At 71.2% G+C, this 57,671-nt stretch carries 43 protein-coding genes and 1 pseudogene (1 of these 44 running past the window's edge); 26 read left to right on the top strand and 18 right to left on the bottom strand.

Going from position 1 to position 57,671, the window contains the following annotated elements:
* On the top strand, window positions 1-881 hold the 3' portion of the coding sequence (locus tag AB0K36_RS08025) for an alpha/beta fold hydrolase (protein WP_364589910.1). 1 nt of this gene lie to the left of the window's left edge; only the last 881 of its 882 coding nucleotides appear in the window; only part of the start codon is in view: it crosses the left edge, with 2 bases visible at window positions 1-2; its stop codon occupies window positions 879-881.
* Between the two features lie 1,075 nt (window positions 882-1,956).
* On the top strand, window positions 1,957-3,537 hold the full coding sequence (locus AB0K36_RS08020) for a right-handed parallel beta-helix repeat-containing protein (protein ID WP_364589907.1): 1,581 nt from the start codon (window positions 1,957-1,959) through the stop codon (window positions 3,535-3,537).
* A 378-nt stretch (window positions 3,538-3,915) separates the two neighbouring features.
* Here the strand turns inward: AB0K36_RS08020 and AB0K36_RS08015 are convergent, their stop codons facing one another.
* Window positions 3,916-5,910: an N-6 DNA methylase gene (locus tag AB0K36_RS08015; protein WP_364589904.1), complete on the bottom strand. Its 1,995-nt coding sequence runs from the start codon at window positions 5,908-5,910 to the stop codon at window positions 3,916-3,918.
* A gap of 565 nt (window positions 5,911-6,475) precedes the next feature.
* On the opposite strand from AB0K36_RS08015, the gene AB0K36_RS08010 reads away from it, so the two are divergent.
* Together AB0K36_RS08010 and AB0K36_RS08005 are read left to right on the top strand one after the other, a co-directional pair.
* On the top strand, window positions 6,476-6,808 hold the full coding sequence (locus AB0K36_RS08010) for a deoxyxylulose-5-phosphate synthase (RefSeq protein WP_364589901.1): 333 nt from the start codon (window positions 6,476-6,478) through the stop codon (window positions 6,806-6,808).
* Window positions 6,809-6,834: 26 nt separating this feature from the next.
* On the top strand, window positions 6,835-7,668 hold the full coding sequence (locus AB0K36_RS08005) for an SMI1/KNR4 family protein (protein WP_364589898.1): 834 nt from the start codon (window positions 6,835-6,837) through the stop codon (window positions 7,666-7,668).
* A gap of 740 nt (window positions 7,669-8,408) precedes the next feature.
* Here the strand turns inward: AB0K36_RS08005 and AB0K36_RS08000 are convergent.
* Together AB0K36_RS08000 and AB0K36_RS07995 are read right to left on the bottom strand one after the other, a co-directional pair.
* Window positions 8,409-9,629, bottom strand: coding sequence for a hypothetical protein (locus AB0K36_RS08000; protein ID WP_364589895.1), 1,221 nt, complete (start codon window positions 9,627-9,629; stop codon window positions 8,409-8,411).
* Between the two features lie 1,703 nt (window positions 9,630-11,332).
* Complete coding sequence (locus AB0K36_RS07995; RefSeq protein ID WP_364589892.1) at window positions 11,333-12,004, bottom strand: molybdopterin-dependent oxidoreductase; 672 nt, start codon at window positions 12,002-12,004, stop codon at window positions 11,333-11,335.
* Window positions 12,005-12,229: 225 nt separating this feature from the next.
* Here AB0K36_RS07995 and AB0K36_RS07990 point away from each other — a divergent pair, with 225 nt between their 5' ends.
* Window positions 12,230-12,793, top strand: a complete 564-nt coding sequence (locus AB0K36_RS07990) for a TetR/AcrR family transcriptional regulator (RefSeq protein ID WP_364590233.1) — start codon at window positions 12,230-12,232, stop codon at window positions 12,791-12,793.
* 78 nt (window positions 12,794-12,871) lie between these two features.
* Here AB0K36_RS07990 and AB0K36_RS07985 read toward each other — a convergent pair whose 3' ends face one another.
* On the bottom strand, window positions 12,872-13,954 hold the full coding sequence (locus AB0K36_RS07985; protein ID WP_364589889.1) for a DNA polymerase III subunit beta family protein: 1,083 nt from the start codon (window positions 13,952-13,954) through the stop codon (window positions 12,872-12,874).
* 521 nt (window positions 13,955-14,475) lie between these two features.
* On the opposite strand from AB0K36_RS07985, the gene AB0K36_RS07980 reads away from it, so the two are divergent.
* Window positions 14,476-15,120, top strand: coding sequence for a PASTA domain-containing protein (locus AB0K36_RS07980; protein ID WP_364589886.1), 645 nt, complete (start codon window positions 14,476-14,478; stop codon window positions 15,118-15,120).
* A 272-nt stretch (window positions 15,121-15,392) separates the two neighbouring features.
* On the opposite strand, the gene AB0K36_RS07975 is transcribed toward AB0K36_RS07980, so the two are convergent.
* Window positions 15,393-16,067, bottom strand: a complete 675-nt coding sequence (locus tag AB0K36_RS07975) for an 8-oxoguanine DNA glycosylase OGG fold protein (protein WP_364589884.1) — start codon at window positions 16,065-16,067, stop codon at window positions 15,393-15,395.
* A gap of 11 nt (window positions 16,068-16,078) precedes the next feature.
* The gene (locus tag AB0K36_RS07970; RefSeq protein ID WP_364589881.1) at window positions 16,079-18,631 is read right to left on the bottom strand and encodes a GmrSD restriction endonuclease domain-containing protein; all 2,553 of its coding nucleotides are present in this window, start codon (window positions 18,629-18,631) and stop codon (window positions 16,079-16,081) included.
* A gap of 703 nt (window positions 18,632-19,334) precedes the next feature.
* On the opposite strand from AB0K36_RS07970, the gene AB0K36_RS07965 reads away from it, so the two are divergent.
* A complete protein-coding gene (locus AB0K36_RS07965; RefSeq protein ID WP_364589879.1) occupies window positions 19,335-25,235 on the top strand; it encodes a PDDEXK-like endonuclease domain-containing protein in 5,901 nt (1,966 codons plus the stop codon).
* Between the two features lie 49 nt (window positions 25,236-25,284).
* On the opposite strand, the gene AB0K36_RS07960 is transcribed toward AB0K36_RS07965, so the two are convergent.
* Window positions 25,285-27,456 carry a UvrD-helicase domain-containing protein gene (locus AB0K36_RS07960; protein ID WP_364589876.1) on the bottom strand — a complete coding sequence of 724 codons (2,172 nt, stop codon included), beginning with the start codon at window positions 27,454-27,456 and terminating at the stop codon, window positions 25,285-25,287.
* Window positions 27,457-27,924: 468 nt separating this feature from the next.
* Window positions 27,925-28,332, bottom strand: a complete 408-nt coding sequence (locus tag AB0K36_RS07955; RefSeq protein ID WP_364589873.1) for a MerR family transcriptional regulator — start codon at window positions 28,330-28,332, stop codon at window positions 27,925-27,927.
* A gap of 49 nt (window positions 28,333-28,381) precedes the next feature.
* Here AB0K36_RS07955 and AB0K36_RS07950 point away from each other — a divergent pair, with 49 nt between their 5' ends.
* The 3 genes from AB0K36_RS07950 to AB0K36_RS07940 all read left to right on the top strand — a co-directional run bounded on the left by AB0K36_RS07950 (window position 28,382) and on the right by AB0K36_RS07940 (window position 31,701).
* Window positions 28,382-29,269, top strand: coding sequence for an NAD(P)-dependent oxidoreductase (locus tag AB0K36_RS07950; protein WP_364589870.1), 888 nt, complete (start codon window positions 28,382-28,384; stop codon window positions 29,267-29,269).
* Between the two features lie 393 nt (window positions 29,270-29,662).
* A complete protein-coding gene (locus AB0K36_RS07945) occupies window positions 29,663-31,546 on the top strand; it encodes a DNA/RNA helicase domain-containing protein (protein ID WP_364589867.1) in 1,884 nt (627 codons plus the stop codon).
* On the top strand, window positions 31,543-31,701 hold the full coding sequence (locus AB0K36_RS07940) for a DUF397 domain-containing protein (RefSeq protein WP_364589864.1): 159 nt from the start codon (window positions 31,543-31,545) through the stop codon (window positions 31,699-31,701). Before AB0K36_RS07945 ends, AB0K36_RS07940 begins: the two co-directional genes overlap by 4 nt.
* 151 nt (window positions 31,702-31,852) lie before the next feature.
* Here AB0K36_RS07940 and AB0K36_RS07935 read toward each other — a convergent pair whose 3' ends face one another.
* The 5 genes from AB0K36_RS07935 to AB0K36_RS07915 form a co-directional block, all read right to left on the bottom strand.
* Window positions 31,853-32,677 (bottom strand): SDR family NAD(P)-dependent oxidoreductase, encoded by an 825-nt coding sequence (locus tag AB0K36_RS07935; protein WP_364589862.1) that lies wholly within the window; start codon window positions 32,675-32,677, stop codon window positions 31,853-31,855.
* A 33-nt stretch (window positions 32,678-32,710) separates the two neighbouring features.
* A complete protein-coding gene (locus AB0K36_RS07930; protein ID WP_364589859.1) occupies window positions 32,711-34,171 on the bottom strand; it encodes a hypothetical protein in 1,461 nt (486 codons plus the stop codon).
* A 60-nt stretch (window positions 34,172-34,231) separates the two neighbouring features.
* Window positions 34,232-34,855, bottom strand: a complete 624-nt coding sequence (locus AB0K36_RS07925) for a nucleoside/nucleotide kinase family protein (protein ID WP_364589856.1) — start codon at window positions 34,853-34,855, stop codon at window positions 34,232-34,234.
* Window positions 34,852-35,454, bottom strand: a complete 603-nt coding sequence (locus AB0K36_RS07920) for a P-loop nucleotide/nucleoside kinase family protein (protein WP_364589853.1) — start codon at window positions 35,452-35,454, stop codon at window positions 34,852-34,854. The genes AB0K36_RS07925 and AB0K36_RS07920 overlap by 4 nt, the downstream gene beginning before the upstream one ends.
* Before the next feature lie 285 nt (window positions 35,455-35,739).
* Window positions 35,740-36,891 carry a serine hydrolase domain-containing protein gene (locus tag AB0K36_RS07915; protein ID WP_364589850.1) on the bottom strand — a complete coding sequence of 384 codons (1,152 nt, stop codon included), beginning with the start codon at window positions 36,889-36,891 and terminating at the stop codon, window positions 35,740-35,742.
* Between the two features lie 323 nt (window positions 36,892-37,214).
* On the opposite strand from AB0K36_RS07915, the gene AB0K36_RS07910 reads away from it, so the two are divergent.
* The 8 genes from AB0K36_RS07910 to AB0K36_RS07875 all read left to right on the top strand — a co-directional run bounded on the left by AB0K36_RS07910 (window position 37,215) and on the right by AB0K36_RS07875 (window position 41,068).
* Window positions 37,215-37,529 carry a gas vesicle protein GvpO gene (locus tag AB0K36_RS07910; RefSeq protein WP_189464627.1) on the top strand — a complete coding sequence of 105 codons (315 nt, stop codon included), beginning with the start codon at window positions 37,215-37,217 and terminating at the stop codon, window positions 37,527-37,529.
* A 136-nt stretch (window positions 37,530-37,665) separates the two neighbouring features.
* A complete protein-coding gene (gvpJ, locus tag AB0K36_RS07905; RefSeq protein ID WP_364589847.1) occupies window positions 37,666-38,166 on the top strand; it encodes a gas vesicle protein GvpJ in 501 nt (166 codons plus the stop codon).
* Window positions 38,167-38,169: 3 nt separating this feature from the next.
* A complete protein-coding gene (locus AB0K36_RS07900; RefSeq protein ID WP_364589844.1) occupies window positions 38,170-38,913 on the top strand; it encodes a GvpL/GvpF family gas vesicle protein in 744 nt (247 codons plus the stop codon).
* Window positions 38,914-38,918: 5 nt separating this feature from the next.
* The gene (locus AB0K36_RS07895; RefSeq protein WP_364589841.1) at window positions 38,919-39,194 is read left to right on the top strand and encodes a gas vesicle protein GvpG; all 276 of its coding nucleotides are present in this window, start codon (window positions 38,919-38,921) and stop codon (window positions 39,192-39,194) included.
* Complete coding sequence (locus tag AB0K36_RS07890) at window positions 39,191-39,598, top strand: gas vesicle protein (RefSeq protein ID WP_364589838.1); 408 nt, start codon at window positions 39,191-39,193, stop codon at window positions 39,596-39,598. Before AB0K36_RS07895 ends, AB0K36_RS07890 begins: the two co-directional genes overlap by 4 nt.
* 63 nt (window positions 39,599-39,661) lie before the next feature.
* Window positions 39,662-40,576, top strand: a complete 915-nt coding sequence (locus AB0K36_RS07885) for a GvpL/GvpF family gas vesicle protein (protein ID WP_364589835.1) — start codon at window positions 39,662-39,664, stop codon at window positions 40,574-40,576.
* Window positions 40,560-40,793: a gas vesicle protein gene (locus AB0K36_RS07880; protein WP_364589832.1), complete on the top strand. Its 234-nt coding sequence runs from the start codon at window positions 40,560-40,562 to the stop codon at window positions 40,791-40,793. Before AB0K36_RS07885 ends, AB0K36_RS07880 begins: the two co-directional genes overlap by 17 nt.
* Window positions 40,790-41,068 (top strand): gas vesicle protein K, encoded by a 279-nt coding sequence (locus AB0K36_RS07875; protein ID WP_435877813.1) that lies wholly within the window; start codon window positions 40,790-40,792, stop codon window positions 41,066-41,068. Before AB0K36_RS07880 ends, AB0K36_RS07875 begins: the two co-directional genes overlap by 4 nt.
* Before the next feature lie 120 nt (window positions 41,069-41,188).
* Here AB0K36_RS07875 and AB0K36_RS07870 read toward each other — a convergent pair whose 3' ends face one another.
* On the bottom strand, window positions 41,189-42,754 hold the full coding sequence (locus tag AB0K36_RS07870) for an alpha/beta hydrolase (protein WP_364589826.1): 1,566 nt from the start codon (window positions 42,752-42,754) through the stop codon (window positions 41,189-41,191).
* A gap of 109 nt (window positions 42,755-42,863) precedes the next feature.
* On the opposite strand from AB0K36_RS07870, the gene AB0K36_RS07865 reads away from it, so the two are divergent.
* Entirely contained in the window at window positions 42,864-43,769 is a 906-nt protein-coding gene (locus tag AB0K36_RS07865) for a helix-turn-helix domain-containing protein (protein ID WP_364589823.1), read from the top strand.
* A gap of 656 nt (window positions 43,770-44,425) precedes the next feature.
* Here the strand turns inward: AB0K36_RS07865 and AB0K36_RS07860 are convergent.
* Window positions 44,426-45,646 (bottom strand): annotated as a pseudogene (locus AB0K36_RS07860) (cation:proton antiporter); the annotation flags it as partial.
* A gap of 2 nt (window positions 45,647-45,648) precedes the next feature.
* Entirely contained in the window at window positions 45,649-46,119 is a 471-nt protein-coding gene (locus AB0K36_RS07855; RefSeq protein ID WP_189464642.1) for a cation:proton antiporter regulatory subunit, read from the bottom strand.
* 226 nt (window positions 46,120-46,345) lie between these two features.
* On the opposite strand from AB0K36_RS07855, the gene AB0K36_RS07850 reads away from it, so the two are divergent.
* The 5 genes from AB0K36_RS07850 (at window position 46,346) to AB0K36_RS07830 (ending at window position 50,933) form a co-directional block, all read left to right on the top strand.
* Window positions 46,346-47,284, top strand: coding sequence for an NAD-dependent epimerase/dehydratase family protein (locus AB0K36_RS07850; RefSeq protein WP_364589819.1), 939 nt, complete (start codon window positions 46,346-46,348; stop codon window positions 47,282-47,284).
* Window positions 47,285-47,399: 115 nt separating this feature from the next.
* Window positions 47,400-48,212 (top strand): SAM-dependent methyltransferase, encoded by an 813-nt coding sequence (locus AB0K36_RS07845; RefSeq protein ID WP_364589816.1) that lies wholly within the window; start codon window positions 47,400-47,402, stop codon window positions 48,210-48,212.
* Window positions 48,213-48,293: 81 nt separating this feature from the next.
* Window positions 48,294-49,199 carry a LysR family transcriptional regulator gene (locus AB0K36_RS07840; RefSeq protein ID WP_364589813.1) on the top strand — a complete coding sequence of 302 codons (906 nt, stop codon included), beginning with the start codon at window positions 48,294-48,296 and terminating at the stop codon, window positions 49,197-49,199.
* Between the two features lie 106 nt (window positions 49,200-49,305).
* Window positions 49,306-49,887, top strand: coding sequence for a cysteine dioxygenase family protein (locus tag AB0K36_RS07835; protein ID WP_364589810.1), 582 nt, complete (start codon window positions 49,306-49,308; stop codon window positions 49,885-49,887).
* Entirely contained in the window at window positions 49,887-50,933 is a 1,047-nt protein-coding gene (locus AB0K36_RS07830; RefSeq protein WP_364589807.1) for a YeiH family protein, read from the top strand. Before AB0K36_RS07835 ends, AB0K36_RS07830 begins: the two co-directional genes overlap by 1 nt.
* A gap of 307 nt (window positions 50,934-51,240) precedes the next feature.
* On the opposite strand, the gene AB0K36_RS07825 is transcribed toward AB0K36_RS07830, so the two are convergent.
* Window positions 51,241-54,015 (bottom strand): helix-turn-helix transcriptional regulator, encoded by a 2,775-nt coding sequence (locus AB0K36_RS07825; RefSeq protein WP_364589804.1) that lies wholly within the window; start codon window positions 54,013-54,015, stop codon window positions 51,241-51,243.
* 291 nt (window positions 54,016-54,306) lie between these two features.
* Between AB0K36_RS07825 and AB0K36_RS07820 the strand changes: the two genes are divergently transcribed.
* Window positions 54,307-54,726 (top strand): ATP-binding protein, encoded by a 420-nt coding sequence (locus AB0K36_RS07820; RefSeq protein ID WP_229834567.1) that lies wholly within the window; start codon window positions 54,307-54,309, stop codon window positions 54,724-54,726.
* Window positions 54,727-54,778: 52 nt separating this feature from the next.
* Here the strand turns inward: AB0K36_RS07820 and xylA are convergent, their stop codons facing one another.
* On the bottom strand, window positions 54,779-55,948 hold the full coding sequence (xylA, locus tag AB0K36_RS07815) for a xylose isomerase (RefSeq protein WP_159684181.1): 1,170 nt from the start codon (window positions 55,946-55,948) through the stop codon (window positions 54,779-54,781).
* A 168-nt stretch (window positions 55,949-56,116) separates the two neighbouring features.
* Here xylA and xylB point away from each other — a divergent pair, with 168 nt between their 5' ends.
* The gene (gene xylB / locus AB0K36_RS07810) at window positions 56,117-57,592 is read left to right on the top strand and encodes a xylulokinase (protein ID WP_364589800.1); all 1,476 of its coding nucleotides are present in this window, start codon (window positions 56,117-56,119) and stop codon (window positions 57,590-57,592) included.
* Window positions 57,593-57,671 lie beyond the last annotated feature (79 nt).

Raw genomic sequence — 57,671 nt, 5'->3', positions numbered from 1 at the left:
TGGTCGAGATCGAGACCCGCACGCTGGAGACCCCCGGCGCGACGATCTGGTACGACGTCCGGCGAGGCCGGGCCGACGCAGGGGGAGGTGACCCCGTCCTGTTCCTGGTCGGTTCACCGATGGACGCGAGCGGTTTCGTCACGCTGGCTTCGCACTTCACCGACCGGACGGTCGTCACGTACGACCCGCGCGGAGCCGGCCGCAGCATCCGCAAGGACGGGGCGGCGGAGATCGTGCCCGAAGAGCACGCGGACGATTTGCGGCGGGTGATCGAGGCGCTCGATGCCGGGGCGGTCGACATGTTCGCGAGCAGCGGTGGTGCCGTCAACGCGCTCGCCCTGGTGTCGCGGCACCCGGAACTGGTGGGCACACTCGTCGCGCACGAGCCGCCGGCGGCACCGGTCCTGCCGGACAGCGAGGCGGCGCTGGCGGTCTGCGCGGACATCCATGCGACGTACATGCGTGACGGACTGGGTCCCGCGATGGCGAAGTTCATCGCGATGGCCGGCCGCAAGGGGCCCTTCCCGGACGACTGGGCCGACGAGCCGGCCCCCGACCCCGCCGCCTTCGGCCTGCCGACCGAGGACGACGGCTCGCGCGACGACCCGCTGCTGGGCCAGAACATGCGCGGCTGCACCGGCTACCGCCCCGACTTCGGCGCGCTGCGCGCCGCCTCCACACGCATCGTCGTCGCGGCGGGCAAGGAGTCAGAGGGCGAGTTCTGCGCCCGCGCCGCGGTGGAGGTCGCCGCCGGCCTGGGAACGGAGCCGGCGATCTTCCCCAGCGACCACGGCGGCTTCATGGGCGGCGAGTACGGCCAGCACGGTGCACCCGCCGAGTTCGCCGAGGCTCTCCGCGAGGTGCTGCAGGCGGAGCGCTGAGGGGTTGAGGCCGGGGCCAGGGCCTGGGCGGGCGCGGGACGGTTGAGCGGTCGTGGCGGACGACGATCCGATGCAGGCGCTGCCCGCCCGCCCCGCCCACCCGCGCTGTCCGCCCGGCACCTGCCCACCGGTGCTGCCCGCTCGCGCCCCGCGCACCCACGCTGCCCGCCCGGCACCCCCACCCGCGCCCCGCCGCTCACGGCGCTGGAACGTGACGTCCGGACGTCCGGACGTCCGGCCGCAGGACCGTCGAGCAGTGGCTGTGCGAGGCCGCGCAGATGCAGGTCGAAGAAGCCGGCCGTGTAGTCACGCGTCAGCTGCCACGCGCGCTGCCCCGAGAGCGGCGCCGCAGGATCGGTGAGGCCCAACTGGCCGGCCGGCACCGGCAGATCCGTGAACGAGAAGTGCTCGGAGCCCGCCACCGTCAGCCGGCGCTTCCAGCCGTCCCGACGCGCCCACGCGTCCGGCCAGTCGCTCCGCTCATCGGCGGGGCTGTGCGTGGCCTGGGCGCCCATCATCATGAACGGCCGTCCACCCATGCCCGTAGCGGGCAGGGGGGCGAAGAAGTCGCCGTCCAGGTTCACGCCGGCCCGCACGCCGCCGGTGGTCCGTCAGAGGCGACGTCTGCGTCCCGACGGCGTACGGGCCCGCTGGGCGCGGCAGTTCGACCCCGGCGTACGTGGGGTTGATGGCGCCGACGGTGTCTGTTCATGCACCGCACGCCAGGTGCCGGACCGTGACGAACACGTCGCTCCACAGGGTCAGTTGAAGCTCCCGCTTGCGGCGTACATCCTCCGCCCCAGGTCTCAGCGAACCGGCAACGGTCAAAGTTCATGTGTATGACGAACAATCAAGTACATGTCTATTGACGCTCGCGCGGCAGACGCCTAGGTTCCGGAGAAAGCGCTTACCCTCGGATGTTGCGGCCCTTGAACTCGCCGCGCCGTTCATGCAGTTGAACTTCGAGCCTCTCATTATTGCGCTCGGACCGATCGGACGTCAGCCCCGCGCAGTTGCTCGACCCCCCTCTTCATCGACCCCGTGTCGCACGAGCCGACCAACCTGGAGACGAACGATGCAATTACGACCCGCCCTCGCGTGCGCCGGCCTGCTCGCCGGCGCGCTCGTCGCGCTGTCCGGCAACCCGGCACAGGCCGCGTCGATCCGCTACGAGGCCGAGAACTCCGCCGCGATCTGTACCGGCACCATCGACTCCGACTGGTCCGGCTACTCCGGCAGCGGATTCTGCAACGGCACCAACCAGACCGGCGCGTACGCGCAGTTCACCGTGAACGCCCCCTCCGCCGGCACGGCGACCCTGGGCGTGCGCTTCGCCAACGGAAGCGGCACCGCGCGGCCCGCCACCGTCACGGTGAACGGCTCCACGGCCGCATCGGCGTCGTTCGAGGGCACCGGCGCGTGGGGCACATGGGAGACGAAGACGCTCACGGTGCCGGTACGGGCGGGCAGCAACACGATCCGGCTCAGCCCGACCACGTCCGCAGGCCTGCCCAACATCGACTACCTCGACGTCGAGACGAGCGGCGACACCACCACGCCGCCGCCGTCGGGCTCGGCGCTGTACGTGGCGCCGAACGGCAGCGACAGCGCCTCCGGCACACAGTCGGACCCGACGACGCTCACCTCGGCGATCAGCCGGATCACCCCCGGCGGGACGATCTACCTGCGCGGCGGGACCTACCGCCACTCGCAGACGGTCACCATCCCCCAGGGCAACAACGGCAGCGCGGGCGACCGCACGGAACTGGCCGCGTACCCGGGGGAGACCCCCGTACTGAACTTCTCGGCCCAGAGCGAGGACCCGGCGAACCGCGGGCTCGCCGTGAACGGGTCGTACTGGCACGTCAAGGGCATCGTCGTCGAGCGCGCCGGTGACAACGGGATCTTCGTCGGCGGCAGCAACAACATCTTCGAGCGCACGGTGACACGCTTCAACCGCGACACCGGGCTTCAGCTGTCGCGCATGCTCTCCAGCACCCCGCGCGACCAGTGGCCGTCCAACAACCTCGTCCTGAGCGCCGAGTCGCACGACAACGCCGACTCCGACGGCGAGGACGCCGACGGCTTCGCCGCGAAGCTCACCTCCGGACCCGGGAACGTCTTCCGCTACGCCGTGGCCCACAACAACATCGACGACGGCTGGGACCTCTACACCAAGTCCGACACCGGACCCATCGGCGCCGTGACCGTCGAGGACTCCCTCGCCTACGAGAACGGCACCCTCTCCGACGGCACGCAGAACTCGAGCGGGGACCGCAACGGCTACAAGCTCGGCGGCGAGGACATCGAGGTCGACCACGTCATCCGGCGCAACATCGCCTACGACAACGGCAAGCACGGGTTCACCTACAACAGGAACCCGGGCACGATGACGGTGTCGGACAACATCAGCATCGACAACGCCCAGCGCAACTTCTCCTTCGATGCGGGCACTTCGGTGTTCCGGAACAACGTCTCGTGCCGCAGCGGCGACGGCTCCAACGACAAGACCGTGGGCAACGCCGACGGCTCGAACCAGTTCTGGTCCGGCTCCAACGGGTCCCGCTGCGCCTCCTACGCGGGAGCGCTGAACTGGTCGTACGGGGCTGACGGCCGCCTGAACGTCACCTTCGGAGGCCGGTCGGCCACGCCGTAGCCGCCACCCGTCACGCAGGGCGTCGTCGACCCCGGTCACTCCCGCCGTCGCAGTCCGGCCCGTCCGGTTCCATCGGACGGGCCGTCGCGCACGAAGGGAAGGCGTCGTCGCGCAGTGCCAGGGCGGTGGCCCACGACTGTGGGACGGCCGCCGGCGGCGCGAAGAGCGCGACCGACACCGCGCAGTGGTCCCCCACGTGGTCCTGGCCGGGGGAACCGGGCGAACAGGAGGCACGCGTGACGGCAGGTGTCGCGCCGCCGGACGGCACACCGGGGCCCCTGGACGCCCCGGAGTCCGCGGCCCCGCCGCCCAAGGGTTGGCACGGCGTCACCAAATCGGCAGCACGACCGGGTCAGGATGCCGCTCACCTGCGTGTACTCAGGAACCCGTCAGGGCTCCCGCCGCCAGCCGGTCGCTCACGTCACCCACCAGTCCCTGGCCCAGAGTCCCCGCCTGTCTCAGCAACTCCTGGAAAGCCGTGAGGCGGCGGAAGGTTTCCGCATACGCGGCCTGCTCCTCCAGCGGCAGTTGGAGCACCTGGAGTCGCCGGATGTCGATCCGGGACGAGCTCGAGGCATGGGTCCCGGCCTGGCGGCCGTTGGCCGGGGCGCGGAGGCATCCGGCCAGGAAATGGGCGTCCAGCTTCACCGGGTCCACGCGCAGGACGTACAGCTGGGGACCGAGCGCCAGCGGCCCGCCCTCGTGCACCCACGCGTGAAACGCGCGGACGACGCCGGCCACCACCACGTCGCCGTCCTCGGCCACGGTGTGCGCGGTGCCTGTTGCCACCGAGGAACTCGGGGCCCCGTCCATCATCAGGTCGGGCACGGTGAGCAGCGGCACGGCAGCGCCGGACGAGAGCCCGGTCTCCGAAGGCTGCTGGCCGGTGGCGAGGGTCAGCGCCCCGGCCTTGACCAAATCGCCCACAGTAGTGGTGGTCCGCGGCTCGGCGTCGCCCAGGTGCAGCTTGGCCAACAGTTGCGTCAAGCCGGTGAGTTCCGCGAGGGCGCCGGACAATTCGTCCCAGGACGCCGCCAGCTCCACGCCGCTCGTCCCGGCGCCGGCCGTCGTCCAGCGGCCGGGAGTCACGTCGACCTCGTCGTCCAGCAGGTCGAGCAGAGAGACCCGGACAGCGCCCTGGGGAAGCGTGCCGGCGGGCTTGTCGAGTTCGGCCACAGCGGAAAGGACGTACGAGGACAGCGCCTCCCAGTCCGGCCCCGGTTCGCGTGCACCCGGCCTGCTGAACCGGGTCGCGTCGACGAGGAGTGCGTCCTGGGCGGGTGGAGCTTGCACGGAACCGTCCGGTGCGGCCCGCAGTACCCACATCTGAAGGGACACGCTGTGCGGCTGGGCGCACCCCGGCGGCAGGGCCACCACCGCTCGCAGCAGTCCGGTCCGCAGCAGCGACCCCCGGATGCGTCGGCCCGCCTTGCGGGAGGCGACGGCCGGCGGAAGGAGGACGACTGCCGTCCCGCCCGGCCGTAGATGGGCCAGCAGGTGCTGCACCCAGGCCAGCTCGGGTTCGGTGCGCGGTGGCAGGCCGTGGGCCCAGCGCTGGTCCGTGGCCAGTTCCTCGTAGCCCCAGTCACGCTCGTTGAACGGTGGATTGCACAGGGCGATGTCGGCCCGCAGCCCGGCGAACGGATCCTCGCGCAGCGCGTCCGCCGTCGTGATCTCGGTGCGCACCTCGCGCCCTTCGGTCACGAACCCCAGCCGCGCTGACGCCAGCGCGGCGAGGGCGGGATCGCGTTCGCACCCCAGCAGTTCCAGTCCCGCGCCGGTGTACTCCTGCGCCGCGGCCGCGGACAGGTGTCCCGTGCCGCAGGCAGGGTCGAAGACGGTCAGCCCGTCTCCACCGCCGTCGAGCCGGGTGTCGAGCGCGATGCGGGCCATCAGTGAGGCGAGCGGAGGAGGGGTGGTGCTCAACTGGCGTACGTGCGTGTCCAGCCACCGCTGGAGCAGAAACTCGAAGGTCTCCCGCTGCCCCTCGCTCCGCCCCAACCGGGCCGCCTCGCCGACGAGTTCCTTCGCAGCTTCGGGAAGCTCGGTAGCGGTGGTCCGAGTACGCGGGGCGCGCATCCGGCGGGCAGCTTCGGCGATCGCCAGTCCGGAATCGTCCCTGCTGCCGAGTGCCTCGAACCGTGGCCACAGCAGATCCCGGCCACCGGCGTCCGTCAGCTTGCCGTTGTCGCGCAGCCACTGTTCGACTTCGGAAAGTGAGAAGAGCGGACTGACGTCCGTGCCGCCGATGCGGGAGGGGAAGGAGTCATGACGGCGGCGCCAGTTGCTGACCGCAGCGCGTCCCACACCGGCGATCCGGGCGATCTCGGCGAGGCTGACGGGTACGGTGGCGGGTTTGCTTGATGTGCGCATCGAAGGTCTCCGGTGTCCTTGGCGGCCGGGCTGGTCGGCGTCCCAGCAACCGCAGTACCTTGCAGGCTACTACGCTCATTGACTTTGTTCACAGATCCGGTTGTGCTGTGACTGTGTGAATGGTGTGGAGGATGGGTAATATGCAGACTTTCGCGCCCGCGATGGTGCTGCTTCTGTGCGCCTCCCCGGGGCTGCTCTCCGACAGTGACCGGCTCGACGGCCGCAGCGACCTCTACGCGGTGGCTGCCTCCCGCACCACATGCTCACCGGCACTCCGCCGTTCGCGACCGATCAGCCGACTCTCCTCGCTCCCGCCACCTCACCGAGCCGGGCCGTGTCACCGCGCCGTTCGGCCATCGGGACTCGCGAGCTGCTGGCACCGCGTCGGGTGCTGCCGAGGCGCAGCGTCAAGGATTGTGCGCCACGCACCCCCGCATCGCACCCCCATAGCGGCGGCACGACGGGGCATGCGCGCGCCCCCCAACGGACACTCGGACCACCACCGCGAGCCTCGGCGCGCCGAAACCCGGTCGAGTCCTGAACGCCCCCCGCCTACCCTTGCCGCATGTCCCACGCGAAGACCTCGTACGTCTGCCTGCCCTGCCGGGCCTCGTACAAGCAGCCCTACGACCGGGACAGGCCGCAGCGGATCTGCCCCCGGTGCGCGGAGCCGCTGATCCAGGTGGGCTCCGCGTTCGCGGCGCCCCGTCGCAGGGACACCGCGGCCTGGCGGACGCTGTCCGTCCTCCTGCACGCGGGCGTCCGCTTCCATATGGGCTGCTGCTGCGGGCCCGGCTACCGCCCGCGCACCTTGCGCGAGGTACGCGAGCGGATGACGTACGCCGAGCGCACCGGCGAGCCGATCGCCACCGCTCTCGCACGCCCCGACGTGCCGTGACGGACAACTCCGCCCTCCGGCGGCTCGTGACACCGCCGTCAGTCCCCATCGACGCCCACGGAAGCTGGATCGCCGCCGAGAACGCGCTCGGCGTGCCGCTGCCCGCCGACTACAAGTGCCTTGCCGAGACGTACGGCTGGGGCGAGTTCTGCGATTACCTCAACCTCCGCACACCCTTTGGCGCGCGCGAGCACAACGGCCTCGACTGGCAGCGCTGCAGCCCGTCGGGCACACCCGAGAGGGACCGGGAGCGCTACCCGTATCCGCTCCACCCGGCTCACGGCGGGCTGCTGGTCTGGGGCACCACCATCGACGCCGACCGGCTCTGCTGGCACACGGACGGGGCGCCCGAGAGTTGGCCTGTCGTGGTGTGGAGCCGCGACGGCTGGTACGAGACCCACCCCATGGGCGCGGCCGCGTTCGTCGAGGCCTGGGCCGGGGCACGTCTCGGCTCCCGGCTGCTCGTGGACATGGAGCCGGACCTGGCTCCGTGGTTCAACGCTTTCCGGCCCCGCACCCATCGCTGCCTCTGGCTCTCCGAGGGGCCTTTGACGTACGAACGGCGCTTGTCGATCCTGCGGGAAGCTCTGGCCCCGACCGTGGACAGGGGCAGTTGGCGCTCCGGCGACGCCGACATGGGCCAGGACCACTTCGCGACCGCCGACACCGACTGGCTGCTCACGTACGACATGTCACGTCCGCACCAGATCCGCATCTCGTTCCCGCCAGAGGACAGTGCGGCTGCCCGGGAACGCCTCTTCGTCGCCGTCCGGCGCATGGGCTGCGAGGTGCTCCGGATCAGCGCCTCGGACGGCGAGCCGCTGTCGGCCTGGAGCACCTCCGTCGACGAGGACGCGTAGGCACATCACGTCACGTCGGCCGAAACGTACGTGCGCCGAGCCGTCGCCCGCATGGGACCGCACGGTGAGAACGAGCGAGATGCCGGACGGTATTGCCCGTTACGCGAAAGCTCAGAGCGGGTCTGACCGCCGGATGTGACGGCGAGGACAGTCCGGACGCGGAACGTCCCGGACAGTTCCGCGTCCGGCGTCGTGCCGCCGTCGCAGGGGCCGCTGGCCGCACCCGAGGTGGACCCCGGATTCAGGGAGATTCTTTCCGAAGGGCCTCGACGTGGCGTCCGGCAATTCGGCACGATCGAACTGTCGAAGGGTGAATCCTGGGTCAAGGTGAACTGTATCTCGGTCTCGAAATCGGTTCAGCTCTACCTTTCCCTGGAAACCATCGGGGAATTCTCGGTGGGGTGCTCGGGGTAGATGTGGAGAGGAATGCGAACCAGCTCAATCTGGCTTCGGCGCGAAAGCTGCACTTCACCGTGTCGACGGACGAGTCCGTTCGCTGGTACGTCAGCGTCCAGGTCCCCAGGGAGTGAGCACGGAATACGGGGACGGTTCATCCGGCTCTTGAGTGGCTGACCGTCAGGGCTCGGTATCGTACCGGGCCCCTGGCCGCGACGAGGGTGCTGCCAGGGACGTGCGGCGATCGCCGAGCTGGGTCGAGCCCGTCGAGGCATGCCCAGTGGGAGAGGCTCTCTTGTCCAGTCCGACAGGCGAGCCCATACCGCTGACGGGCCGACGCTCGCTCACTCCTCTTCGCCGCGCTCTTCACCGGTAAGCGCGGACCGGTTCGCCCAGAGCGCCGCCGCGGCGCCCACGACCACCACGCCCGCAGCAGCTTTGCGCCCCGCCTCTACGGCCGCGTTCTTCAATTGCCCCGGGTCACGGGCCGCGTCCCACCATCGTGTCGCCTCCAATGAATGCCGACCGGACTCGATTCCGAGCAGCTCGTGGAACTCCTCGACGGCGATGCCGACACGGTTGATCGAGCCCACCACGGCCCGGTGCGCGGGCAAGTGCAGCAGCACATTCGAGTTGGCCTTGCCGGCAGCCGCATGCATGCGTGCCATCAGGTCCTCGATCTTCTGTGAGATGCGTTCCCGACGCCTCTGCCGGTCAACAGCCAGCACGTGCCGAAGCCCTTCCAGCTCGTCCGGCGACTTGTCCAGCGCCCGTTCCAGTCGGAGCACGTCGAGCGCGCCTTGCAGTTCGAAGCAACGAGCCAGGACGATGAGCGACTCCCGGACCTCGGAATCCATTTCCTTGGCTGTCTTGGCGAGCTCGCCGATCTTGGTGGGGCCCTCCATCCTCTCCGCGAGTGCGTCGAGTCGACGCAGCACCCACCCCAGGGCGTCCGTGATCGTGTGGGTCCTGCCCTGCACGGTCGACCACGTATCGTCGTCGACCCGACCGATCCCTTCCAGTACGGTCATGGCGGACTCGATGTCGATGCCCGCTCCGACCATCCTTCCCAACTCGGCGTCCTTCTGGGCGCGGATCACGTCGTCGACCTTCTTGCCGATCGCTGCGAGATGGCTCTTGATCTCGCTCATCTCATGCTGCAGCGCGAGCTGCGCCATGATCCCCGCGGCACCGGAAAGAATCGCCGGGTTGGCCAGGAGCGAGCCGGGCCCTTCCGCGACCTGGAGCCATGACTTGATTGCGCCCGGTTTCCCCACCATGGCATGGCTGATGCCTGGCAACTTGCTTTCCATCAGCCCGTACTTCTTGTACAGATGCGCGGACTCCTCGGTCAGCTTCAACCAGCGACCTGAGTGGGCGGCGATCTCGGAACCCGCCCGTGCGACGACAGCCCCGATACGGAGGAGAGCTGCGAGCCGCGGCCCTACGAGGTCCTTCGACAACGACAACAGCCCTTCTGAGGCGAGGAAGTGCTCGACATCCGTCGGGTCCCCGATCACCGTAAGTCCATCGCCGTCACTGATCAGCTGAACCTTGTTGTCCATCGTCCGCTCCCTGTAGTGACTTCGCACCAGCTGACGGTAGTTGGGGTGAGCGGCGCAAGAGCCTCCATCGTCGGAGGCCGTCGGCACCTGTCCGGCCGCCGCCTCCCCGCGCCGCGGCGGCAGTGAACTTAGTGCATGAACAGCACGTTGGCGCAAGTCGGCGTTCCCCATTGCCCGCTCGGAACTCGTTCCCGGTCTCCTCCTGCGAGGTTCCATGCTCGACCACCGTCTCGTGCAGACAGCCGTGATCGGTCACAAGAACTCGGACCATCCGGTCATCCTGCCGATGGAGGCTTGGGAACTGGACGGTGGCGGAAGGCCACCCCAACTACACCTACGGGTGCGGCCTGCAACTCGGCGGCCATATGGCGAGCTGAGTGACCAGCGCTACACGACCAAAGGTTCGCCACTTCGCCCACCATCGGACCGCACCGGTCTGTCACCGATACAGAACACCGTGCTGGTCGCCGTCGACACCCCGCTGCGGGAACACGTGCCGGTTCTGTCCGCGCTCATCCGGGACAGCGGGCAGCGGCCCCTGGCCTATCTGCCGCGCGTGCTGTCCGGACTCGGTGTGCCGCACGCGTCCTCGTCCGTCCACATCAGGCGATGGGCCGTCGTCGAGACCGACCGGGCCTTCGCCGCGTACGGCGTCCCGTCGCGCGCCATGCCGCCACGGCTGTCCCTCCTGCCGGCGCAGCCGGTGAGGAACCGGCCGACGACAGCGAACGGGAAGGCGGCACCGCCCAGGTCGCTAGGCCTGACCCAGCTCCAGCGCCCGAGAGCAGATGCCGCAGCGACGCCCAGTGGGTCGCACGGCGCCCGACACCTCGACGGTGCGACAACGGCGTTCGCCGGTGGCGGCGCTGGAAGGCCTGCTGCCGACTCTGGGTAAGGCAGCGCGGAAGAAGGCCCGCAAGGCCTCGTCCCACCCCAGGACTGGCTCGCGGTCCACGACGGTGCGGTGCCCCCCAAGTGGCGGGGAGCCGCCATCACCCGTCGGACGGCCGCGTCCTACGTCCGGCCGGTCGAGCAAGCGCTGGAGGCGGCACAGGAGGCCGTCCGACAGGCCGAACGCGACCGGGAAGGCAGGCGGCGAAGTTGAAGGCCAAGGCCAAGGCCGAGCGGGCGCAGCAGTCCGTCGACGCGGCTGGTGCGAAATCGCCTACCGAGTGACGGGGGACCGCCTCGCCGGACGACGCCGTCGCCCGGCTGAGAAGGCGGCTCAGCGGCGTGGCGGCAGCGGGCGGCACGGTGATGACGGAAAACCTGGACACCGGTGCCTCGGGGGCCACCAACGCCCGCCACCTGCTCGGCCTGGTCGACAGAAGGGTCACCACAGATGTGGCCATGCTCTCCGCGCTCGTCACCGATGGGACGGTGGGCCCCATCCTTCTTCCGGGCGCTTCTCACGGCTGCCGGCCTGGCCGTACCACAGACCGACGTGGCCCTGCTGATGGTGTGGAAGAAGGAGCAGCGACGCGCCCACGCCGCCTACGCCACCCCGCCGCGTCCGCTGCCTGCCCGTCTCCTTCCGCAAGCCGCAGCGGTGAACGAACGCACTGGGGGATGAGCGGTGCTGTGCGCCCCGTCATGCAGCGAAGTCGACCGGAGCGCGGTTCGCGTCGGCCGGTGAACCTCCTGGTGCCGACGGCGCGGGGAGGCGGGCACCTGGTCGACCGGTCGGAGCGGAGCGACCGCGGTCACCGCGGTGTTGGGCCACTGCCGCGGGCGCTCAGTGCACGAATCGGCCCGATCAGCGTCCGGTAGACCGGCCGCACCACGCGGCCGGGAAGATAGCGGTGGCGTTCCTCCTTCCAGACCCGCGCCCTGCCGTGACCCGCGAGGGGCGACCACCGGTCGGTGACCGGGGGCTCGGATGTGTGGAACTCGATGCGGCAGAGGTGCTTGATGTTGACGTAGCCGTACTGGCCGGGGCTGACCAGCCGCACCGGGGCGCCATGGTCGCTGTCGAGCGGCTGCCCGTCGAGACGGTCGGCGATGAGTACGTCGTCGGCCAAGGCGTCCTCGAGGAGCACGACCGACCGGTAGCCGTCGAGACCCTCGAAGTAGACGTGGCTGACCGGCGCGTCCGCCCTGAGCAGCGGCTCCACCCGGGTCCGGTAGAGGGTCTTGAACGGGACCCCTTCCCACAGCAGGTCGGTGGCCGACCACCCGGCGACACAGTGGAAGTCGGCCCGGACCTCTTGCCGTGGCATTTCCGCGATGTCGGTCACGGACAGGGTGACGGCCTCGGCGAGCGCCCCGCGGAGCTCGATCACCGGGTCGGCGGGCACAGGGGGAGCCGGGCGATGCAGGTGCGTGCCGAACCGAGGGAAACCGTCGACGGCACGTTGGCCGGGGGGAAGCGTCATGTCGCTGCTCCGTTGCGCGTGAAGTGAACCGGACAGGCCTTGCGTCGACGACCTGGTGCGGCAGCCTTCGCAAATTCCTTGTGGTGCTTGGGACCCGGCGGTGGAGAGCGGTGCGACCGATCCATCGCGTCGCCCCCCTGGCGCGTTGTACGGTGGCGTACATCCCGAGACTATTCCGTTGTACGGACCCGCACAACGCGGCGGGGGAGTGAGGTGAGGCACAGGATGGGCGCGCTGCGCACACCGCGCGAGCGGTGGATCGAAGAGGGGCTGCGGGCGCTGGCCGCGGGTGGTGTGGATGCTGTGCGCGTCGAGGTGCTGGCCAAGGCGCTCGGCGTGACCAAGGGCGGGTTCTACGGCTATTTCGCCGACCGTGGCGCGCTGCTGACGGAGATGCTGGACGCCTGGGAGCGGGAGTGCGTCGACGACGTCTTCGACCGGATCGAGCGCGAGGGCGGCGACGTGCTGGACAAGGTCCGGCTCGCCGGGCAGCTCACCTTCTCCGGCGACCGCCTGCTCCCCATCGACCTGGCCGTCCGTGACTGGGCACGCCGCGACCCGGCGGTCGCCGAGCGCCTGCGCCGCGTGGACAACCGGCGCATGCAATTGCTGCGTGACGCGATCAGCACTTTCTGCCCCGACCCCGACGAGGTCGAGGCCCGCAGTCTGCTCGCTTTTTGCATGGCCATCGGCAGTCACTTCCTTGCCGCGGACCACCCCGGCCGCACTCGCGACCAGGTCAAGGCCCGCGCCGGCGATCTCCTCCTCAACCGCTCGCCCGGCAAGTGAGCGAGGGGCGGTCCTTGCCGCACGTGACACGGTCGACGTGTCCGTTCGGCAAGGACGCGCCCGGCGCGTGCGACTGCGTCAGTTGTCCAGGCGGACCGGCATCAGGAGCGAGTACGTGTCCTCGTCGTCGGGCCGGCGGATGACGATGGGAGCCGTAGGGGCGCCGAGTTCGAGGACGAGGCGGTCCCCGGAACCGGCGGCGAGCGCGTCGAGCAGGAACTCGCGGTTCACGGCGACCTGGCTCTCGTCGTCGTCACCGTCCTCGCATACGGTCACCTCGTCGTCGGCCGTCACCCTGAGCACGCTGAGGTCGCAGGCCACGCCGTCCTGCTTCCGTACCTCGCCCTTGCGGACGGGGCCGGTCTCCAGAGCGTGCCGGAAGGCGGCCACGTCGACGAGGGCGCGGCGTCCGGCGGGCAGGCGCACGAGGCGACGGTAGTCGGGGAACTCGAGGTCGAGGCACCGGCCGGCCACCTGCCGGTCGCCGGTCTCCAGCGTCACACGGTCACCGTCCATGGTGAGCTGGACGGGTTCCTCGCCCGTGAGCAGCACCCGCATCGCGTCGACCAACGGGGTCGGGACGATGACCTGCACACGGGGGCCGTCGTGTCCCTTGATGTCCGTCCGCGCGATCGCCATCCGATAGCGGTCGGTGGCGACGAAGCTGATGGCCTCGCCCTCGACGTCGAACAGGACGCTGTCGAGCATCGGCAGTTCCGGGTCGCCGCCTGCGGCGAACCGGACCGCGTCCAGCGAGGCGGCCAGTTCGGGTGCGCGAACGGTGGACCGGACGGCGGCGGTGCGGAGCGAAGTCATGGGGGTCTCCCTGCGTTCGATGAGAGTTCGGAGCGTGGAGAACTCTCTGCGGGCGTCGGAAAGGCCCAGCTCGAGACGGCGCAGATGCGCCTCGAGCAGCTTCCGCACCAGGTCGGTGTCCGCGCCGGACCAGCCGGCCAGCACCAGCCTGATGTCAGGCAGTGGCATGCCGGTCCGGCGCAGCCGCGCCAGGAGCCGGGCCTCTTCGAGCTGCTCGGGGGCGTACCAGCGGTAGCCGGTCACCGGATCCACCCGGTGCGGGACCAGTACACCGGCACGGTCGTAGAACCGCAGGGTGCTGATGCTCAGTCCACTGTCACGGGCCGTCTCGCCAATGCTGTGCATGTCGTTCTCCACGCCCGGAACTCTGGGCCCTTGACCAGGTCGAGGGTCAATCTTGGACCCTTCTTACGGGGCCGGTGCGGCTTGGCTCGCCTGCGCCAACAGGCTTTCAGCGGACGGCGAAGTGTCTTGTGAGGTGCTTGATCTCCGCGATCCACAGCAGGGGCAGCGATCCGTCCGGGCTCTCCCGGACGGAGGCGTCCTCCAAGAGGTGGGGCATGGGCCTCGCATGGGCTCCAGCGTGTCCTTCTTCCTTGCCATCTCCCCACCCGGCTCTCGGTCTTGAGCCGGCTCAGAGCCTAGGTTCTCTACAAACGCATGGAACAGGGCTGCACCTCAGGTTCATCGAATGAATTGTGAACTTAGTCAAGGAACTGCATACTTGATGAGTGGGCGCTGTCGAGCACCCCGTCCCTGCAGCATGCCGGGGCGCCCGTCGTGCGCTCGATCGGTGTTGCGAGAGGGCTACCTCCCGCTGTCGCTGAGGTCCGCTCTCGTCCGTCCGTAACGTCCCTGGGGTCACCATGCACATCTCCCGCACCTCTGCCGCCGTCCCGCTGCTTCTCGCCGCGCTCACCGCTTGCGGCCCGACGGCCGGGACCGGCGCCGACGCCAAGCCCACCGCCTCCGCCCCGCAGGCGACTGCGACGACTGTCGCCACGCCGACCCAGGAAGCCTCTGCCGCCGCGTCCCCGGCAACGCTGCCGGACATGGTCGGCAAGGGGCTGCAGAGCGCCCAGGACGAGGCGCAGGCCGCCGGCTTCTACCTCCTCACGTCGCACGACGCGCTGGGCAGGGGGCGCAACCAGGTCCTCGATCGTGGCTGGAAGGTCTGCTCCCAGACGCCGGCGCCCGGCGAACACTCGACGGAGTCGGAGATCGACTTCGGCACGGTCAAGCTTGAGGAGGAGTGCCCCGCGGGTGGAGACGAGGGCGCACCCGAGAAGGCCGGCTCCACCATGCCCGACTTCGTCGGCAAGGCGGTCAAGGTCGCCCGCCAGGCGCTCGACAGTTCCACGAGCATCACCGTCAAGGATGTGTCCGGCCAGGACCGGATGGTGCTCGTCGAGTCGAACTGGCAGGTCTGCTCGACCGACCCGGCGGCCGGGGCGAAGCTCGACGGGCGGCCGGTGACGATCAAGGCCGTCAAGTTCGGTGAAAGCTGCTGACGCAGGGCTGAGGCCGACATTCGTCGCTGATCAGCTGATCCACTGAGCCGCTCAGTCCGGGCCCGCGCTGTATCCGGCGGGGGTCCGACACATCATTCAACTGCGACGGTCGAGGCGCAGCTCGGTGCCACCGCTGCGGTGAGCCTCTTCAACGGCCCTGAGCTCAGCGGCGGAACGGGGCGGCATGGTCGGATCGCGACATGGGCGGAGCGACACATGGACGTCACCGACCGGGCCCCGCCCTGACCGGTCTCCGGAACGGCGCCCGGCGGTCACGTCAGCCGCTTGCCGTAGTTGAACAGTGCGGCCTCGACCTGATCCGGCAGGACCCCTGCCTCCCGTGCGTGGTCGTGAACAAGGGACAGGTACCGGTCGTACCGTGGGGTCGTCCAGCCCGTACCGCGCCACCGTGTGCCGGGGTCGGCGGCCCGCAACGCGCGTGCCACGACACTGTCCAGGATCAGCGGACGCCACGGACCGACGTGCTGCTCGTGACCGGCGAAGTACAGCACCTTGGTGAAGAACGCGGGCCCCAGCTGACGGATCTTCTGGTCGTTGTTGAACGCGAAGTAGGCGGCGACGGCTCCCTGCTCTCGGAGCAGACACAGCCCGGCCTCGAGGCGCGACTCGATGTCCTGTGTCGAGGACTCCGTGAAGGTACGCGCCCGGCGTGCCACCGACTGTGCCCTGGTCCCGCTGCCCCAGACCAGCGCGGCGACCAGGAGGTGCCGACGGCCTTCGGAGGTGTTGGCACGGCGGGCTGTGCCGAAGACGGTCCTACGGTCCACATGTGGCCGGCGACCCACTCGCGGGCAGTCGTCGAGTTCTGCCGGCCACCAGCCGGTCCCCGGCAGAAGGGGCAGCCAGCGATCCCGGTCGAAAGGGATCGCCTGGCCCAGTACGTCGTCGCGGCCGGGAATCGGCTCATCGGCCGGCAGGAGACGCATCGGCACCGTCCTCAGCCCCGCCGCGCCAGATCCAGCGCCACCGCGTGGACGAACCAGTCCAGAACGTCGCAGACAGCGTCGCTGTGCCCGGCGAAGACGCGGACCGGGAAGGACGGGCGCAGTTCCAGCTTCGCCTCCGGGAGTTCGATGCCGTCGATCTTGTTGAGGCGGCTCAGGAGTTCCCGGCGCTGCTCGGTGTCGTCGAACGGTGCCCGGTGCTTCAGGTACTGGAAGACGACCTCGACGGTCCCACTGATCGGGTAGATGGCGAACGGCCACATCAGATTCGGCGTGTGTGTCGTGCCGGCGTCCAGCATCGTGAAGCAGCTCGTCTCCTCGTGCTGTCCGTAGCGCAGATGACCGCCTTGGGCGCGCCAGAAGTCGAGAGCCGCCAAGAGCCCCGGGACGGCCTCCGGACAGTGTTCCTGCAACTGGTTCCGGAACCGCTCGGCGGCAGCGGTGTTCTCGTTGTCGGGAAGGGGATCCTCGGCCGCTCCCTCCAGGACGTCCTTCCCGAGGAGTGTCGCCAGCTCGGCGGCTGTGAGCCGCTGGGTCCGGTGCGCGCGGCCGGACGGGTCGAATCGCACGCCCTCGCCCTCCAGCAAGTCCCGGGGAGGCTGCCGGTCGCTTCCCTCCGGCCAGCGGAACGCCGCCGAGATCTTTCCCTCGGCAGTCAGCACCCGATGGGCGCCGATGACCGACGAGTTGGACCCGAGGTAGCTGCCGACCGGGACCGGGTGGCTGCCGATCAGCTCGGCGATGTCTCCGTACGTCGTCCAGGTGCCGGACGGCATCGCGACCAATGCGGCCCGCAGCTGTGCCCAACCGGCCCACTCCTCGGCCGCGGCCGGCTTGACGCCGCCCACGGGCCCCGGCCACAGGATGGTGGCCCGCTCCGCGAGGCGGTCGGCGCGAGCCATGATCTCGGCCTTGCCCCAGCGCTCGGACGAGGCGATCTCCAGGTTCATCCGCAGTGCGCTGGAGTCGAGAATCTGCTGCTTGCGTTGGAAGGGATGGTTGGACAGTTTCGAATTGTCGCCGGTCAGAGTCAGGTTGCCGAGCGTGTGTACGAGCAGGTCGTGCAACTCCTGTGGCGACTGGCCTTCCTCTGCCTCGTCGGCGAGCAGATCGAACCATGCCTGGGCGGGGCGCTGGGGGAGGACGTGCTCCACGCTGAGCGAGGCCTTGGCGAAGTCGACGGGTTCGGTCGGGCGGTAACTCTCCTCCAGGCGGCGCAGGATGTAACTGCGCTGTGGCGGACGGCCGCTCCAGTAGAAGGGCTTGCTGCGGATCGCGGCGAGCAACTCCTCGTCACCGGGCCAGCGCCGGCGCTTGCCCGAGAGGAACCGCCGGACGGCCTCCGCCGCCGTGCGGTCGGTCTCCAGCTCCTTGGGGGCTTCCATCATGATGCGGTTGATGCCTGCGGTCGGCGTCTGGCAGATGAGTCGCCGGACAAGGTAGGACTCCACGAACAGGAGCGCCTCCGCAGCGTCGTCCGGTGTGGTCGTACCGGCGTCGACCAGATCCAACAGGTGCAGGGCGAGGGGGTAGTGGACCTGGCCGCCCCATGCCATGAGGCGTTCCAGCGCGGTGCGTAGCGGGAGGGAGGTCTCGCGTTGTGGTTCGACGATCCGTAGGAACCGCTGCCCGCGCTCGGCGAGCTGGGCGATCTCGCGCTGCAGAGCATCCTCGTCCCCGGCGAGCGGCTGGAGCCGCTTCTGCTGTTCGCGGTAGATCTCGCTCTGCTTGGTCTTGTGGTGTCCGCGTACCACCAGGTCCAGCCAGACAAGGAGTTCCAGGTTCTTCGGGCCGAGGCTCTGCTGCATGGGCAGCCAGAGCTCCCGGTAGATCCGCTCGCCCCGCCTGGGGAGGAGCATGAAGACGTAGTTGCGCAGCAGGTCGCTCTGACTGAGGCCGACGCCCGTGTTGTTGATCGACTCGAAGATCCGGTAGACGTTGTCGCCGGACTCGGCCGTGATCTCGACGATGGAGAGCAGGTCCTTGAGCGCGTTCTCCACCGCGCCGACCCATCGCTGGTCGGCGGTTGCCTCGTGCCCCTCGGTCAGGGCGCCTCGGAAGAACCGGTACGCCGCTCCGACGTTGTCGCCGCCGCCGGCCTGGGGCCGGGACGTGACGCAGGCGGTGTACGCGTCACGGTCCGCCTGCGTAGGCAGCAGGCGGTAGTGGTCGAGACCCTCGTGGAACTCGTTGACCAGGATCTGCCGGTGTACTCGGTCCGCCGCACGGGTCTCCCCATGGTCCTTGAGATGGTCGCGCAGTGCCGTGAAGGCCAGCATCAGCGTCGTCAGACGCTGTTGCCCGTCCACGACGAGCCACCGTTGTACGCCGCCGGCCTGGATCTGGCCCGGTGCGAGGACGACAGAGCCGAGGAAGTGCGGTGCGGCGGTGTCTCCCGAGAGATGCTGGTCGACCAGCTCTCCCACGTCTTCCCACAGGCGCTGCAACTGTTCGCGCCCCCAGCTGTAGGTCCGCTGGTACAGCGGAACCTGGAACTGCTTGTCACCTTGCACGAGTTTGAGGAAGGTGATCTCCTGCGCGCGCATGCGCTTCCTTTCCCGGCCGGCGTTCTCGCCGACTCCGTCGGTGGCGGAAGCAGGGCGGCACCGTGGTGTGCGCCCCTCCGACCCCGTCGTGACCTGTCCGACATGAAAGCCTAGGACGGGGCGGACCGATTCAGGGCGCCTTTAGGGTCATTGGCATCGCAGTACTGTGAACTGAGCGCAAGGCGTCTATCGCCGCCCCGCAAGGCGCTCCTCGCGCCGCGCTCACCGTGATGGACACACCGGCCGCAGGCGCACCGGCCGCGAGGCGCCGCGCTGGCCGGTGAGGCCAATCTGTGAACTACCGCGAATGCAGACCTGATGCGGTCCTCGCTGTGTAGAGGGTGATGGTGGCGCTGTCTCCCGCAGGGGAGTGAGGGGCCATGGCTGCAGGGTCGGCGAGAAGGTCGGAGTCGGCGCCAACGCCACTGGCGGCACGGGGGCGAGGCCGGATGCGGCTGCCTGGAAGGCGGCGGTGGAGGCAGGCGCACCTGTGCGGCTGACGGGTCGACGAGGTTCGACGTGACCGGTTGAGCGGTGCGGGACTCCTGATACCCTCCCCGTGTGTGCTGAGTTCACATGCGAGAGGGCGTGATGGTGGCGCCAACCGCACTCATGCCCCGGGTACCCGGGGCTGGATTTCACAAGGCGGGCCACCAGGCGGGCCCTACGAGCAGTGGAGTGGCGTGTGAGCCAGGGCGAGAACGTGAGCGACGGTATTCGGCCGGTCGGTACCGAGCACCACTACGGGGACGGGCTGCACGTCCGGGTCGCCGACGTCATGCCGTACGAACTGGTGGACCCGGACGATTCGCACGGGGTCCGGCACGGCGACGACGTGATCCGGTGCACCTTGTTCCTGAGCAACGGCACCGGACAGCCCCTCGACGTCAACGGCATCAGCCTGTTGGTCCGCTGCGGGCCTTACGGCAAGACAGGCCGCCAAGTGCACGACTACCGGAGCGACGTACTCGACGACGAACTGGACGGGACCCTCCGGACCGGACGCAGGACTTCGGCGACGTGGGCGTACAGCATCCCGGCCGGCACGACGGACGACCTGGACATCGAGGTCCGGTTCGGGTCCGGGCACGAGCGCGAGAGCGTCACCTTCACCACCGCCGGCTCCATGGCCGGTGCGGATGCCCTCGACCCGCGTGTGCCGGCAGCCCGCACCGCTCCGGCGCCCCTGCCGGACCAGGCGGTCCTGTTCGGTGACGAGCAGCGGTCCCTGTTCACGGGCGCGGAACCCGACATGTCGGGCGACCACGTCATCGCCCCGGCACGGCCGCGGGACCCGTCCGGCGACGCGACGGACGCCACCCGCGTCCGGCAGATCTTCCGCTTCCTCGCCGAGGCCGAGGAGTCCAAGTCGCGACCCGTGCGCACTCTCGACGGGGCCGCGGGTGCTGTGTGGTTCGACGAGCTTCCCGACGACCCCACCGTCGCGGTGATGCTCGACGGGGTGGTCGCTGCTGACGAACCCTCCTGGCTGCGGGTCGAACGGCCCGCGCGTGAGGACGCACCGCAGCCGAAGCAACTGCTCGCGCCCTGGATCGACGAGAACCGCATCCGTGACTTCAAGCAGACCCGCGCCCCGCACCTGAGGCGACGTATCGAGCCCGACTTCCCCGATTGGTCGACCGGCATCCCGCTGGAGAAGACGTACCACGAGCTCGACGAGCACCCGAAGCGGGAAAAGATCGAGAAGCTGTACGCCGCCTGGGAACAGGAATGGCTGGTCTGGGCGGAACAGCGGAGGGCGATCGACCCGCTGGTCCGGCTGTACGACCGGCTCCACAAGATGCACGAGGACGCCGCGAACCTGGGCGAGGCTTACGAACTCGTCCTCGGACTCGGCCGGCTGACCTGGCAGACGACCGGGGGCCAGCGCGTGGAACGGCACCTGGTCACCCACCGGGCGACCCTGCAGCTGGACCCGTCCACCGGCACGCTCACTGCCGCCCCGGACCCGACAGGCGTGGGCATGGAGCTCGAGGAAGGCATGCTCGACGGGGCACAGCACGTCCCCGGGGCCGTACGCGAGGGCATCGTCGACGTACTTGAGAGCGCCTCGGACGCGACCGGTCCCGAACACCTCGAGGCCCTGCACACGGCCCTGCGCAGCTGGACCAACGCCGCCCACTCCGCAGGGAGCTACCTGCCCACGATCGAGCGCGCCAAGCCGCGCAGCCTGGACGTGCCCCAGGTCGGGCTCGCCCCCGCGCTCGTACTGCGCGAACGCGACCGCCGCTCCACGCTGGACGCCCTCAAGTCCATCGCCCGGCAGATCGACGCCGGCACGCCGCCCACCGAACTGCTCGGCTACATCGCCGGCCGCGACGGCGCTCTGACCGCGAGCGACCTGGCCGCCGCCGAGAACGACGGCAGCCAGGCGGACACCGGCGAGATGTACTTCGCGCTGCCCGCGAACGAGGAACAGCGCACCATAGCCGAACGCCTGCGCGCCAACCGGCTCGTCGTCGTACAGGGGCCGCCCGGAACCGGCAAGACACACACCATCGCCAATCTCGTCACCGACCTGCTCGCGCAGGGCAAGCGCGTTCTCATCACCAGCCACACACCGCGAGCCCTGCGCGTGCTGCGGGACAAGCTGCCCGAGTCCGTACGCGACCTGTGCGTGAGCCGCACCGAGGACGGCGCGGCGGCACAGCGCGAGCTCGAGGCATCGGTCCAGAAGATCCTGAGCGAGTACGCCGGTTACGACGAGAAGGCGTCACAGCGCGAGATCCGGACGCTGCAGAACCGGCTCACAGCCGCCCGCACCGCACAGAGCACCCTGCTGCGCGACCTCGCCGCGCTGCGCGAACAAGAGACCCACCGCTTCGACGCCGAGATCGGTGACTACAGCGGAAGCCTTCAGGAGATCGCCGGACGCCTCGCCGCGGAGAAGGACACGTACGACTGGCTCGGTCCCGTACCGCAGGAGCAGCCCGCTCTGGACGCCGAGGACGCGCTGCGCCTGCTGCGCGCCACGCGCGTGTACACCCCGCACCACCAGGCGCTCGCCGCGGAGGTGCCCGGCCCCGCCGAACTGCCCGGCCCCGGTGAGTTCGAGGAGGCTGTCCGCGTCGTACGCTCCGCCGAGGAAGCCCACGAGGCAGTCCGGGAGGATCCGCTCAGCCGCCAGTACGACACGGCGGTACGCACCCTCGCCGAGGGCGGGCGGGAGCGCCTGTCGACCGCGCTCGACGCCTTCGCCGCCGCCCGCGTGCGCGCCGGATCCCTGGCCGCCGCCGCCGGAGAGTGGGCCCTAGCGCTGCTCCGCGAGGTCGGCGCCGGTCAGGACTGGCAGACCCGGAGCCGCCACGCCGCCGTCACAGAAGCCCTCGCGGCCGCGGATGCCTCGATCGCCGTACTCGGCCGGGCCATGGTCAGCGGACTGGAGCAGTACGACCCGGCCACGGCGCTCGGTCAGGCCACGGCTCTGCACGACGGACTGCGGCAGGGGCAGAAGCTGCGCGGCCCGCTCGGCATACGCTCCAAGCTCGCCAAGGCCGTCGGGCCGTTCGCCGAAGCCGTACGGGTCGACGGACGGGCGCCGGAGGACGCGGAGACGGCTGCCCTGGTCCTGGCCCGAGTGCAGCTCGAACTGCGGCTGGCCCAGGTCGAGTCCGATTGGGGCACACCTTCCGGACCCTGGCAGGGGCACGGGCCGCGCCTGGCCCGGCTGCGGCAGGAGGCCGAGGCACTCGAGGCACTCCTCGCGGTCGGGGCCGCTCGCACCGCCGTTCTCACCGCTGCCGCGACCTCCCCGGAACTGACCGTCGCCGCTTGGCACGACCAGGCCGTCGAGAACGCCGTCCGGGCCCTGCTGCGCGCGGCGACCACGTTGCGCGCCGCCGAACAGTCGCGTCGGCTCATCTCCGGCGCGCAGGAAATGCTGCGCGCCTGGACCGACCGGCCGGGTGTGTCCTCAGCCGTGGTCCGCGCGCTCGACGCCGTAGTGGCCCGTAACACCGACGGCTACCGCGAGTTCAGCCAGGAGATCGCCGAGGTCCGCGAAGCGGCCGCCCTGCGGGTGGAGCACCATGAGGCACTGACCCGGGTCCGGGACGCCTTCCCGTCGCTCGCCGAGCGGATCACCGAATCCGCCGGCGACCGGCTCTGGGACGAGCGGCTGCCCGTCCTCGCCCAGGCATGGGCATGGACGGCGTGGCGCGAGCGCATGGAGCGGCTCACCGATCCGGACGCCGAGCGGACCCTGCGCAAGCGGCTCACCGAGGCCGACGACGAGGCCCGGATCATGCTCGCCCGGCTCGCCGCGGCGCGCGCATGGCACCGGTGCCTCGGGCTGCTCACCGGCGACCAGTCCCGTGCGCTCAGCGCCTACCAGCAGGCCGCCCGGCGCATCAAAGGCAAGTACCAGCACCGCTACCGGCGCGACGCACAGGCCGCGCTGCGCAAGGCACAGACCGCCGTCCCCGCGTGGATCATGCCGCTGCACCAGGTCGCGGAGACCGTGCCCATGGACCAGCCCGGCATCTTCGACGTCGTGATCGTCGACGAGGCCAGCCAGTCCGGCCTGGAGGCCATGCTGCTGAGCTGGCTCGCCGACCGCATGGTCGTCGTCGGCGACAGCAAGCAGGTCAGCCCGTCCAACGTCGGCCTCAAGCAGGACGAGTACTTCCACCTCCGCGACCGGCTCCTGACCGGCCTGGAGCCGGACGTCCGCAGCCTCTTCGGTCCGGAGTCCAGCTTCTTCGACCTCACCGAGGCCCTCTCCGCAGGCCGCGGCACACTCATGCTCAAGGAGCACTTCCGGTGCATGCCGGAGATCATCTCCTTCTCCAACGAACTCTGCTACAGCGGTCGGCTCCAGCCCCTGCGTCAGTACGGCGCCGACCGCCTCCCACCCGTACGCACCGTGTACGTCGAGGACGGCGAGGCGCTCGGAACCAACACGCGGCTGGTCAACACGGCTGAGGCGGAGGCACTCGTCACGGCGCTGGTGCGCTGCTGCGCCGACCCGGCGTACGACGGCAGGACGATGGGCGTCATCAGCCTGCGCGGCAGCAAGGGGCACCTGGCCGAACTGGAGAACCTCCTCGCCGAGCGCCTCGACTACGAGCAGCGTGAGGAGCGGCGCATCCGCGTCGGCGACGCCGAAGACTTCCAGGGCGACGAACGCCACGTCATGTTCGTCTCGTGCGTCAACTCGGCCACCACGGCCGCAGGGACCGTACCCGGCGGCTTCACCGGCAAGACGTACGAGCAGCGGCTCAATGTCGCCGCCTCCCGTGCAAAGGACCAGGTGTGGGTGTTCCACAGCGCACGCCCCGAACAGTTCCACGAGAACGACCTGCGACGCCGTTGGCTGGACCACCTGAGCCGGCCCGCCGAGGAGGAGACGGCGGCCGTCGAGGGCGAGGTGCTGCCGGACGTGCGGCACGAGGCGTTCGACAGCCTCTTCCAACAGCAGGTCCACCTGGAGCTGACCGCACGCGACTACCGTGTCCGGCCCGGCTACCGGGTCGGCCGTCACGCCATCGACCTCGTCGTGGAGGGCGGCACCCGGCGGCTCGCCGTGGCGTGTGACGGTGACTCGTTCGCCGAAGGGGAGGACGCCTCCACGGCAGCTGCGCGCCAGCGGGACCTGGAGCGGGTCGACTGGACGTTCGTCCGTATCCGCGGCAGCCGCTTCCACCTGGACCGGGAGCAGGCGCTCGCGCCGCTGTGGGCGGAGCTCGAGCGGCTGGGAATCGAACCGGTGACGCGCGTGCAGCCGTCGGAGGAGGGGGACCCCGCCGGATCGGACGGCCTGACGGACACCGGCGGCGCGAGCGCGACGGATGTGCTGCCCGACCGGGATGTACTGCCCGGCCCGGACGAGCCGTACGGGCATGTCGACCTGCCTCGGCAGGCGGTCGGTACCACTGGCCGACAGCCTGAGACGACCGCAGCACCCGTATCGGTGCCCCCGGAGCCGGCCGAGTCTCCGCGGACGGCGGACGAGCCGGCGACGCTTCCGCCCGCACCGACGGCACCCGCGTCCCCGGCCACTCCCGCGACCCGTGTCCCCGCACGCGCTGCCACACCACATGCGGCGGTCACGAGTAAGAGGACTGCTGGTGGGGGAGCGGGCACGGAGACGGGCCGCGCGAGTCGACGCGCACCCCGAAGCTCCTCTGGTTCCTTCCCCGTACGGGAGGTCCCGGCCGCCGTCTTCCAGCGGGTGCTCGGCGAGATGCGGGAGCTGCAGCTCGCGGTCGAGGCGCCCGACGAGACACCGGAAGGACTGGACGCCGCCAAGCTTGTCTTCCTGCGCAGGACGCAGGCCGATCAGCGGGAGCGCCGCGCCAAGCGGCTGGCGTTCCTGCGCTCCTTCATCGACGCCGTCGCCGTCGACGGCGCGACAGCCCCACAGGTCGTCGTTCCGGGCGCGCTCCTCATGCTGGAGTTCGACGGCGAGGTCGACCACGACACTCTGTACACGGTGGCCGAACTGCCCGCGGACGGCGCGGAAATCGTCTCTCCGTCCTCGCCGCTGGGACACGCCTTGATGTGGCAGCGAGCCGGACGCGAGCTGTCCTACGTCTCCGGGGACAAGGCGCACCGGGTCGTCGTCCGCGACATCAGGGCCTGAGAGTGCCCCGGCCGCCCACCCTCCGAAGAGGGTGGGCGGCCGGCTCGGCTCAATCCGCGACCGGGTCCAGCATCGGGCTCCGCTGCCCGCTCCACGAGATCGCCAGCGCGTCACGGGCCCGAGTGCAGGCCACGAACAGCAGGCAGTGCTCCGCCAGCAGATCCTGCTGGTGCTGCACCGGATCCACCTCTGCCGGTGTCACCTGGGGCGCGAACGGCAGCACGGCCGACGTCACTCCGACCACGGCGACGCAGCGGAACTCCAGGCCCTTCATCGCGTGCATCGTCGCCACCCGCACGCCTGACGTCCCGGGCCCCGGGTCGTCCTTGACCGCGACAGCAGCTGTACCCTCCCGCCGCAGCCGTGCGATCACCGCGTCGACGAGTGTGTTGAAGCGGGCACACACCGCGATCTCCGACAGCTTGACACCGTCCTGCTCGCTCCAGGTCCGGATCTGCTCCACGAGGGCGGAGAGCTCCTTGTCCTGGGTGGTGTGCCCGCGGGCCGCCGGGACGCGGCCGTGCAGCTCGGAACGGTAGCCGCGCAGGGAGTCCCGGCCGCCGTCGTCATCGTCGTCCTCGCCGAGCCGGCCGACCTGCTGTCCGTCGAGCAAGGCGGACGACCAGCGCAGGATCTCCTCCGTGCTGCGGTAGTTCAGCCGTAGCCGCGACGTGCGCCCGCGGACGTGGACCCCCAGCGAGCGCAGGGAGACCCGTGAGTCGTAGATGCGCTGGTGGGGGTCGCCGACCAGGAACATGTCGTCGGCCTGGGGCGCCACGCACGCCCGCAGCACACGCCACTGCGCCGGGTGCAGATCCTGCGCCTCGTCCACGACCACATGGCGGTAGCGCGGGCCGCTGTCGGCCAGGATGCGCGCCGCCTGGTCGCACAGCTGGGTGTACGTGGCAGAGTCACGCGAGGCCAGATCCGTGGTGAACCGCTCCATGACCCGCCACAGCCGGGCCCGTTGCACCCGGCCGACCTGCGTGCCTCGCCCGCGCCGTACACAGCGCAGGTAGTCCTCCGGTGTCCGCAGACCCTGTGCGAGCACCACGTTGCGGAACTCCTGGGCCAGGAACTGCTCGGACCACGGCAGGTCCTCACGGGCCGCGGCACGGGTCCAGGCGCCTTTCTCCGACGCTGCCGACAGTGGCCTGGGCGCGCTGCCGCGCGCCTCACGGACGACCCGTGCGGCAAGGGAGTCGACGGTGGTCACCTCCACGCGTTCGAGGAGGTGGGCGTCCGCCTCGCCCAGCAGCAGCGCGAGGCTGTCGCGGAGCGCCGCTGCCATCGCGTTGGTGAACGTGGTCAGCAGTATCCGGTCGTCCTTGCGGCCGGTGCGCAGCAGGTGCCGTACGCGGTGCAGGGCGACGACGGTCTTGCCGGTGCCGGGGCCTCCCGTCACCTGGGCGGGGCCGTTGAATCCGGGGTGGTAGGCGTAGCGCCGCTGGGCGGGGTGGAGGAAGACCCGCCAGCGCGTGAAGTCCTCTGTGAGGATGCGCTCCAGCTCCCCTGGGCCGCTGACCTCCACGATCCGGTCGGAGGTGTTGAGGATCGCCTCGGTGAGACTGACCGAGGGCCGGTCCTCGGCGGTGCGGACGGTCTGCCCACGTGACGCGATCAGCTGCTCCCACACGTCCTCCGCCGAACAGCCCGCCGACAGGTACTCGAGCACCTCGTACTGATCGGCGGGCATCATCGGCGGCGCCATGACCGCCAGGTCGTCGGCGGTGACGCAGACCCGGGCCAGTCGCAACACCTGGTCGTCGATGCCGAGGTCGCGCAGGACGGTGTCGGAGTGCTGCTCGAAGAGGCGGGCGGGGGCGGCGACGGCCTTCGTTTCGAAGTACGTCTCCATCTGCTCGAGGGCCTCGACGTTGCGGACCTCGAGGCCCCCGGTCGCGCCGTTCACGGAGTAGGCGCGTTTGCACGCCCAGTTGATCGCCTCGTCGTGCGGGGCAACCCGTAGCAGTGTGAACAGATCGCTGCCGTCGTCCGGGGCCAGTAGTACGCCGCGGTAGGACCTGGTGACGCGGATCGTGCGGATCCGGGGGTCACGCGACCGCTCCAGCTTCTCCAGGTGCATCCCTTTGCTGGCATGGAGCTGGGGGACGGTCAGGCTCCGGAACATCTGGATCGCGTCGCCGACCTCCTTCTGCACGGGTCTCTGCAGCGAGATCAGGTCCGCGACGAAGTCGTCGGAGAGGGCGAGTCGGGGCATGGGCGTCCTCGGGTCGCGTGTCGGCCGGTGGTCGGTGCTGAGCGGTCAGGATCAGCGTAGAGACTCCGGCCGGCAGTGGCGACGGCGCACCTCAGGTATTGCGTGAACTCAGTCAACGGGACACCTTGGTTCTACAGTTGTGTGCCGGCCGCCCACTCTGTCAGGCCCGGTACGAAAGACCCCACCGCATGCCGGTCCGGCCCGTAGGCTCACGCCGGTCGGTCTGCTGCCGTGAGCAGGCACAGGTTCGAGGTTGCCACCGAAGCAGCGGCCTTGGTTCGAGACACTGGCCGACGCTGGGGCCTCCTCTCAGGCAGGGAACCGGCTGAGGCTTTCGCGTCCGTCCCGGGACTGCATCTGCGGCACTGGACGCGCGGCCCCGAACGCACGGACGTCCTCACTCCGCCGGGCGCTCGGACCGGCATCGCGAGGCGGCGGACGGCCTGCAGGACTGAGCACCCCGCCCGTTCAGGCGGAGACGGGCTGCAAGTCGGCCTCGTCAAGGGGCGGGTAGCTCTCGCCGCCCATGCGCTCGGCCGCGTCGATGTAGTCGGCGAGAACGTCGCGGGACCGGGCGAGCGTGGCCATCTGGTCGTCCAGTCGCCGCAGCCGTGACCGCATCGCGGCCAGCAACTCGGGGCAGCCGATCAGCTCCGGGGCCTCCCCGACCGCACAGGGCAGCAGATACGCGATGTCCTCGGATGACAGCCCGGCACCGAGCAGATGCCGGATCTGCTTGACCCGCAGCACGGCGCTCTCCTCGTAATCGCGATAGCCGTTCGAGCCGCGGTCCGCCTCCAGCAGGCCCTGGGCCTCGTAGTAGCGCAACTGGTGGGCGTTGACGCCCGTCCGGCTACTCAGTTCCCCGATCCGCATCGAAACCTCGCTTGACCTTCACACCGGTATCAACGTTGACGATGCTGCCATGAACAACGAACCCGACACACCTGTGACAGTCATCGGACTCGGACTGATGGGCCAGGCACTCGCCGGCGCCTTCCTGAAAGCCGGGCATCCCACAACCGTGTGGAACCGTACGGCCGCCAAGGCCGACCAGTTGGTGGCAGACGGCGCGCGGTTGGCGCCAACGGTCGGCGAGGCGATCAAGGCGGGATCCCTGGCGATCATCTGCGTGACCGACTACGAGGCCGTGCGGGAACTGCTCGGCGCAAGCGATGTCGAGCTGCACGGCACGACGTTGATCAACCTGACCTCGGGCGACTCGGCCCAGGCCCGGGAAGCCGCCCGGTGGGCCGAACAGCGAGGCGCACGCTACCTGGACGGCGCCATCATGGCCGTCCCGCCGGCCGTCGGAACCGCGGAGGCGGTGATTCTGCACAGCGGTCCGCAGTCGGACTTCGAGGCGCACAAGTCGACACTCGAGGCCCTCGGCACCGTCACGTACCTCGGTGCGGACCACGGGCTGGCGTCCCTGTACGACGTGGCCGGCCTGGCCATGATGTGGAGCGTCCTGAACGCCTGGCTCCAGGGAACGGCCATGCTGCGGACGGCCGGTGTCGACGCCGCGACGTATGCGCCGTTCGCGCGGCAGATCGCCGCCGGGGTGGCCGAATGGCTGCCGGGGTATGCCGAGCAGATCGACAGGGGCTCCTTCCCGGCCGAGGTGTCCGCGCTGGAGACCGACGCACGGGCGATGTCGCACCTGATCGAGGAGAGCGAGGCGGTGGGAGTCAACGCCGAACTGCCGAGGCTGTTCAAGGCGATGGCCGACCGTGCGATCGCCGCCGGGCACGGCGGGGAGCAGTATCCCGTCCTGATCGAGGAGTTCGCCAAGCCCAGCGGCGACGCCTGACCGGTCCCGTCCTCGGGCCTCCAGCCTCGGCGTTGCGCGTGGCGGGCTGTCCTGGGCCTGCCCGCACGTCGGCGGAGCGCTGCTGTGCCTTGCCGACGTGCGGGCGGTGGGCCGGTCCCTCGAACCAGCACCCGGCTGTACTGCGAGGCGGACGGACAAACCCTCCACTGTTTGGTAGTGAGCGAGCGGGGGCGCGGCGCACGTCCGAAACCTGCCCGAAGCCACCCACTTCACGGCGTCGGCTCCGGGCGAAGACGCGCCCACCACCTGTCGCACAGGTATTCTCGATCACATCGTCATCGCGGCCCGACGGGCTTCCGCTCCACTCCAGTGGAATCACGAAGGACATGCCCCCACCCGCACGAGTCACTTCGTGCTGCCTGGGGGAAGTCCTTGTTGTTCCGTGCGTCAGCCACGTCGGTCGCGGCCGCGGCACTGGACAGTTCGCTGTTCCTGCACCTCACCGAGCAGTTCTTTCACATGCATGGCTATCGCCCCGGCCCTTCCGAGGTCCGCTCCTGGGAACGGAGCATCCCCGCGCTCACGAGTGCCCTCAACGACGCGGGTCTCGGGGATGTCGAGGTCATGCTCGAATACGCCCTGCCGCTGAACAGCAAGCGCGCGGATGCCGTGATCGCCGGCGTGCACCCTGTCACCGGAGAGCCGTCCTACGTCGTGGTCGAGCTCAAGCAGTGGAGCCAAGCGGAGCCGGACGAGGACGACCCCGCCCTCTGCCGCATCGACGCCTACGCGCACCCCGTTCTCAATCCCATCGAGCAGGTACGCCGATACTGCGAGTACCTCGTGAATTTCAACGGCGCGGTCTCCGACCATCCGGGACGTGTCAGTGGTGTGGCCTTCCTCCACAACGCGACCGAGTTCGGCGTGAGCGGCCTGCGTGAGATCGAACGCGACGACAATGGACAGTTGTTCACTGCCGAGCGCCGAGGAGAGTTCCTCGACCACCTCCGCGCCAAGCTGAGCGCCAAGCACTCGGGAGCGCGGGCCGCCGACGAACTTCTCACCGGCAGGACGGTTCCGTCCAAGCAGCTGATGTCCGTTGCAGCCGAAGAGGTCCGCGTACGTGAGCAGTTCGTCCTCCTCGATCAACAGCAGGTCGCCTACCGTATGGTGCTCAGCGCCGTCCGGAAGGCCAAGCGGTCCGACCACAAGGAGGTCGTGATCGTCACCGGCGGCCCTGGGACCGGCAAGAGCGTCATCGCGCTCTCCCTGCTCGGTGAGCTGTACCGCCAGGGCGTCACCGCACTGCACGCCACGGGGTCCCAGTCGTTCACCAAGACCATGCGTAAGGTCGCGGGGGCACGTAAGCGCGAGGTGCAGGAACTCTTCAAGTACTTCAACAGCTTCATGACGACGGAGAAGAACACCCTCGACGTCCTCATCTGCGACGAGGCCCACCGCATCCGGGAGACGTCGGCCAACCGTTACACCCCCGCCGCCCACCGCACCGGGAGGCCGCAGATAGAGGAGCTCATCGACGTCGCGCGCGTTCCCGTCTTCCTTCTCGACGAGCACCAGGTGGTGCGGCCCGGCGAGATGGGCACGGTGGCCGAGATAAGGGCGGCCGCCGCGAAGAAGGGCCTCGAGTGCCACGTCGTACCGCTCGACAGCCAGTTCCGCTGCGGGGGGAGCGATGCCTACCTGCGGTGGGTCGTACGGCTCCTCGGCCTGCAGCCGGGCGGCCCGGTGACCTGGGACCCGGACGACCGGATGCAGCTCATGGTGGCCGACAGCCCCGAGGAGATGGAGGCGTTCCTCGAAGGGCGCCGCTCCCAGGGCTATGGCGCCCGTATGTCCGCCGGCTACTGCTGGCCCTGGTCGAAGGAGCCCAAGCCGGGCCACCCGCTCCTCGCGGACGTCGTCATCGGTGACTGGGCCCGCCCGTGGAACCTTCGCGGCGAGCGCGCCATCTCCGGAGCACCCCCGTCCGCGCTGTGGGCCACCGACCCGGCCGGCTTCGGTCAGGTCGGCTGCGTCTACACGGCGCAGGGCTTCGAGTACGACTGGTCGGGCGTCATCATCGGCCCTGACCTGGTCTGGCGGGGCGACAAGTGGGTCACAGATCGTGCGGCGTCGAAGGACCCCGTCTTCAACCGGTCGACGTCGGACGCCGACGTCGACCGCCTGATCCGCAACACGTACAAGGTGCTGCTGACGCGTGGCATGGTCGGCACGGTCGTGTACTCGACCGACCCGGAGACGCGCGAGAAGCTGCGCGAGTTGGTGGGCGCGGAGCGGGAGGTTGCGGCGGTGTGACGGGGTCCCGTGCCGATTCACAGCGTGACGACTGCGTGGAGGTGGCAGACCGGCCCGATGCCTTCCACGTCCGCGACTCCAAGGACAAGGACGGGCCCCGGTCCACCGTCACGACGTCGGCTTGGGCCGGTTTCATCGGATTTGCCACGCTCTGATCGACCGCCGACCATGGCCGCTACTGTGCTGATGCGCGGATCGAAGGTGGCAGGGCATACGGGCAGGGAAGGCCAGGACCTGGCCGGCCTGTTTCCGCAGAACGGTCGGTGCCACGTTCACCGGAAGTGCGTGGTCTCCAGGGCCCTGACGTCACATACCGGTTCGCTCCGACACCGCCGGTCCCGCCCCCAGCCCCGCCTGCGGCTGTCCTCCGTCCACGGGGATGTGGGCGCCGTTGACGGCCTCGGAGGCGGGGGAGAGGAGGAACGCGATGACGCGGGCCACCTCCTCGGCATTCAGCAGCCGCCCGTTGGGGTTACGGGCCGCGTACGCGGCATAGGCCTCCGGGTCCCGCTGCCGGAGCCGGTCCCAGCTCTTGCCCGGCAGGAGGATCGAGCCGGGGCTGACGGTGTTCACCCGCACCCGGTAGGGCGCCAGTTCCTGGCACAGTGCACCCGCGAGGTAGATCTCCGACGCCTTGGCCGCTCCGTACTGGGCGGGAAACCGTGGCTTCCAGCCGGAGATGGAAGAGACGAGTACCACGGAGCTGCCCGGTCGGAAAGCCTCGAGCGCCGACCGTACGGCCCGGACCGCGTGGCCCCCGTTCAGCTCCCAGGTCGCCTGCCAGTCCTCCCGTGTCGATTCCAGGAGGCCGCCGCCGCGTTTGCCGCCGATATTGGCGACCAGGCCGTCGAAGCCGCCGAGCCTGGCGGCTGACTCGACGGTGAAGTCCTCCAGTTCGTCCGGTGCGAGCACGTCGACGGATCCGGTGACGACCGTGCCACCGAAGTCCTCTTCGACGGAGGACGCCGCGCGGGCCAGAGCCTCGCTGTCCCGGCCGCAGATCGCGACCGACGCCCCTTCCGCGGCGAGCAGCCGGGTGACCGCGTAGCCGAGCCCGCGGCTGCCTCCGGTCACCAGGAACGTCCGCCCGCGCAGGCCGTAGGAGACGGCGGGTGCTGTGCTCTCTTCCATGAGGTCACTCTGCCATCCGGCTGCTCCAGCTCGTCAACGCACCAGTTTGCGGATGACGATGCCGACGATGAGCGTGGTGAACAGCATCCCCGCGGCCGTGAAGGAGACGGCGAGCGCCGACCATTCGGCGGTCTTCAACTCCGAGGGCATCCCGGTGCCGACGTTCAGCCACAATGCCAGGGCCAGCACGAACGACTTCCCCGCGAGGGTGACGTCCGCCAGCCCCTGCCCAGGTTCGCGTAACGCGCCTGCCAGGTGGAGCACGACCGCCGTCACCAGCACGCCCGCGGCCAGTACGCGGGCCGGATTTCGCGCCCGCACACCCCAGCCGAGCACGCCCCCGAGAAGGCCGCGCGTGATGCCTCGACGGAACGGCGGCAGAAGCCGGGCCTCGCGCTGTCTGGCGAGGTAGTAAAGCTGATCGACCTCACGATTACGGTTCCGCCTCACCAGAGCGGACCGGACGGACTCAAGGGCCACGGCGCTCACTTCGGTGAACGAACGCTCCAGGAACGAGACGATCTGGCGCCCGTCGCGGAACACCTGCCCGGCCAACTCCATGTCTCCGATGCTGGAGGAGTCGTCGAGGCTGTAGCGGGAAGCACCGACGGGCAGTCCGAGAGTTCCGGTCACCGAGGAACCGTGCAGGCTGATCACCGACGACGTCTCGGAGGACGAAGTGAGGGACATGACCGTCGTGTTGTGCAGGGAGAGGCGGGCGGTGGTACCACCGGCGTCGGTGCCGCCGCCGTCGTCGGTCTTCAGACCGTGGACGTCGACCGGGCCGCGGACGGTGCTGTTGGTGATCGTGCTGTCCTCGGCCGGGATCACCAGGCCGTTGAGGCGCACGGTTTCGCTGCAACGCAGCTCGTTCGCCCGCAGCGGTTGGTCCAGACGGACGCGTTGCAGGGTGAGTTCCGGGGTGTCGACCCCGTCGAGTTCGAGGGCGGACAGCCACAGATCGTCGAAGGTGATGTCCTCACGGGCACGCAGACCACGCACCTCCACGCGTGGACGACCGAGGCGGCCGCCCGTGACCTGGCTGCGGACCGTCAGTGCCGAAAGGCGGGTGTTGCTGATCCTGACAGGCCCGCGGAGGGCGTTGATCTGTACCAGTTCCTCCACGCGCAGCCGCTCCAGTCGGACGGCGCTGCAGGAGTGGAGAGCCAAGAAGTCCAATGCGGTGTCCGTGACCGTGACGTCACAGCCCATCGAAGCGTTCCGGACGGTCAGGCGCCCGATACGGGAGTTGACCACCAGTACGGCGTCCGCCTGGGCATGGTCGATGACCAGTTCATCGATGTGGCACGACCGCACTGTCAGCGTCCCGTCCACGCTGAGCCGGTCCAGGAAGATGCGGTCGCCGGACACACTGTCCAGCAGGAGGTCGGTCGTCACCTCGTCATGGCGAAGGTGCACGCTGCGGTCGGCGACGGTTCTCTGCCGGCCGATTCTCGCCAGGTCCTCGAGCGTTCTGATGGTTCCCACGAGCATCCCCCTGCTGCGTGTGGCGGTGGTCGTCCTGTTCCGCGGCCTGCCCGTGCCGGTGCGACGTCACCTGTGGGCTCGTGCGGGTGAGCCGGGCTCGAGGCCGAGCGTCGCGAGCAGGTCCTCGGGGGCCAGGGCTGCCGGTGGCCGGTCCACGGCTGCCGCGATGTCCTTGGCTGTGCGTTCTGCGTCCGACCTGTCCGTGCGGACGACAAGGTCGAAGAGATTCCGCAGATCGGAGGCGAGCAGGTCCTGGGATGTCTCGTCCCAGGCGGTGAGCCGCTTGGCCGTGTCGGTGTCCCCGCGTCGCCGTGAGCGTGTTTCGCACACCTCCCTCGGCACCCAGAGCAGAACGCGCAACCACTGTGTCGGCGCGCCGCTCAGCAGCGAGCGCATGTCCGCGACATTGCCGATGTGCGTGACGGGGACCAGACCGTGCTCCTGAGGTTGCGTCAGGGATCGGCGGTCGACGGCATAGACGTTGCCGTAACGCCGGGTCTCCACGACGATCCGGTTCTGGTGGCGCAGCGATTCGAGCTCCTCGGACGACACGAATCGGTAGCCCGTCGACCGTCCGGATCCCTGCTTCAGCTTCGTCACCAGCCGGAAGCGGGGGTCGACGGCCTGGAGAGCCGCCGTCACGGTGTCCTTGCCCGAGGTGGGCGGCCCGTACAGGACGACCGCGCTCATGCGTCCTCCAGAAGGCGTTGCGCGACGGACTCGACCTGCTCGGCCAGCGGGCGGGAGGCGCCGATCCGGTTGTCGATCACGTGGTGGGGAACCACCGGTCGGCGCTCGATGTCGATGCCGCTCGTGTACTCGGGCCAGTGAGTGAGTTTCCACGTGTCACGCGAGGCGTCGCGTGAGATGAGCCGGTCACGCATGGACTCCAAGTCGCTGTCCACCCAAAGCGTTTCGAATCGGGCCCCGATCCTCCCGCACCTGCGCCCGACGCGCGCCGTCCACTGGGCATCGGCACTCTCGGCGAGGAACGGTGCCACCGCCACCACGGAGATGCCGCACTCGAGGTTCTCCCAGACGGACTTCATGAGGCAGGCGTACTCCAGTGGCCTGGCGTGCTCGAGATACATCGGGCTGTGCCGGTCGTCCGGGTCCCCGCCCAGGGCCTCGAGGAGCCGCTCGGTCATCGGCCGGCTCAGCGTGTCCTTGTCGAGCATCGCCCACCCGGTGGCGGACGCCAGGATCTTCCCGGCCTCGGACTTGCCGGAGCCGGCGTAGCCCGCCACGAGGGCAAGGGTGATGGTGCTTGTACCCAACACTGTGGTCACTTCGTCGGCCCCCCCGGAAGACTTGAAAACCTGTCATTGAGTTTAAGGGGCAGCCGGCGCCGTAGTGATCAAGATTCCGTGATGGCGGGGGAGTTGGCGGGCGGATCGGAGTCTGGCGGCAGCAGGGGCGTCGTCCGTTTCTCCTTGGTCGCCGCGGGACGCATGGCCGCGCGCCTCCTCGCGTCCTGGGGCCCTCCGGCTTGACAGCAGAGGTCCCGGGCCGGTCAGGTCTTGGGGATTCCCTGCTGCGCCGGGCTCGACTCTGCACCCGGTGCCCCTGACCGATCACAGCCCGGCCGCGTACCTCCAGAAGTCCCGCATCGGCTCCGGGAACGACGGGCCGGACATCTGTAGCTGGGTGAGGAAGATCGTGACCACACCTGTCGACGGCGTGACGTGCGCCGCCGTGCCCGTGCCGCCTACCCAGCCGTAGCGGCCCGGGACGCTCCAGGGTTCGACCGCCTCGACATCGACCGCCCCGCCGAAGCCCCAGCCCATGCCCTCCAGGAACAGGCCGCCGGCCTTGCGCTGGGCCGGGGTCAGGTGGTTGGTGGTCATCCGCCCCACGGACTCGGCGGTGAGCAGGCGGCCGCCGGACGCCGTCGCGCCCCGGTCGAGGAGCATGCGCGCGAAGGCGTGGTAGTCGTCGACCGTCGAGACCAGGCCGCCCGCGCCGGACGGGAAGGCGGGCGGGGTGCTCCACTGGCCGTCCGGGGTGTCGGCCAACTCGAGGGCGCCCATGGGGTCGACGCGGTAGTAGCTCGTGAAGCGGTCGCGCTTGGCGGGCGTCACCTCGAAGGCGGTGTCGGTCATGCCCAGCGGCTTGAAGAGCCGTTCCGCCAGGAAGTCGGGCAGTGAACTGCCTGAGACCCGGGCGACCAGTACGCCCTGGATGTCGGAGCAGATGTTGTACAGCCAGGCCTCGCCCGGCTGGTACAGCATCGGGATCCGGGACAGCGCCGCCATCCACTCGTCCGTCGGAGGGACGGCCTGCGGCTGCGGCGGCCCCTGCTTCAGTTCACTGACCAGCGGTTCCACCGCCGGCAGTGAGAAGTCGGAGGGAAAGCCGTACCCGGCGCGCGAGGTCAGCAGGTCGAACACGGTGATCGGCCGGACGGCCGGGACCACGTCGTCGACCGGACTGTCCGGCGTGCGGACGACCATGGGCGCGGCCAGTTCGGGCAGCCACGTCCCGACCGGGTCGTCCAGTGCGATCCTGCCGTCCTCGACGAGCATCATGACCGCCGCGGCCATGACGGGCTTGGTGATCGAGGCGATCCGGAAGATCGTGTCCCTGGCCATCGGGGCCGTGCGCTCGGCGTCGACGTGGCCCACTGCCTGTACGTCAACCTGATCGCCCCGCGCGACCATGGCCACCGCGCCGGGGAGCGACTCGGTGTCGACGTGTTCGCTCAGGACGTTGTGCAGATCGGTCATCTGGCCACCTTCTCGCGTGTGCGGTCAGAAGAAGGACTGCCACAGCGGCAAGGAATCATCGCTCGCCCCATCAGCGGGGCCGTCAAGGAGGCGCCGGACCTGGCCACCCCGTCACCGGAAAGGGTCACCCCGGTCAGAGACCCGGATCCGTCCCCATCGGTGCGGTGGACGCGAAGCGCAGCGCCGCCTGTACCTGGTCGCGTCCCGTTCCGCTCCGCTGTGAAGCAGGCCTGCCGCGTGGCGGCACCGGCCCACCGCGCAGGTGGTCCGTCCGGCCCATCAGCACGCGCAGCCCGCGGCTCGGGGTGAACACACTGTTGCCCATGGCAGAGCAACGTGAACCCCGCGGCCGCGCCGCGACCGCTGTCTCCTCCCCTCCGCCGGTGGAGGGGCCAGAGGAGGCCGCCGGCCGGGCCTGTCGGTGCATCACCGGGCTCACCGGCCACCCTGCGGAGGGCGTGTCCGCCATCAGCCGTTCCGAGGACGGCTGGCACGTCGACGTCGACGTGCTGGAGGTGCCGCGCATCCCCGACACCACCAGCCTGCTCGCCACCTACGAGGTTGAACTCGACCGGGACGGCGAGCTCCTGCGCTACCGCAGGGTCCGCCGCTACCGGCGCGGTGCGGCCGACGACTGACCACCGCGCAGCGGACCGGCCCAGCCGACCACCGCGCAGCGGCCCAGCCCGCGGACCGGCCCAGCCGACCACCGCGCGGCGGCCCAGCGCCGAAGCCGACCACCGCGCAGCGCGGTACCCGAAAGGACGGCCCCGCATGACCACCACCTACAACGAGCAGGTCGCCTGTGTGCCCCGCGCGGGCACTCTGTACGACGTCATCGAGATCATCCTCGACCGCGGCATGGTGATCGACATCTTCGCCCGCGTCTCCCTGGTCGGCATCGAGATCCTCAAGGTCGACGTGCGCATCGTCATCGCCAGCGTCGACACCTACCTCCGCTTCGCCGAGGCCTGCAACCGCCTGGACCTGGAGACCGACACCCGCAGCAAGACCGTGCCCGAGCTCTTCGGCGGCGGGGCCGTGACCAGGGCCGTCGGCAAGAAGGCGGCGGGGAAGGCCGTCAGGTCGGTGGGCGACAAGGTCAGGAGGGCCGTCGGGGCGCGGGACGGTGACGAGGACGTGGAGCCGGAGTTGGAGGAGGAGGCCCTGGAGGAGGAGCAGCCCCTGGAGGAGGAGCCGCGTCCGCGGCGCCGGACGGCGACCAGGACCCGTGGCAGCCGCCCGCGCACCGCCCGGCGCGCCGAGGAGGACTGATCGGTGACCGCACGCGACCTGTACGTCTACGGCATCGTCCGCGCCGGCCACGGGCTCCCTCCCGGAAGCCTCGGCGTCGGTTCGCCGCCCGCCCCGGTCCGCGGCCTACCTGCGGGCCGCCTGGTGGCCGTGGTCAGTGACGTGCCCGAGGGACTGCGCGCCCGCAGGCGCGACCTGATGGCCCACCAGGGCCTCCTCACCTCCCTCGCCGCGCACGGCGCGGTCGTGCCCATGCGCTTCGGTACCGTGTGCGGCGGCGAGGATGTCCTTGTGGAGCGGCTGGCCGCGACCGAGCGCCACCACCTGACCTGCCTGGACCGCATCGACGGCCGCGTGGAGATGAACCTCAAGGTGCTGCCGGCACAGGAGGACGGGCTGGCCGACCTCCTCAGGGAGGACCCGCACGTACGGCGGCTGCGCGACGAGGCCCGCCGCCGCCCCGGTTACGAGGCGAACCTGCGCCTGGGCGAGGCGGTGACCGCGGGCCTGGAACGCCGGGCCCGGGAAGCGGCGGCACACTTGCTGCGCGAACTCTCCGCACTCGCCGACGGCACCGCCGCGGGGCCGGAGGTGGCCGGATGCGTCCTCAACACATCCTTCCTGGTCGGCGGTTCCGGGCACGACCGGTTCACGGCCGCCGTCTCGCGCCTGGCCGCCGGCCACCGCGGCCGCGTCGAACTGAAGCTGACGGGGCCGATGCCCTGCTACAGCTTCGTCGGCCCCGAGCGCGCGCCGGTCGGGGCCTGAGCGGCATGGGCCTGCTGACCGGGATCCTCCTGCTGCCGCTCGCACCCGTGAGAGGGGTCGCCTGGCTCGCCGAGCGCGTCAACGACGCGGCCGAGCACGAGCTGTACGACCCCTCGGTCCTGCGGGCGCGGCTCGCGGCCCTGAACGAGGCGCTCGAGGACGGGGAGATCAGCACAGAGGCGTTCGAGCGCGAGGAGGAACGGCTGCTCGACCTGCTGGAGCACCGGCTGTTCCGCTCACCGCCGGCCGCCGTCGAACCGACACCGGGAGCGCACGGATGAACGACAGCACCGGGACGGCCCTCGCAGCGGCCGGGGCTCGGACCAGCGCGTCCTGGGACGCACCCGCTTCGACCGCGGCCCCCTACGGGCCGCGCACCGCCAACCTCGCCGACATCCTCGAACGCGTTCTCGACAAGGGCATCGTCATCGCCGGCGACATCAAGATCGACCTTCTCGACATCGAACTGCTGACCATCCGCCTGCGACTGTTCATCGCCTCGGTCGACACCGCCAGGAAAGCCGGCATCGACTGGTGGGAGACCGACCCGGCGCTCTCCTCACGCGCTGCCCGCGACGCGTTGGCCGAGGAGAACCAGCGGCTGCGCGAAAGGCTCGAAGCGCTGGAGAGCGGTGACCCCCCGACATCGGGGGCGGGCGTGGCCGGGGAACCGGCCGGCACGTGACCTTTCCCTCGCACCCCTTCCTTCCCCGGGCGAGCCCCGGACCGTCCACATGAGGAGCATCCGATGACGGCGGCCCCGTGCACGACCGACGTCTCCACCTCCGCCGACACCTCCACCGACACCGCCACCTCCACCGTCACCGACGCCTGCACAGCGACCTACGTCTTCGCCGTCTGCCGCGGCGGCGACCCGGCCGCACTCGAAGGACTGGCGGGCCACGCGGAGGGCGCGCACGTCCGGCTGCTGCCCGTCGGCTCCTTCACCGCGGTGGTGCAGGACGTGCCGGCCGACCGGTTCTCCGAGGAGGCCGTGCGGGAACGGCTTTCCGACGGCGCGGAACTCGAGCGCTGCGCCCGGACGCATCACGCCGTGGTCTGCGCGGCGGCGCGCTGCGCCCCTACCGTCCCCCTGCCGCTGGCCACCCTCTACCTCGGCGACGAACGCGCCCGCACCGCGCTCGCGAAGCGCGAGCAGCGCCTGCACGCCGCGCTCGACCGCATCGAGGGCCGCGCCGAGTGGAGCGTGAAGGCGTACGCCCTTCCGGGACGGCCCGACGCACCCGCACCGGCCGGGCGTACGGGAGGGACCTCCGCGCCCACGGCCCCCGCCGCCCCCTCCTCCGCCGGTTCCGGTGCCGGCCGCGCCTACCTCGAGCGGGTGCGCAGCCGGAAACAGGCACGCGACCACCGGCAGGAGACCGCACTGCGCGCGGCCGAGAGGGTGGACACCGCCCTGCGGGACCTCGCGGTGGCCGCCCGCCGGCTGCGCCTGCACGGCCCGGGGCCGGACGGCGACCGCCGTACCCAGGTCCTGAACGCCGCCTACCTGGTGGCGGAGGGCCGCGAAGGTGAACTGGCCGCGGCCGTCGGACGGCTGCGGCAGGAGGCGGAGGCGGACGGAGTCCGGATCGAGGTCTCCGGGCCCTGGGTGCCGTACTCCTTTGTGGACGGGGGCGACACCGATGACCTCGACGGCTGAGACCGTCCCGTGGGAGGGCGCCTGGGAGGAGGGCGGCCCGCTCGGCGTGCCCCTGGTGGACCTGCTGGACCGGGTACTGGGCACCGGTGTGGTCGTCAGCGGCGACCTGGTGATCGCCATCGCCGAGGTGCCCCTGGTGCGCGTCTCCCTGCACGCGCTGCTGTCCTCGGTCAACGAGCGCGTACCCGCGCCATGGGCGGACGGTGGACCGCTGTGACGGTGGACCGGGTCGACCTCGACGCCGACACGGTCGGACGCGACCTCGTCGCACTCGTGCTGACCGTGGTCGAACTGCTGCGGCAACTGATGGAACGGCAGGCGATCCGCCGCATCGACGAGGGGGACCTCACCGACGACCAGGTGGAGCGCATCGGCCGGACTCTGATGCTGCTGGACGAACGGATGGCCGAGCTCCGCGACCACCACGGGCTGTCGCCCGAGGACCTCAACCTCGACCTGGGCCCCCTGGGGACGCTGCTCCCGCGGGATTGACCCCGCGCCCGGGTCCGGCGTTGCCCTCCGCGTCACGGTCACCGTCGACGCTCCGGCCCCCACCGTCGAGCCGCCGGCCGGCAGACCGTGCGCGCCCGCCGGCGGCAGACCGTGCGCGCCTCAGCCCCGCAGATGTCCGAGGACCGATCGCACTGCCCGGGCCACCGCCTCCCGTGCCTCCTCCGTGTGGTCGATCGTCTCGAAGCCGTGGTGGCCCTGCGGCACGTCGACGATCTCGACCGCGGCCTCGCAGTCCTCTGCGGCGGTCAGGAACTCCTCGACCGTCGCCGCGATCTCGGGTCGTTCCAGCTCCACCCGGGTCAGTACGACCGGCAGTCGGCCGGCCTTGTGCAGCGTGGCCGCCGGGCGGAACCGGGGAGCGGTGAGCGGCCAGTTCGGCAAGGGCGCGAGCACCGGATACGTCGCCGCGACGCAGCGCAGCCACGCCGGGGGCGCCGCGAGCCAGTCCGCCGACAGGAGCCCGCCGGCGGAGAAGAACCACAGCGCCACCCGGTCCCCGTCGACGCGCGGATCGGCTCGTACGAGCTCCACCGCTTCCGCGAGGTCCTCCGCGGCCCGACCGTAGTCGGTGAGGTCGTGCAGCCGGTGGTCCAGCGTCACGCCCACCGCACCCAGCGACGCCATGTACGAGGCGTGGCCCACGAAACCGGGCCAGTCCCGCGGGGTGGGGCGTACCTCGGCGGGGAGGGGGCCGCCGTGGACGAAGACCACCGCGGGACGGGGCTCGTCGGCGTCGGGGAGGTAGAGGTCCACCCGTCCCGTGCGCTCGCGGTGCTGTTCCGGTACGTCGAGGAGGAACGGCCGCAGATGGGCGGGCCGTTCGCTCACCGCCGGGGAGATCCGGTGGCCCTCTCCGGCGGCGGCCCGGCGCAGCACCTCGGCCAGCTCGCCCGGTGTGGAGAGCATCGGCCAGTGCCCGGTGCCGAGTTCGAAGAACGTCACCTGCGGCTCGGTGAGCACTTTCAGGCGGGGGTCGCCCATGCCGACCAGGCCCTCGACCATGGCGATGCTCGAGCCGTTGGCGGTGCACAGGACGCCGGTCGTCGGCACCCCGGACAGCGCGCCCGAGAGCCGCAGCGGCCGGGTCAGCGTGCCCTTCGGTTGCGGGGCGGCGAGCCGGGTCAGCCGCGCCAGCGCGTCCGCCGGGACTCCGGCGGTGCTGCCCCACCGCTGCCATGCGCCGGCCGGCGGCGGAGGGATCAGCCCGGTCTCCGCCGCCGCCCCTGCGAGGGCGGCTCCTTCTGTCGTCGTCCCCGTTTCATGCGCCCCGTCCGCCAGCAGTTCGCGGACCGTCTGGTCGGGCACCAGCGCGAGGGCCGCGTCGCCGTCCTGGGGCAGGCCCGCGTCCAGGTGGACAATGCGGGCGACGCGTCCAGGCCGCCGGTCGGCGGCGCCGAGTACGGGGTGGATGCCGTAGCCGTGACCCACCAGCACCACGTCCGGAGCGGCCTGTTCCGCCGGAGCGTCCAGATGGTCGATCAACTGCACCAGATCCTGGATGTGCGTCTCCAGGTCCGTGTCGGGGCCCGCCAGGTGGCGGCGGTCGCCCATGCCCGTGAGCGTCACGGGATGCACTTCGGCACCCGACCCGCGGAGCCCCGCGGCCACGTCGCGCCAGATCCAGCCGCCGGTGAAGGCGTCCGACACCAGGATGAAAACCGTCATCACATCTCCTCGTACACGTGGTCCGCACGACCGGCCGACCAGGCCGTCCGCGCTCGCAGGTACCGTAGGAACTCCCCCTGAGGGAGGTGCAACCTTGTCCCCTGACGGCATGTGGACCATCGGAGAGCTCGCCGAGCACGCGGGCGTGACCGTCAAGACCGTCCGCTTCTACTCCGACCGCGGACTGCTGCCCGAAGCCGCCCGCAGCAGCGGTGGCCACCGGCGTTACGGTCCGGAGGCCATCGAACGGCTGCGCCTGATCCGGTCGTTGCGCACCCTCGACCTGCCGGTGCCCGACGTCGGAAGGGTCCTCGACCAGGAGGACGCTCTGGAGGACGTCGTCGCGGGTCAACTGCGGGAGATCGGATCCCGGATGACCGCGTTGCGCTGGCGGGAGGCCGCCCTGCGACTGCTCCAGGACTGCACTCCCGAGGAACGCGTGGACCGCCTGCGGCTGATCGGTTCCGTGACCGCCCCGCCCAGTACGGCCGCGCTGGCGCGCTTCTGGCGGCGCTGGCTGCCCGCACGGCTCCCGGCGCGAGTGGTGTCCGCGATCGTCGAACAGGCCGTTCCGCAGCCGCCGGCCGACCCGGCCCCGGACCAGGTCCTCGCCTTCGCCCGGCTGCACGCCCTCGTCTCCGGGCCCTGCCACGGCAACGAGGACTGCCAGCCCGCGGTGCACCAGCCGGACACGGGGTACCGCCCGGCCATGCTCTACGAGGGTCTCGGCGAGGCGTACGGGCTCGCGGCGCGGCAGATGCTTGACCGGCGGCAGCCGCACGAGGGTGAAGCACTCGACTGTTTCGTCGCCGCCTATGCCCACTCGTGCGGCACGCGCGACACTCCGGACTTCCGTCGGCTGCTCGCCGGCCAGCTCGCCGCGGACCCTCGGATCGACCGCTACTGGCAGCTCGCCGCCGAGCTGTTCGGCCCGTCGCAACCGACCCCCGGCGCCGCACACGACTGGCTCTGCGCCGCGCTGAACCCGGTTCAGGCGGCGGGGGCGTCCGCCTGAACCGGTGGGCCGGGCCTCGGTGTTCGCCACCGCAGGCGGTCCCGGGGCATCAGTCTGGACGGGACCGTCCCGCGCCTGGGCCTACGCCTGCACCGGCCCCTCGCGCGCCGTGGCGCCCGGCGGACCGGACTTCGGCACGGCGGCGGTTCGGTGATCGCTGACCGTCGGGGGCCGTCCGCCGGACGGGACCGTCGCGCCCGAGGCGTCCGACCGCGCCGCTCGCCGACGGTTCGCCACGCGCGGCCGGCCGGGGTGTCCGCCTGAACCGGTCGGGCCGGGTCTCGGGTGTTCGCCACCCGCAGTGGGCCTCAGGGTGTCGGTTCCGGCGCTCGGAGCGAGCCCCATCAAGGCCGGTCGTCCCTCCGTCGCCGCTCGCTCGTCCACCGCGCGATCTCCTCGGGCGCGCCACCTTCAGGGCCCGCCGTCGGGTCGGCCGACGTGCCTGTCGGCCGGTCGGTCGTCTGGTCGGCCGCCGTGCCGGTCGCCGGGTCGGCCCAAGCGTCTGCTTCCGGATCCGTAGTCGGGCCGGCCGGTGCGCCCGCCGCGGGGCCGGCCGGAGTGCCGGTAGGCCGGTAGGCCGTCTCGTTGGCCCGCGCGCCCGGCGCCAGGCTGTCCGGGGCGTCTGCTTCCGGACCCACCGGCCGGCCGGCCGGAGTGCCCGGCGCCGTGCTCCCCACCGCGCCCGTAGGACGGTCACCCGCCGGGCCCGCCAGCCGGTCGTCTTGGGGGCGGCGGAGGAGCCAGGAGGCCAGGGGTTCGCTCCAGCGGGTCGCGAGCGGGCCGACGAATACGAGGATGAGGACGTACGCCGCCGCCAAGGGGCCGATCCTCGGCTCGGCCGCCGACGCGAGGCCCGCGATGACGATCGAGAACTCGCCTCGCGCCACCAGCGTGCCGCCCGCCCGCCAGCGGCCGCGTGGGCCGATGGCCGCGCGGCGGGCCGCGTACCAGCCCGTGGCGATCTTCGTCAGCGTGGTGGCCGCGGCGAGCGCGAGCGCGGTGAGCAGGACCGGCGGGATCGCGTTCGGGTCGGTCGAGAGGCCGAAGAAGACGAAGAACACCGCCGCGAACAGGTCCCGCAGCGGCGCCAGGATCTTCCGCGCCCCCTCCGCGACCTCCCCCGACAGGGCGATGCCGACCAGGAACGCGCCGACCGCGGCGGACACCTGGAGCTCCTGGGCGACGCCCGCGACCAGCAGCGTGAGGCCGAGCACGACGAGCAGCAGCATCTCGGGGTTGTCGGAGGAGACCGCCCGGCTGACGAGCCGGCCGTGGCGCAGGGCCACGTAGAGGACGATGGCGACCGTGCCGAGCGAGATGATCAGCGCGATCCCCCCGCCGGCCAGGCCCAGCCCGGCGAGCAGCGCGGTGAGCAGTGGCAGGTAGAGGGCCATCGACAGGTCCTCGATGACGAGGACGCCGAGGACGACCGGTGTCTCGCGGTTGCCCAGCCGGCCCAGGTCGGCGAGGACCTTGGCGATCACGCCCGACGAGGAGATCCAGGTGACGCCGCCCAGAGCGACGGCACCGACGGGCCCCCAGCCCAGGAGCAGCGCGGCGCCCGCCCCCGGCAGGGCGTTGAGGACGAAGTCGACGGCGCCCGACGGGTACTGGGTGCGCAGGCTGTCGACCAGTTCCGAGGCGCTGTACTCGAGGCCCAGCATGAGCAGGAGCAGGATGACGCCGATGTCGGCGCCGACGGCCACGAAGTCGCCGCTCGCGCTCAGCGGCAGCAGCCCGCCGGAGCCGAAGGCGAGTCCGACGAGCAGGTAGAGGGGGACGGGGGAGAGACCGAAGCGGCCCGCGAAGCGGCCGGTCAGGCCCAGCCCGAGCAGGATCGCGCCGAGCTCGATCAGCAGCATCGTCGTGTCGTGCACGGTCAGCCTCCGGCGATGATCCCGGCGAGGGCGTCGACGCCCTCCCGGGTGCCGACCGCGACGAGCGTGTCGCCGGTGGCGAGCCGGAAGCCGGGGCCCGGCGAGGGGTGCGCCCCCGTCCGGCGCAGCACCGCGACGATCGACGCGCCGGTTCTCGTACGGGCCCCGGTGTCGCCGAGGGCCCGCCCGACGTAGGGGGACCGGGCTCCGACGGGGATGTGCTCGGTGACGAGGTCGATGCCGTCGGTCCGTACGGCGTCGATGGGTTCGGCGTCGAGGAGATGGGCCAGCGCCGTGGCCTCCTCGGGCCCCAGCGGCACGGAGAGCAGGCAGGCGTCGGGGTCGTCGGCGCCGTAGAAGCCGAGGAAGCGGCGGCCGTCGTTGTGGACCACCACCGAGACGTGGTGGCCGCTTTCTGTGCCGAAGTCGAACTGGGTGCCGACGCCTGGCAGGGGGGTGCGACGGGTGGTCATGTTCGCCTCCCGGGAGCGGCTCCCAGAGGGAGGGGATGCGTCCTGGATCGGTATAAAGGGATTTGTACCGTTTTGGGGATCGCTGATCAGTCTAAGGAGCCCGTCGCCGTACCGGACGCGATCGCTGGATCCGTACGGGTGGCACGGGTGCCGCGGTCCCGTGTCACAGACGTGCCGGGCTGTCCCGTCTCTTGTGTGAGAGTCCGTTCCGGAATCAGGAAGGGTGATGATCGTGCGGGTGTTCGTGGCAGGCGGGGCCGGGGTCCTGGGGCGGCGGCTGGTGCCGCAGCTCGTGGCCAGGGGACACGAGGTGACGGCGACGACGACGAGCGCGGCCAAGCTCGGCCTGCTGAAGCAGCTGGGCGCGGACGCCGTCGTGATGGACGGGCTGGACGCGGTGTCGGTCGATGAGGCGGTGGCCGGGGCGCGGCCCGACGCGATCGTGCACCAGATGACCGCCATCTCCATGGCGCACGCCGGCAAGCCCGACCTGAAGCACATGGACCGCTGGTTCGCCACCACCAACCGGCTCCGCACCGAGGGGACGGATCACCTGCTGGCCGCCGCCGGGAAGGCCGGCGTGTCCCATGTCGTCGCCCAGAGCTACGCCGGCTGGAACGGCATCCGCGAGGGCGGATGGGTGAAGACCGAGGAGGACCCGCTCGACCCGATGACGGGGACGACGGCGAGCCCGGGGATGGAGGCGATCCGTTACGTCGACGACGCGGTCGTCAAGGCCGGTGGCGCGGCCTTGCGGTACGGGGCGTTCTACGGGCCCGGTGCCACCGATGACCAGGTCGAGCTCCTGCGCAAGCGGCAGTTCCCGCTCGTCGGGAGCGGCACCGGCCACAGCTCGTGGGTGCATGTCGACGACGCGGCGAGCGCCACCGTCCTTGCCGTGGAGCAACACGTGAAGGGAGTGTTCAACATCGTCGACGACGAACCGGCGCCGGCCGCCGAGTGGTTGCCCTACCTCGCGGCGTGCGCGGGCGCGAAGCCGCCGATGCGGGTCCCCAAGTGGCTGGCCCGGCTGCTGGCCGGGGACGTGGCGGTGACGATGATGACCGAGGGGCGAGGCTTCTCCAACGCCAAGGCCAAGCGGGAGCTCGGCTGGACGCTGCGGTACCCGTCGTGGCGGCAGGGCTTCCGCGACGGCCTTCTGTGACACAACGGGCTGCCCTGGCAAGGGAGTTGCTTGCCGTGCGAAGCCGGCCCTGCGAAGATCGTGCGATCGTCCCGGGACCGGGAGGAACGGGCGTCGAGCAGTGAGGGAGCCCCGCATGACCGGGACAGAGCCGGCCGCGGCACGGATCGACACCACCAGGCCGCACCCGGCCCGGGTGTACGACTGGTTCCTCGGCGGCAAGGACAACTACCCGGTCGACGAGGAGCTCGGCAGGCAGATCATGGGTGTCGACGGTACGGCCCGGCATGTCGCCAGGACCAACCGATGGTTCATGCAGCGGGTCACCCGCTGGCTGGCCGGTGAGGCCGGGATCCGCCAGTTCCTCGACATCGGCACCGGCATCCCCACCGAGCCCAATCTGCACCAGGTGGCCCAGGGCATAGCCTCCGACGCGCGGATCGTCTACACCGACAACGACCCCATCGTGCTGACCCACGCGGAGGCGCTGCTGCGCAGCAGCCGCGAGGGGATCACCGACTACGTCCAGGCCGACGTGCGCGACCCCGGACGCATCCTGGAGCAGGCACGCGAGAACCTGGACTTCGCGCGTCCCGTCGCGCTCTCCCTGGTGGCGCTGACGCACTTCCTCGGCGACGAGGACCGCCCCTACGACCTGGTGGCCCGGCTCGTCGACGCGCTCCCCTCCGGGAGCTACCTCGTACTGTCGCAGCTGACCGCCGACTTCGATCCGGTCGCCGTCGGGCGCGGCGTGGCGATGTACGCGGCCGGCGGCGTGACCCTCGCGCCGCGCACCAAGGACGAGATCGTCCGCTTCTTCGACGGCCTGGAGATGGTGGAGCCCGGACTCGTCCAGCTGACCGACTGGCACCCCGAGCTGGCCGTGGGCGAGAGCGTCGACGAGAACGCGGTGATCTCGCTGTACGGCGCGGTGGCCCGGAAGCCGTAGCCGGGCCGGAAACGGCCGCGAGGCCACGGCGTCCCGGGAGCCGGGGGCTGTGACCCCCCAAAACCCACTTATGATGCACCGGTGTTCGATTCCCGGCACATCAAGACGTTCCACGAAGTGGTCAGGACCGGCTCGTACTCGGCCGCCGCTCGTGCCCTCGGCTACACCCAGCCGGCCGTCACGCAGCAGATGAAGGCCCTCGAACGCGACGTCGGCTCGCCGCTGTTCGTCCGGGTCGGCCGGGGCATGCGGCTCACCGAGGCGGGCGAGGCGCTGACCAGGCATGCGACGGCGATCCTCGACTCGATGTCGGCCGCGCAGGAGCAGATGAACGCCCTGACCCGGCTGCGTGCCGGACGGGTCCGCGTCTGCGCCTTCCCGAGTGCCAACTCCACCCTCGTCCCCGAGACGCTGGCCCGGCTCACGGCCACCCACCCCGCCATCCGCGTCGACCTGCTCGAGAACGAGCCGCCCGAGTCGCTGCGGCGCCTGGCCCGCGGCGAGTGCGACATCTCGCTCGCGTTCACCTACCCGGGGCTGCACGAGGAGGTGCCGGAGGAGCTGGTGGAGATCCCGCTCCTCGAGGACCAGCTGACCGTGCTGCTGCCCGGCGGGCACCATCTCGCCCGGCGGCGGGTCGTCCGGCTCACCGACCTGGCGGAAGAGCGCTGGATAGCCGGCTGCCCGCGCTGCCGCGCCAACCTCCTCCACGAGTGCGCGGAGGCGGGCTTCGTCCCCGACATCGCCTTCACGACGGACGACAACCTCGCCGTGCAGAGCCTCGTCGCGGAAGGGCTCGGCGTCGCCATGATCCCGGCGCTCGTACTGAACTTCATGCGCCACGCCAAGGTCGCCGGCCGCCCGCTCCAGCCCGCGTCCCGGCGCAAGATCTCGGCGTACGTCCTGAAGGAGCATCTGCGCGTTCCCGCGACCGCGCTCGTCCTCGAGGAACTGAGGACGGTCGCCGCGAACAAGACCGGCTGCTGACCGGCCGGCAGCCGACAGGCTCACCGGGGCATGTATAAGCAGGGCTTGGGAGAACCGAAGAAACAGTCGTTGGACGTAATGATTCCGCGGTTCGAGGCTTGCCGGTATGACTCCGGCTCCCACCGCACCGAGGGCGTTCACGGCCCCCCGTACCACCGAACGTCTCGACGCCCTCATAGCCGGCGTGCGCGAGGTGGTCGGACGCGGGCTGCCGCCCGACCCGACGGCGTACCTGGTCGGCGAACGCCTCGCGCCGCACCTGGGCGCCCCCGACCTGCTCACCGCGGAGCAGCGGCAGAGCGACCCGGACCGCTACCGGCAGCACCTCCTGCACGCCGAGCACGACGGCAGCTTCTCCGTCGTCGCGCTCGTCTGGCTGCCCGGACAGGGGACGTCCGTGCACGACCACGTCTCCTGGTGCACCACGGGCGTGCACGAGGGCCGGGAGCAGGAGCGGCGCTACCGTCTCCTGCCCGCCGCCCGCGCGGACGGCACCGCGCGGCTCGTGGCCACCGGCGATGTGGTCAGCGGGCAGGGCGAGTTCTGCGGCTTCGCGCCACCCGGGGACATCCACCGGGTATGGAACCCGGGCCCCTCCACCGCGACGTCCCTGCACGTCTACGGCGCCGACATATCCCGGCTCGGCAGCAGCGTCCGCCGCGTCTACGCCCTGCCGGCCGACCGCTGATGGCGCTCCTGCGGGACCGGCCCGCCGCACCTCCCCGGGCCCGCGCCGAGGGAACCCGGCTGCGAGGGCTCGCGCTGGCGGCCCTCGGCGTCACCCTCGCCTGGTCCGTCCACCGGATCCTGCCCGGCGTGCCGATGCTCACCGCCGCCGTCGTCCTCGGCGTCGCCGCCGCGCACCCGCCCCGCCTGCGGGCGGCCGTCCGCGGGCCCGCCCGGCCGGGACTCTCGTACGCGGGGCGACGGCTGATGCGCGCCGGGATCGTGCTCCTCGGCCTGCGGCTCGGCCTCGACGACGTACGCGGCCTCGGCTGGACCACCGTCGCCATGGTGCTGGGCGTCGTGACGGCCACACTCCTCGGGACCTGGTGGCTCGGCCGGCGGCTGGGGCTGCCCGGGGACCAGCCGTTGCTCATCGCCACCGGCTACGCCGTCTGCGGCGCGTCGGCCATCGGCGCGGTGGGGGAGGTACGGGACAGCGACGAACGGGACGCGGCCACGTCCGTCGCACTGGTCACGCTGTGCGGGACGCTGGCGATCGCCGTACTCCCTCTCCTTCAGGGGCCGTTGGGTCTGACGGCCGCCGAGTTCGGCCGCTGGGCCGGCGCCAGTGTCCACGACGTCGGCCAGGTCGTCGCCACGGCGCAGACCGCGGGGGACGCCGCGCTCGGCGAGGCCGTGCTCGTGAAGCTGATGCGGGTGGCGCTGCTCGGCCCGCTCGTCGCCGTCGTCGCGCTGGCCGCGCGCCGCAGGAACAAAGCCGCCAAGGGGGCGAGCGGTGCGCGACGGGTGCCGCTGGTGCCGCTCTTCGTCGTGGGCTTCCTCGCCGCCGTGGCCCTGCGCAGCACCGGGCTGTTGCCCTCGGCGGCGCTGGAGACGGCGCACGTCGCGCAGGAACTGCTGCTCGCCGCCGCACTGTTCGGGCTCGGCAGCGCCGTCGACCTGCCCTCCCTGACCCGCACCGGCGGCCGGGTCGCGGCACTCGGCCTGTCGGCGTGGCTGGTCGTGGCGGGGCTGTCCTACGCGGGAGTGCTGCTGGTGCCGGCGTGACCGGTGCCTGGAGGGGGCCGCGGGAAGGGGCGCGGGCAGCCGGGTGCGTACGCCGTACGCGGCACGAGGCGTGTTCGTGCCCGGGGCCGGAATCCCATGGCGTCCCGACAACGGCCACATGTGGGGTTGCGGCGTGGTCGGTCGGCATCCCGGCAGCCCCGGGCACACTCGGAAACTAGGGCCGCCGGACCGGTGCTGCCTATAGGGACCCGCTCATCTACCTATACGCAAAGAATCGACCGGGCCCCGTGTGGCACTTGGCCCGCGGCGGTCCCGCACGCCGCGCCGGCCCGCCGGCCGCCCCCGCTCACTCGGGGCGCTGGGCACGAGTCCGTGAAAGATTCTGCCGGGACTGCGACTCCAGCTTGCGCCGGGCCCTGGAGACATGCTGCTCCACCGTACGCGGCGACAGATGCAGCGTCGCCGCGATCTCCCGGTTGGTCAGACCGGTCGCCGCCAGGTCCGCCACCTCCTGCTCGCGCGGCGAGAGCCGGTCGCCGTAGCTCGGCCGGCCACGCGGCCGCTGCTCGTCGGAGGGCTGGTGCGCCCGCAGCTCGGCTCGGAGGCGCGCGGCGTCCCAGACCGCGCCCAGCTCGGTCAACTGCTCCACGCACGAGGTCAGTTCGGCGACCACGGCGGCCGCGTCCGTCCCCGAGGCCAACTGGCAGCGGGCGGCCCCCTCGGTGGCGAGCACCGTCGCGTACGGGCGCGGCATGCCCGCGTACTCGAGGGCCGCCCGGCGGTACCGTTCGGCCGCGGTCCGCGGGTCGCCGTCCGCCTCGGCGAGCAGCGCGTGGCACCAGTTCAGCGCCGCCGACGACGCGGGGGCCTGGCGGCCGTCGAGGCCCGCCTCGAATTCGTCGATCATTCCCTGCGCCGTGTCGCGCCTGCCCGCGCGCAACGTCGCGTCGACGGCCCACGGCGCCAGCTCCGCCGCCCACACCCACACGCCCTTGTCCCTGATCCGGTCCCAGGCCATCGACGCCTCCGCGACCGCCGTCTCGACGTCGTCGCGGACCAAGGCCATCCGGATCAGCGCCCCGGACGCGGCCGCCACGTGCGGCACGGCGGAACCGTCCGTCTCGCGCGAGCCGTCGCCGGCCAGCCACGCCGTCGCCTGCTGCCACTCGCCCCTGGAGATCGCCATCAGCCCGAGAACGGTACGGCCGTCGACGCCCTGGCCCGGCATGGTGTCCGCCTCCGCCACGAACGCGCGGGCCCGGCCGGTCAGTTCCGACCAGTCGCCCTCGGCCCAGTCCAGCAGCAGCGAGGTGCCGCGGGCCCCCTGCTCGACGTACGCCGCTCCGCTGCGGGCCGCCAGTTCCACACCCTCGGCGAGGAGTCCCCGGGCGGGGCCGAGCTGGCCCAGCCAGAGCGCGCCGTCCGCCGCGTTGCACAGTCCACGGGCGACGTGCTGACGGCAGGCGGCGTCCTCCGTCTCCCTCGGCAACTGCTCCAGCACCTGCCAGGCCGCCGGATCGCCGATGTACATGAGCGTGCCCGCCCGGTTGGCGGCGACCGCGGTACCGGCCTCCTCGTCGCCGCTGTCCGCGCCGGCCTTCTCCGCGCGCTCCAGCCAGTACAGGTTCCGCTCCAGCGGCACCGTCGACAGCAGCGGCATCGCCAGCGCCGCCATGGCCCTGGCCGCCATCAGCGGCCGCTCCTCGAGCTCCTCCACCGCCTGCTGGAGCTCCAGCCAGCCCTGCATGCCCGCGACCGCCTGGTTGCACAGCAGCAGGCCGAGGTCGAGCCGGATCTGTCCCCGCACTGCCGCCGGCAGGGACTGCTCGTCGAGGATCTGCCGCAGCACCGTCACCGTTTGATCGCTCCGCAGCCCCAGTACGGCGCTGTGCGCGAGCAGCGGCGCGAGCCGGGCCCTCGCGTCAGGCGGCACCGTCGGACGGGACAGGGCCCGCTCGAGGATGTCGATCGCGGCCTGGTGCTCGCCGTCGGCCGCGCACTGCAGCGCCGCACGCTCCACGGCCCGCAGCCACGCCTTGGTCTGACCGCCGTGCCGGCGGTGGCGGGCCAGCGGCACCCACGGCACCGGGTGCCTGCGGCCGAGGGCCGTGGCCGCCCTGCGGTGCATCTCACGGCGGACGGGGCCCGGCACCTGCCCGTACACCGCTGTCGCCGCCAGCGGGACGAAGAACCCGTAACGGCCCTCCGCGTCCTCCCGCAGCACCCCCGCGCGCACCGCCTCGACCAGCCCCTGCGTGCCCTCGCCGCCGTCCGGACCGGCGACCGCGGAGAGCTCGTCCGCCTCCACCGGTTCGTCCAGCACGGCGGCGGCCCAGGCGACGTGCCGCGCCCGCTCCGTGAGCGCCGCGGTGCGGCCGAGGGCGAGTTCGGCGAGGCGCGGCGGGACGCCCGCCGCCTCCAGGTCCCTGACCGAGAAGCGCTCCCGCCCGTCGCCCGACTCGCGCAGCAGCCGCACCAGGTCGGCGACGACCTGCGGCACGCCGCCGGACCGCTCCTGGACACGGGTGACCAGGTCGGACGGGCAGCGGCTCGGGCCGAGTCCCTCCTCGACCAGCTCGCGGACCCGCTGCGCGTCGAGGGGGCCGAGCCGCAGCCGCAGCACGGCGAGGGACGCGGGGAAGTGGGCCCCCCGGCCCAGGGCGAGGCCGGGCTCGCGCAGTTCCTCCGGGCGGTACGTGACGACCGCGGCGAGCCGGTCCGGCGGCCGGTCGAGGAGCCCGCGCAGCAGCTCGAGAGCCGGGAGGTCGGCGCGGTGGACGTCCTCCGCGACGAGCAGGAAGCGCTCGCCCCGTTCGAGGAGGGGGGCCAGGGCTCCCGGCAGATCGGCGGGGCCGGGCGGCTGCCGGGGTGCGCTGCCCGCCGACCTGTCGGCCGTCGTCGGCCGCGGTCGGCACACGACGGTGGCTCCGGACGACGAGAACGAGACGATCACACTGCGCACGGACCGGGCCGCGGCGCCGTCCGCCAGACGCGTCGCGAGGCGGGTCTTCCCCGTCCCGGCAGGGCCCTCGACCAGCAGGAGCGCGGCCTCATCGGCGGACGGCCCCGTGAGCACGCGCTCCAGCCACCGGCCGGCCGCCTCGTCACTCCATGTGTCCACCGAATCACTCTCCTCGGAGATTCCAAGGCATTTCGATTCTTTACGTATACGGGTTTCAGTGTCCCTGATTGAACGGGAGGTGTCCGGATACGAGTGTTGGGGTTGCCGCAGAACAGCTGCGTGGCTTTCGACGGCCAGGTTGGAGAAGGACTCCCCGGCCGCTGGACCTGAGTCAGGGCGATGCCGCCCGACCGAACAGGAGCCCATGTGATTGCCATGGAACGTGCACCGAGCCCTGCCCCTGGGCGGGCCGGGCCCACCTCCGCGCTGCGAAGCCTGGCGCATTGCGCCATGCCCGCCACGCCGGAGGCCGCACGCGCACTCCGGCGCTTCGCCCGGGCAGTCGCACGCCGATGGCGACTGGCCGAGCACTTCGACGAGGCGCTGTCCGTCATCGTCACCGAACTGGTCACGAACGTGGTGCTGCACAGCGGCAGCCCATGGGTGTCCACGGTGATCAGCGTCCGGGGCGACGCGCTGACGGTCGAGGTCATGGACGGTGGCTGCTGGAAACACCGGGTGACCCGCCGGCAGGAACCGCTCGACGCCGACGTCCCCTGCGGGCGCGGTCTGCGCCTCGTCGACGCCTATGCGACACGGATCATGACGCACCGGATGGAGCTGGGCAGTGTGGTGCTCGCGGAGATCGCGCTCCACTCCAGGCCGCCCTTCGTGCGCGACCCGCTCCAGGCCTTCGACGCACATCTGTGAGACGGCTCGGGGCCGTTCCGGATCATCCGGAACGGCCCCGTGTGCGCGCGGCTCAGCGCGCTCCGAGCAGGTGGTCCATCGCCAGCTGGTCGAGGCGCTCGAACGCCATCCCGCGCTCGGCGGCGGCGTCCACGTCGTAGTCCTCGAACGCGGTCCGGTCCGCCAGCAGTGCCGCCAGCCCGTCCTCCGCCGTCGGCCGCGCCAGCTCGTCCAGGCGTGAGGCACGCAGCGCCTCACGGACCTCGGGGTCGGCGCGGAAGGCCGCGGCACGCTCCTTGAGGATCAGGTAGTTGCGCATGCAGCCCGCCGCCGACTCCCACACGCCGTCGAAGTCCTCGGTCCGCGGCGGCTTGAAGTCGAAGTGCCGCGGGCCCGCGTAACCGGCCGTCTCCAGCAGGTCGACCAGCCAGAACGCGGAGCGCAGGTCACCGGCGCCGAAGCGCAGGTCCTGGTCGTACTTGATGCCGCTCTGACCGTTCAGGTCGATGTGGAAGAGCTTGTCCGCCCACAGCGCCTGCGCGATGGAGTGCGGGAAGTTGAGCCCGGCCATCTGCTCGTGGCCGACCTCCGGGTTGACGCCGTACAGCTCCGGGCGCTCCAGGCGCTCGATGAACGCCAGCGCGTGGCCGACCGTCGGGAGCAGGATGTCGCCGCGCGGCTCGTTCGGCTTGGGCTCGATGGCGAAGCGCAGGTCGTAGCCCTGCTCCGTGACGTACTCGCCGAGCAGGTCGAAGGCCTCCTTCATCCGGTCCAGCGCCACGCGCACGTCCTTGGCGCCACCGGACTCCGCGCCCTCACGGCCGCCCCAGGCGACATACGTCTGCGCGCCCAGCTCCACGGCCAGGTCGATGTTGCGGATGGTCTTGCGCAGCGCGTAGCGGCGCACGTCACGGTCGTTGGCGGTGAAGCCGCCGTCCTTGAAGACCGGGTGGGTGAAGAGGTTGGTCGTCGCCATCGGCACGATGAGGCCGGTGGCGTCCAGCGCCTCACGGAAGCGCTTGATGTGCGCCTCGCGCTCACTGTCGTTCGACCCGAAGGGGATCAGGTCGTCGTCGTGGAAGGTCACACCGTACGCGCCGAGGTCGGCGAGCCGCCGGACGGACTCCGCAGGGTCCAGGTGCGGCCGGGTCGCGTCCCCGAACGGGTCCCGGCCCTGCCAGCCGACCGTCCAGAGGCCGAAGCTGAACTTGTCCTCGGGGGTGGGGGTGAAGCGTTCCGTCATGGCCATGTCCGCCTTGGATCACTGGTTTGTTTTCTGGCCTTACTAATAATGCACGCCGACCCCCGATCGCAGAAGCCCCCCGGGCACTGTTGTCGCGCGGGCGCGTGACGTAATTTGTTTCCAGCTCGGCCAAATGGCCGCGCACGGGCTCATGGGAGAGGTGCGGCAATGCCGGCGAACGCGGTCGTCATCGGGGTGGACAGCTCCACACAGTCCACGAAAGCGGCGTTCACCGACGTCACCAGCGGGCGGCTCCTCGCCGTCGGCAGGGCGTCCCACCACGTCACCGGCGAGAACGGCGCACGGGAGACCGACCCCGAGGTGTGGTGGCAGGCCCTCGCGAACGCCGTCGCCGCCGGCCTCAAGGAACTGGCCGGGCTCGGCATCGAACCGGCCGCCGTCACCGGCATCGCGGTCGCCGGACAGCAGCACGGCCTCGTCGTCCTCGACCGCGCCGGCGCCCCCCTGCGGCCCGCTCTGCTGTGGAACGACACCCGCTCCGCGCCTCAGGCCGCCGCCCTCACCGAGGCACTCGGCGGCCCCGACGCATGGACCGCCCGCACGGGCTCCGTCCCCGTCGCCTCCATGACGGCCGCCAAGTGGCAGTGGCTGCGGGAGAACGAGCCCGCCGCCGCGGACGCCGCGGCGGCGGTGCGCCTGCCGCACGACTTCCTCACCGAACGCCTCTCCGGCGTCGCCGCCACCGACCCCGGCGACGCATCCGGCACCTGCTGGTACTCGACCGCGACCGGCGCGTACGACCCGGCTCTGCTGGACCTCGTCGGCCTCGACCCGTCGCTGCTGCCGACCGTCGCGCCGACCGGCGCCACCCGCGTCGGCTCGCTCACGCCCGCCGCCGCCGAGCGGCTCGGCCTGCCCGCCGGTATCGCCGTCGCCGCCGGAACCGGCGACAACATGGCCGCGGCGGTCGGCCTCGGGCTCGGCGGAGCGGGACTGCTCGACCACCCGGCCCTCAGCCTCGGTACGTCGGGCACCGTGTTCGCCGCGAGCCGCACACGCCCCGCGTCACCGGCGCTCGCCGGGTTCGCGGCGGCGGACGGCACGTACCTGCCGCTCGCCTGCACCCTGAACTGCACTCTCGCCGTCGACAAGGTCGCCTCCCTGCTGGGCCTGGACCGGGAGGCCGCGGAAGCGGGCGGTGAGGTCGTCCTCCTGCCGTACCTCGACGGCGAACGGACGCCCGACCTGCCGGGAGCGTCCGGCATGCTGACCGGCCTGCGACACACGACCACCCGCCAGCAGATCCTCGGCGCGGCCTACGAGGGGGCGGCCGTGACCGTCCTGCGCGCCCTCGACGAGGTCATGCGCGCCTGCGGCCAGGACCCGTCGGACCCCGTGACCGCCGCGCGCCCCCTCCGGCTGGTGGGCGGCGGGGCGAACGGGCGCCACTGGGTGGAGACCGTGCGCCGCCTGTCGGGCCGCCCCCTGCTGATCCCCGCCAGCGGCGAACTCGTCGCCCTCGGCGCCTCGGCGCTCGCCGCGGCGGCGGCTACCGGAGCGGACCCGGTGGCACTGGCGTCGGACTGGGGAGCGGGTTCGGGGACGGAACTGGAGGCGGTGGAGCGGGACATGGAGACGTGGGAGCGGGTGTCGTCGGCGGTGGAGGAGGCGGCGGCGGGCTGACACGCCGGGAGGCACACGGCCGCGCACGCTCGCATCGAGGTCCCCGGCAGGGAAAAGTGAGCCGCATGACAAATGACGT

This window comes from Streptomyces kurssanovii, assembly GCF_040677245.1.
Taxonomy (GTDB): Bacteria; Actinomycetota; Actinomycetes; order Streptomycetales; family Streptomycetaceae; genus Streptomyces; species Streptomyces kurssanovii.
The sequence above is the reverse complement of the archived record's forward strand: the minus strand, read 5'-3'. Positions and strand labels throughout refer to the sequence as shown.

Bases quoted from the DNA above. Each gene is read 5' to 3' on its own strand.
- AB0K36_RS08020 (WP_364589907.1), top strand. From the start codon at position 1,957: ATGCAATTACGACCCGCCCTCGCGTGCGCCGGCCTGCTCGCCGGCGCG.
- AB0K36_RS08015 (WP_364589904.1), bottom strand. From the start codon at position 5,910: ATGCGCACATCAAGCAAACCCGCCACCGTACCCGTCAGCCTCGCCGAG.
- AB0K36_RS08010 (WP_364589901.1), top strand. From the start codon at position 6,476: ATGTCCCACGCGAAGACCTCGTACGTCTGCCTGCCCTGCCGGGCCTCG.
- AB0K36_RS08000 (WP_364589895.1), bottom strand. From the start codon at position 9,629: ATGGACAACAAGGTTCAGCTGATCAGTGACGGCGATGGACTTACGGTG.
- AB0K36_RS07995 (WP_364589892.1), bottom strand. From the start codon at position 12,004: ATGACGCTTCCCCCCGGCCAACGTGCCGTCGACGGTTTCCCTCGGTTC.
- AB0K36_RS07990 (WP_364590233.1), top strand. From the start codon at position 12,230: ATGGGCGCGCTGCGCACACCGCGCGAGCGGTGGATCGAAGAGGGGCTG.
- AB0K36_RS07985 (WP_364589889.1), bottom strand. From the start codon at position 13,954: ATGCACAGCATTGGCGAGACGGCCCGTGACAGTGGACTGAGCATCAGC.
- AB0K36_RS07980 (WP_364589886.1), top strand. From the start codon at position 14,476: ATGCACATCTCCCGCACCTCTGCCGCCGTCCCGCTGCTTCTCGCCGCG.
- AB0K36_RS07975 (WP_364589884.1), bottom strand. From the start codon at position 16,067: ATGCGTCTCCTGCCGGCCGATGAGCCGATTCCCGGCCGCGACGACGTA.
- AB0K36_RS07970 (WP_364589881.1), bottom strand. From the start codon at position 18,631: ATGCGCGCGCAGGAGATCACCTTCCTCAAACTCGTGCAAGGTGACAAG.
- AB0K36_RS07960 (WP_364589876.1), bottom strand. From the start codon at position 27,456: ATGCCCCGACTCGCCCTCTCCGACGACTTCGTCGCGGACCTGATCTCG.
- AB0K36_RS07955 (WP_364589873.1), bottom strand. From the start codon at position 28,332: ATGCGGATCGGGGAACTGAGTAGCCGGACGGGCGTCAACGCCCACCAG.
- AB0K36_RS07950 (WP_364589870.1), top strand. From the start codon at position 28,382: ATGAACAACGAACCCGACACACCTGTGACAGTCATCGGACTCGGACTG.
- AB0K36_RS07935 (WP_364589862.1), bottom strand. From the start codon at position 32,677: ATGGAAGAGAGCACAGCACCCGCCGTCTCCTACGGCCTGCGCGGGCGG.
- AB0K36_RS07930 (WP_364589859.1), bottom strand. From the start codon at position 34,171: ATGCTCGTGGGAACCATCAGAACGCTCGAGGACCTGGCGAGAATCGGC.
- AB0K36_RS07925 (WP_364589856.1), bottom strand. From the start codon at position 34,855: ATGAGCGCGGTCGTCCTGTACGGGCCGCCCACCTCGGGCAAGGACACC.
- AB0K36_RS07915 (WP_364589850.1), bottom strand. From the start codon at position 36,891: ATGACCGATCTGCACAACGTCCTGAGCGAACACGTCGACACCGAGTCG.
- AB0K36_RS07910 (WP_189464627.1), top strand. From the start codon at position 37,215: ATGGCAGAGCAACGTGAACCCCGCGGCCGCGCCGCGACCGCTGTCTCC.
- gvpJ (WP_364589847.1), top strand. From the start codon at position 37,666: ATGACCACCACCTACAACGAGCAGGTCGCCTGTGTGCCCCGCGCGGGC.
- AB0K36_RS07895 (WP_364589841.1), top strand. From the start codon at position 38,919: ATGGGCCTGCTGACCGGGATCCTCCTGCTGCCGCTCGCACCCGTGAGA.
- AB0K36_RS07890 (WP_364589838.1), top strand. From the start codon at position 39,191: ATGAACGACAGCACCGGGACGGCCCTCGCAGCGGCCGGGGCTCGGACC.
- AB0K36_RS07885 (WP_364589835.1), top strand. From the start codon at position 39,662: ATGACGGCGGCCCCGTGCACGACCGACGTCTCCACCTCCGCCGACACC.
- AB0K36_RS07880 (WP_364589832.1), top strand. From the start codon at position 40,560: ATGACCTCGACGGCTGAGACCGTCCCGTGGGAGGGCGCCTGGGAGGAG.
- AB0K36_RS07870 (WP_364589826.1), bottom strand. From the start codon at position 42,754: ATGACGGTTTTCATCCTGGTGTCGGACGCCTTCACCGGCGGCTGGATC.
- AB0K36_RS07865 (WP_364589823.1), top strand. From the start codon at position 42,864: ATGTGGACCATCGGAGAGCTCGCCGAGCACGCGGGCGTGACCGTCAAG.
- AB0K36_RS07855 (WP_189464642.1), bottom strand. From the start codon at position 46,119: ATGACCACCCGTCGCACCCCCCTGCCAGGCGTCGGCACCCAGTTCGAC.
- AB0K36_RS07850 (WP_364589819.1), top strand. From the start codon at position 46,346: ATGATCGTGCGGGTGTTCGTGGCAGGCGGGGCCGGGGTCCTGGGGCGG.
- AB0K36_RS07845 (WP_364589816.1), top strand. From the start codon at position 47,400: ATGACCGGGACAGAGCCGGCCGCGGCACGGATCGACACCACCAGGCCG.
- AB0K36_RS07835 (WP_364589810.1), top strand. From the start codon at position 49,306: ATGACTCCGGCTCCCACCGCACCGAGGGCGTTCACGGCCCCCCGTACC.
- AB0K36_RS07830 (WP_364589807.1), top strand. From the start codon at position 49,887: ATGGCGCTCCTGCGGGACCGGCCCGCCGCACCTCCCCGGGCCCGCGCC.
- AB0K36_RS07820 (WP_229834567.1), top strand. From the start codon at position 54,307: ATGCCCGCCACGCCGGAGGCCGCACGCGCACTCCGGCGCTTCGCCCGG.
- xylA (WP_159684181.1), bottom strand. From the start codon at position 55,948: ATGACGGAACGCTTCACCCCCACCCCCGAGGACAAGTTCAGCTTCGGC.
- xylB (WP_364589800.1), top strand. From the start codon at position 56,117: ATGCCGGCGAACGCGGTCGTCATCGGGGTGGACAGCTCCACACAGTCC.